The sequence below is a fragment of the Paenibacillus sp. FJAT-27812 genome (assembly GCF_001273905.1).
In the GTDB taxonomy this organism is placed as follows: domain Bacteria; phylum Bacillota; class Bacilli; order Paenibacillales; family Paenibacillaceae; genus Pristimantibacillus.
In genome coordinates this window covers 5328255-5385925 of sequence record NZ_LIGH01000001.1, presented here as the reverse complement: position 1 = coordinate 5385925, position 57671 = coordinate 5328255, and the positions used below count along the sequence as shown (strand labels likewise).

At 48.6% G+C, this 57671-nt stretch carries 54 protein-coding genes (2 of these 54 cut by a window edge); 8 read left to right on the top strand and 46 right to left on the bottom strand.

All coding sequences use genetic code 11. The features are described from left to right. The 10 genes from ADU23_RS22705 to ADU23_RS22660 form a co-directional block, all read right to left on the bottom strand. Positions 1 to 308, bottom strand: partial view of an amidohydrolase family protein gene (locus tag ADU23_RS22705; RefSeq protein WP_053375827.1) — the 5' end (the start) only. Its footprint begins 1015 nt before the window's first position; only the first 308 of its 1323 coding nucleotides appear in the window; the start codon lies at positions 306 to 308; its stop codon lies beyond the left edge, outside the window. A gap of 10 nt (positions 309 to 318) precedes the next feature. Continuing rightward, the gene (locus ADU23_RS22700; RefSeq protein WP_053375826.1) at positions 319 to 1575 is read right to left on the bottom strand and encodes a Zn-dependent hydrolase; all 1257 of its coding nucleotides are present in this window, start codon (positions 1573 to 1575) and stop codon (positions 319 to 321) included. A 34-nt stretch (positions 1576 to 1609) separates the two neighbouring features. Continuing rightward, positions 1610 to 2884 carry an imidazolonepropionase gene (gene hutI / locus ADU23_RS22695; protein ID WP_442950657.1) on the bottom strand — a complete coding sequence of 425 codons (1275 nt, stop codon included), beginning with the start codon at positions 2882 to 2884 and terminating at the stop codon, positions 1610 to 1612. A gap of 13 nt (positions 2885 to 2897) precedes the next feature. Then, entirely contained in the window at positions 2898 to 4559 is a 1662-nt protein-coding gene (gene hutU / locus ADU23_RS22690; RefSeq protein ID WP_053375824.1) for a urocanate hydratase, read from the bottom strand. 31 nt (positions 4560 to 4590) lie between these two features. Continuing rightward, positions 4591 to 6111 carry a histidine ammonia-lyase gene (hutH, locus tag ADU23_RS22685; protein ID WP_053375823.1) on the bottom strand — a complete coding sequence of 507 codons (1521 nt, stop codon included), beginning with the start codon at positions 6109 to 6111 and terminating at the stop codon, positions 4591 to 4593. A gap of 46 nt (positions 6112 to 6157) precedes the next feature. Further along, positions 6158 to 7147: an ABC transporter ATP-binding protein gene (locus ADU23_RS22680; RefSeq protein WP_053375822.1), complete on the bottom strand. Its 990-nt coding sequence runs from the start codon at positions 7145 to 7147 to the stop codon at positions 6158 to 6160. Positions 7148 to 7178: 31 nt separating this feature from the next. Further along, positions 7179 to 8102 (bottom strand): ABC transporter substrate-binding protein, encoded by a 924-nt coding sequence (locus ADU23_RS22675; RefSeq protein WP_053375821.1) that lies wholly within the window; start codon positions 8100 to 8102, stop codon positions 7179 to 7181. A gap of 20 nt (positions 8103 to 8122) precedes the next feature. Beyond that, positions 8123 to 8767 carry an ABC transporter permease gene (locus ADU23_RS22670; RefSeq protein WP_053375820.1) on the bottom strand — a complete coding sequence of 215 codons (645 nt, stop codon included), beginning with the start codon at positions 8765 to 8767 and terminating at the stop codon, positions 8123 to 8125. Between the two features lie 17 nt (positions 8768 to 8784). Continuing rightward, a complete protein-coding gene (locus tag ADU23_RS22665; RefSeq protein WP_053375819.1) occupies positions 8785 to 9405 on the bottom strand; it encodes an ABC transporter permease in 621 nt (206 codons plus the stop codon). Positions 9406 to 9568: 163 nt separating this feature from the next. Next, complete coding sequence (locus tag ADU23_RS22660) at positions 9569 to 10762, bottom strand: response regulator transcription factor (protein ID WP_053375818.1); 1194 nt, start codon at positions 10760 to 10762, stop codon at positions 9569 to 9571. Between the two features lie 165 nt (positions 10763 to 10927). On the opposite strand from ADU23_RS22660, the gene ADU23_RS22655 reads away from it, so the two are divergent. Then, positions 10928 to 11623, top strand: a complete 696-nt coding sequence (locus tag ADU23_RS22655) for an SDR family oxidoreductase (RefSeq protein WP_053375817.1) — start codon at positions 10928 to 10930, stop codon at positions 11621 to 11623. Positions 11624 to 11723: 100 nt separating this feature from the next. On the opposite strand, the gene ADU23_RS22650 is transcribed toward ADU23_RS22655, so the two are convergent. Both ADU23_RS22650 and ADU23_RS22645 read right to left on the bottom strand, forming a co-directional pair. After that, the gene (locus tag ADU23_RS22650) at positions 11724 to 12035 is read right to left on the bottom strand and encodes a YbjQ family protein (protein ID WP_053375816.1); all 312 of its coding nucleotides are present in this window, start codon (positions 12033 to 12035) and stop codon (positions 11724 to 11726) included. A gap of 80 nt (positions 12036 to 12115) precedes the next feature. After that, positions 12116 to 12454: a DUF3889 domain-containing protein gene (locus tag ADU23_RS22645; protein WP_053375815.1), complete on the bottom strand. Its 339-nt coding sequence runs from the start codon at positions 12452 to 12454 to the stop codon at positions 12116 to 12118. A 187-nt stretch (positions 12455 to 12641) separates the two neighbouring features. Here ADU23_RS22645 and ADU23_RS22640 point away from each other — a divergent pair, with 187 nt between their 5' ends. Further along, positions 12642 to 13166 carry a hypothetical protein gene (locus ADU23_RS22640; RefSeq protein WP_053375814.1) on the top strand — a complete coding sequence of 175 codons (525 nt, stop codon included), beginning with the start codon at positions 12642 to 12644 and terminating at the stop codon, positions 13164 to 13166. 77 nt (positions 13167 to 13243) lie between these two features. Here the strand turns inward: ADU23_RS22640 and ADU23_RS22635 are convergent, their stop codons facing one another. From ADU23_RS22635 to lepB, 9 genes are all read right to left on the bottom strand, one after another. Beyond that, on the bottom strand, positions 13244 to 14830 hold the full coding sequence (locus tag ADU23_RS22635; RefSeq protein ID WP_053375813.1) for a SagB family peptide dehydrogenase: 1587 nt from the start codon (positions 14828 to 14830) through the stop codon (positions 13244 to 13246). 44 nt (positions 14831 to 14874) lie between these two features. Then, on the bottom strand, positions 14875 to 16818 hold the full coding sequence (locus ADU23_RS22630) for a TOMM precursor leader peptide-binding protein (protein WP_053375812.1): 1944 nt from the start codon (positions 16816 to 16818) through the stop codon (positions 14875 to 14877). Further along, positions 16815 to 18767, bottom strand: a complete 1953-nt coding sequence (locus ADU23_RS22625) for a putative thiazole-containing bacteriocin maturation protein (RefSeq protein ID WP_053375811.1) — start codon at positions 18765 to 18767, stop codon at positions 16815 to 16817. Before ADU23_RS22625 ends, ADU23_RS22630 begins: the two co-directional genes overlap by 4 nt. A gap of 183 nt (positions 18768 to 18950) precedes the next feature. Further along, on the bottom strand, positions 18951 to 19142 hold the full coding sequence (locus tag ADU23_RS22620; RefSeq protein WP_231637633.1) for a hypothetical protein: 192 nt from the start codon (positions 19140 to 19142) through the stop codon (positions 18951 to 18953). Between the two features lie 324 nt (positions 19143 to 19466). Next, positions 19467 to 22496, bottom strand: coding sequence for an efflux RND transporter permease subunit (locus tag ADU23_RS22615; RefSeq protein ID WP_053375809.1), 3030 nt, complete (start codon positions 22494 to 22496; stop codon positions 19467 to 19469). 41 nt (positions 22497 to 22537) lie between these two features. Beyond that, positions 22538 to 23227 (bottom strand): response regulator transcription factor, encoded by a 690-nt coding sequence (locus ADU23_RS22610; protein WP_053375808.1) that lies wholly within the window; start codon positions 23225 to 23227, stop codon positions 22538 to 22540. Next, on the bottom strand, positions 23205 to 24683 hold the full coding sequence (locus ADU23_RS22605; protein ID WP_053375807.1) for a sensor histidine kinase: 1479 nt from the start codon (positions 24681 to 24683) through the stop codon (positions 23205 to 23207). Before ADU23_RS22605 ends, ADU23_RS22610 begins: the two co-directional genes overlap by 23 nt. A 172-nt stretch (positions 24684 to 24855) precedes the next feature. After that, positions 24856 to 25776, bottom strand: coding sequence for a DUF4184 family protein (locus tag ADU23_RS22600; RefSeq protein WP_053375806.1), 921 nt, complete (start codon positions 25774 to 25776; stop codon positions 24856 to 24858). A gap of 19 nt (positions 25777 to 25795) precedes the next feature. Further along, positions 25796 to 26338 carry a signal peptidase I gene (gene lepB, locus ADU23_RS22595; RefSeq protein ID WP_053375805.1) on the bottom strand — a complete coding sequence of 181 codons (543 nt, stop codon included), beginning with the start codon at positions 26336 to 26338 and terminating at the stop codon, positions 25796 to 25798. A gap of 177 nt (positions 26339 to 26515) precedes the next feature. On the opposite strand from lepB, the gene ADU23_RS22590 reads away from it, so the two are divergent. Both ADU23_RS22590 and ADU23_RS22585 read left to right on the top strand, forming a co-directional pair. Next, the gene (locus ADU23_RS22590; RefSeq protein WP_053375804.1) at positions 26516 to 27730 is read left to right on the top strand and encodes an MFS transporter; all 1215 of its coding nucleotides are present in this window, start codon (positions 26516 to 26518) and stop codon (positions 27728 to 27730) included. Beyond that, the gene (locus tag ADU23_RS22585; protein ID WP_053375803.1) at positions 27727 to 28326 is read left to right on the top strand and encodes an HAD family hydrolase; all 600 of its coding nucleotides are present in this window, start codon (positions 27727 to 27729) and stop codon (positions 28324 to 28326) included. Before ADU23_RS22590 ends, ADU23_RS22585 begins: the two co-directional genes overlap by 4 nt. Here ADU23_RS22585 and ADU23_RS22580 read toward each other — a convergent pair. Both ADU23_RS22580 and ADU23_RS22575 read right to left on the bottom strand, forming a co-directional pair. Next, positions 28300 to 30069 (bottom strand): ATP-binding cassette domain-containing protein, encoded by a 1770-nt coding sequence (locus tag ADU23_RS22580; RefSeq protein ID WP_053375802.1) that lies wholly within the window; start codon positions 30067 to 30069, stop codon positions 28300 to 28302. The two genes, ADU23_RS22585 and ADU23_RS22580, sit on opposite strands and share 27 nt — an antisense overlap. Next, positions 30059 to 30916 (bottom strand): energy-coupling factor ABC transporter ATP-binding protein, encoded by an 858-nt coding sequence (locus tag ADU23_RS22575; protein WP_157265904.1) that lies wholly within the window; start codon positions 30914 to 30916, stop codon positions 30059 to 30061. Before ADU23_RS22575 ends, ADU23_RS22580 begins: the two co-directional genes overlap by 11 nt. Before the next feature lie 123 nt (positions 30917 to 31039). On the opposite strand from ADU23_RS22575, the gene ADU23_RS22570 reads away from it, so the two are divergent. Next, positions 31040 to 31654: a biotin transporter BioY gene (locus ADU23_RS22570; protein WP_053375800.1), complete on the top strand. Its 615-nt coding sequence runs from the start codon at positions 31040 to 31042 to the stop codon at positions 31652 to 31654. 164 nt (positions 31655 to 31818) lie between these two features. Here ADU23_RS22570 and ADU23_RS22565 read toward each other — a convergent pair whose 3' ends face one another. Then, positions 31819 to 32313, bottom strand: coding sequence for a RicAFT regulatory complex protein RicA family protein (locus ADU23_RS22565; protein WP_053375799.1), 495 nt, complete (start codon positions 32311 to 32313; stop codon positions 31819 to 31821). Between the two features lie 23 nt (positions 32314 to 32336). Further along, positions 32337 to 33923, bottom strand: a complete 1587-nt coding sequence (gene miaB / locus ADU23_RS22560; RefSeq protein ID WP_053375798.1) for a tRNA (N6-isopentenyl adenosine(37)-C2)-methylthiotransferase MiaB — start codon at positions 33921 to 33923, stop codon at positions 32337 to 32339. Positions 33924 to 34144: 221 nt separating this feature from the next. Between miaB and ADU23_RS22555 the strand changes: the two genes are divergently transcribed. Both ADU23_RS22555 and dnaN read left to right on the top strand, forming a co-directional pair. Beyond that, positions 34145 to 34384, top strand: coding sequence for a hypothetical protein (locus ADU23_RS22555; RefSeq protein ID WP_053375797.1), 240 nt, complete (start codon positions 34145 to 34147; stop codon positions 34382 to 34384). 15 nt (positions 34385 to 34399) lie between these two features. Beyond that, entirely contained in the window at positions 34400 to 35533 is a 1134-nt protein-coding gene (gene dnaN / locus ADU23_RS22550; protein ID WP_053375796.1) for a DNA polymerase III subunit beta, read from the top strand. A 236-nt stretch (positions 35534 to 35769) separates the two neighbouring features. Here the strand turns inward: dnaN and ADU23_RS22545 are convergent, their stop codons facing one another. After that, positions 35770 to 36372, bottom strand: a complete 603-nt coding sequence (locus tag ADU23_RS22545) for a TetR/AcrR family transcriptional regulator (protein ID WP_053375795.1) — start codon at positions 36370 to 36372, stop codon at positions 35770 to 35772. A 188-nt stretch (positions 36373 to 36560) separates the two neighbouring features. Here ADU23_RS22545 and ADU23_RS22540 point away from each other — a divergent pair, with 188 nt between their 5' ends. Then, positions 36561 to 38057, top strand: a complete 1497-nt coding sequence (locus tag ADU23_RS22540; RefSeq protein ID WP_082311175.1) for an MDR family MFS transporter — start codon at positions 36561 to 36563, stop codon at positions 38055 to 38057. A gap of 84 nt (positions 38058 to 38141) precedes the next feature. On the opposite strand, the gene pduL is transcribed toward ADU23_RS22540, so the two are convergent. The 20 genes from pduL to ADU23_RS22440 form a co-directional block, all read right to left on the bottom strand. Then, positions 38142 to 38717 (bottom strand): phosphate propanoyltransferase, encoded by a 576-nt coding sequence (gene pduL, locus ADU23_RS22535; protein WP_053375794.1) that lies wholly within the window; start codon positions 38715 to 38717, stop codon positions 38142 to 38144. 90 nt (positions 38718 to 38807) lie between these two features. Then, positions 38808 to 39674 carry a 2-oxoacid:ferredoxin oxidoreductase subunit beta gene (locus ADU23_RS22530; RefSeq protein ID WP_053375793.1) on the bottom strand — a complete coding sequence of 289 codons (867 nt, stop codon included), beginning with the start codon at positions 39672 to 39674 and terminating at the stop codon, positions 38808 to 38810. Beyond that, positions 39652 to 41409, bottom strand: coding sequence for a 2-oxoacid:acceptor oxidoreductase subunit alpha (locus ADU23_RS22525; protein ID WP_053375792.1), 1758 nt, complete (start codon positions 41407 to 41409; stop codon positions 39652 to 39654). The genes ADU23_RS22530 and ADU23_RS22525 overlap by 23 nt, the downstream gene beginning before the upstream one ends. Before the next feature lie 183 nt (positions 41410 to 41592). Further along, the gene (locus ADU23_RS22520) at positions 41593 to 42534 is read right to left on the bottom strand and encodes a dipeptidase (RefSeq protein WP_053375791.1); all 942 of its coding nucleotides are present in this window, start codon (positions 42532 to 42534) and stop codon (positions 41593 to 41595) included. A 114-nt stretch (positions 42535 to 42648) separates the two neighbouring features. Further along, entirely contained in the window at positions 42649 to 42909 is a 261-nt protein-coding gene (locus ADU23_RS22515) for a stage V sporulation protein S (RefSeq protein ID WP_006036664.1), read from the bottom strand. A 137-nt stretch (positions 42910 to 43046) separates the two neighbouring features. Continuing rightward, positions 43047 to 43841: a TIGR00282 family metallophosphoesterase gene (locus ADU23_RS22510; protein WP_053375790.1), complete on the bottom strand. Its 795-nt coding sequence runs from the start codon at positions 43839 to 43841 to the stop codon at positions 43047 to 43049. Between the two features lie 89 nt (positions 43842 to 43930). Next, complete coding sequence (gene rny / locus ADU23_RS22505) at positions 43931 to 45472, bottom strand: ribonuclease Y (RefSeq protein ID WP_053375789.1); 1542 nt, start codon at positions 45470 to 45472, stop codon at positions 43931 to 43933. Between the two features lie 181 nt (positions 45473 to 45653). Further along, positions 45654 to 46358: a RecX family transcriptional regulator gene (locus ADU23_RS22500; RefSeq protein WP_231637507.1), complete on the bottom strand. Its 705-nt coding sequence runs from the start codon at positions 46356 to 46358 to the stop codon at positions 45654 to 45656. Between the two features lie 79 nt (positions 46359 to 46437). Beyond that, entirely contained in the window at positions 46438 to 47490 is a 1053-nt protein-coding gene (recA, locus tag ADU23_RS22495; RefSeq protein WP_053375788.1) for a recombinase RecA, read from the bottom strand. 227 nt (positions 47491 to 47717) lie between these two features. Then, positions 47718 to 48968, bottom strand: a complete 1251-nt coding sequence (locus ADU23_RS22490) for a competence/damage-inducible protein A (RefSeq protein WP_053375787.1) — start codon at positions 48966 to 48968, stop codon at positions 47718 to 47720. Between the two features lie 98 nt (positions 48969 to 49066). After that, on the bottom strand, positions 49067 to 49642 hold the full coding sequence (gene pgsA, locus ADU23_RS22485; protein WP_053375786.1) for a CDP-diacylglycerol--glycerol-3-phosphate 3-phosphatidyltransferase: 576 nt from the start codon (positions 49640 to 49642) through the stop codon (positions 49067 to 49069). A 300-nt stretch (positions 49643 to 49942) separates the two neighbouring features. Beyond that, positions 49943 to 50437 (bottom strand): YajQ family cyclic di-GMP-binding protein, encoded by a 495-nt coding sequence (locus tag ADU23_RS22480; RefSeq protein WP_053375785.1) that lies wholly within the window; start codon positions 50435 to 50437, stop codon positions 49943 to 49945. A gap of 29 nt (positions 50438 to 50466) precedes the next feature. Then, positions 50467 to 51369: a helix-turn-helix domain-containing protein gene (locus ADU23_RS22475; RefSeq protein ID WP_053375784.1), complete on the bottom strand. Its 903-nt coding sequence runs from the start codon at positions 51367 to 51369 to the stop codon at positions 50467 to 50469. A gap of 18 nt (positions 51370 to 51387) precedes the next feature. Beyond that, positions 51388 to 52155 (bottom strand): DUF3388 domain-containing protein, encoded by a 768-nt coding sequence (locus ADU23_RS22470; protein ID WP_053377777.1) that lies wholly within the window; start codon positions 52153 to 52155, stop codon positions 51388 to 51390. A 188-nt stretch (positions 52156 to 52343) separates the two neighbouring features. Then, entirely contained in the window at positions 52344 to 52595 is a 252-nt protein-coding gene (locus ADU23_RS22465) for a DUF3243 domain-containing protein (protein WP_053375783.1), read from the bottom strand. 112 nt (positions 52596 to 52707) lie between these two features. Continuing rightward, entirely contained in the window at positions 52708 to 53436 is a 729-nt protein-coding gene (gene ymfI, locus ADU23_RS22460; protein ID WP_442950618.1) for an elongation factor P 5-aminopentanone reductase, read from the bottom strand. A 14-nt stretch (positions 53437 to 53450) separates the two neighbouring features. Then, entirely contained in the window at positions 53451 to 54737 is a 1287-nt protein-coding gene (yfmH, locus tag ADU23_RS22455; RefSeq protein ID WP_053375781.1) for an EF-P 5-aminopentanol modification-associated protein YfmH, read from the bottom strand. 3 nt (positions 54738 to 54740) lie between these two features. After that, positions 54741 to 56033: an EF-P 5-aminopentanol modification-associated protein YfmF gene (gene yfmF / locus ADU23_RS22450; RefSeq protein ID WP_053377776.1), complete on the bottom strand. Its 1293-nt coding sequence runs from the start codon at positions 56031 to 56033 to the stop codon at positions 54741 to 54743. A gap of 129 nt (positions 56034 to 56162) precedes the next feature. After that, positions 56163 to 56948, bottom strand: a complete 786-nt coding sequence (gene sleB, locus ADU23_RS22445; RefSeq protein WP_053375780.1) for a spore cortex-lytic enzyme — start codon at positions 56946 to 56948, stop codon at positions 56163 to 56165. A gap of 118 nt (positions 56949 to 57066) precedes the next feature. Next, positions 57067 to 57671 carry the end of an FtsK/SpoIIIE family DNA translocase gene (locus ADU23_RS22440; protein ID WP_053375779.1) on the bottom strand. 2071 nt of this gene lie beyond the right edge of the window, so the window shows 605 of its 2676 coding nt (coding positions 2072-2676); the start codon falls outside the window, past its right edge — the gene reads right to left on this strand; it ends in the stop codon at positions 57067 to 57069.

Here is a 57671-nt window from a genome sequence, read left to right as displayed (position 1 = left end):
CCGGTATAAATCGCCTCTTCATCCAGTAGCGGCGTATATTTATAAAGAGCTTCATCTCGCCAATCCAGAAACGGCCGATCGATGGCGATGCCGCGAAGCAGGCTTTGAAAAGAATGATTATGAGAATTAACCGTTCCCGGGACAATCGCTTTGCCGGTCCACAAAATCTTCTCGGCTGCCGGGTACCGCGTGCTCAGCCTATCCTCAGGACCGATTTCCTTAATGAAACCATCGTCTACGAGGATGGCTTGCTTCGGCTGAAAAGCATTCTGCGTATAAATATAATCGGCAATAAATAATTGCTGCATGTTCATCCTCCTACTCCTCTAATCGTTTATCCAAGGCCAAAATCGCGTGAAGCATCACATTGGCCGCTTTCTCGATATCCCCCATTAAGCTCTCTTCCTCCGGACAGTGGCTTTTCCCGTCTACGCTCGGCACAAACAACATTCCTGCACGGGTCAAAGACGACATATGAACCGCATCATGGCCTGCCATGCTGCCTAGATATAAATTTTCGTATGCCAGAGCATCTGACTGCTCCTTGCACACTTCAATAATGGTTTGATCCATCTTAGCTGGCGCCTGATCCAAAACGATGCGGCGCTCCATTTTACCGCCCCTTCGGCGTACAATGTCCTCGGCTAATCCATCCCAATGGGAGATGACCTGCTGAATTTCCCCAGAAGACTTCCCTCTCGCTTCGAGATTAAACGTTACCTTCTCAGGAATGATATTCGCCGCGTTCGGATAATTGGCGATTCGCCCGATCGTTCCGACCACTTCATCGGCTGGATGATTGCGGCACACGGCTTCGAACGCGAGCATCAGCTCCGAAGCCAGCATTAACGCGTCCTTGCGATCGTTCATCAATGTCGTCCCAGCATGGTTTGCTTGACCGTGAACGATAACTTCTTCCCGGTAAATGCCCGTAATCGCCGTCACGATGCCTATTGGAATATTTTGCGCAAGGAGACGTTTTCCTTGCTCAATATGCACCTCTAGAAACGCAGAGAATTCTGAAGGTTCTCTCCTCGTTTTTTCGAAGAGCTCAGCATCTCCTCCAGCATGATGAAGTGCTTCAACGATAGAGATGCCTTTATCGTCATACACGCCGTCAAGATCTGCCCGCTTCAACTTCCCTGCTGCCGCCCGGCTCCCGAAGGTTGACAGACCAAACGGATTCGGTTCTTCCGCGCTGAACGAAACAAGCGCAAGCGGATGCCGCGTCTTTATGCCTTCTTCCTCAAGCACGCGCATCACTTCCAAAGCCATTAAAACGCCAAGCGCTCCATCGTATTTGCCGCCATTCGGTACGGTATCGATATGCGAACCAAAAGCAATGATCGGCAAATCGGGATCGCTGCCCTGCCGGTTAGCCCATATATTCGCAGCAGGATCAAGCTTCACTTCAAGCCCAAGCGCCTGAAGCTCGCCAATCAGCCAGCTTCGAGCCTTAAGCTCCGCAGGGGTAAAAGTCGTACGATCCAAGCCTCCGCGTGCATTTTGTCCGATTTTACCTAATTCGTGAATTTGCCTCTCCAAACGATCAGGCTGAATACGTAGATTCATCATAGGGTGCCGATCTCCTTTGCGAATGCCAATTCGATCAATCACGGTCATTTCCGCCTACAACTACTTTGCCGTTTTTGATAACGGTATCGACTAGGTTGACTCCAAAGTTATATTGGATAAACAAATAGTTTGGCGCGTCATAAATCACCAAATCCGCCTTCTTCCCAGCTTCAATGCTGCCGATCTCCTTTGCGAGGCCAATGGCATGCGCCGCGTTAATGGTACTGGCTGTCAACACCTCTGCCGGTGTCATCTTCATGTTTAAACAGGCAAAATTCATAATAAGCGGCAGCGATTCCGTAGGACAAGAGCCGGGGTTCCGATCCGTGGCAAGCGCCACGGGAACGCCAGCTTCAATCATTTTCCGAGCATCTGCCGGCTCTTCCATGAGGAAAAATGCGGTGCCCGGCAGCAGGACGGCGATAACGCCAGCCTCCGCCATTCTGGCTATGCCCTCATCCGAAGCTTTCAGCAAATGATCCGCCGATATCGCGCCGACCTTCGCGGCAAGCTCTGCGCCACCGAAGGTTACAATCTCATCTGCATGAATTTTTGGAATTAGACCAAGCTTCTTTCCCGCCTCCAATATCCGTTCCGATTGATCGACTGTAAACACGCCATGCTCGCAAAAAACATCGCAAAAGACAGCTAGCTTTTGCTCCGCTACAGCTGGCAGCATCTGTTCAATAACGATCTTTATATAAGCCTCAGGATCGCTCTTATACTCAAGAGGGACCGCATGTGCGCCCATAAACGTAGATACGATATCTATCGCATGCGACTCATTCAGCTTTCGGGCTGCCCGGAGCTGCTTCAGCTCATCGGAAATCGTTAAGCCATAACCGCTTTTCGCTTCCAGCGTCGTTACGCCATACTGCAGAAAACGGTCTAGCCTCTTCTTGGACTCCTCGAACAGCTGCTCCTCCGACGCTTGACGGGTTTGGGTGGTGGAATAGAGAATGCCGCCGCCAGCTTCCAAAATTTCAATATAGGTCGCCCCCTGCAGCCGCATTTCCAGCTCCTTCTCCCGGCTTCCTGCGAAGACGAGATGGGTATGGGCATCGATTAGACCCGGCGTGACAAGTTTCCCCGTTGCGTCGATTACGATGGGCTCTTCCGTGAGATCATTTACAAAAGCCTGCGCTTCCTCATCGGGACCGGCAAATAGTATACGATCCCCCCCGATGACGATGCCTCCGTGCTCGATCAAGCCCAGCTCAGCCATTTCCTTGCCTTTTTTGGGCTTTACGCTTGCCCCGCTGACGGTTACAACTTGATTCGCATTTTTTATATAAAGGATTGGATTCATCATAGATCCCTCCTTATGTCAGCATTGGCATTTGCACGCCTTTGTTCTTCGCTGTGGTTATGGCGAGCTCATAACCCGCATCCGCATGGCGGACAACGCCCATGCCAGGATCTGAGGTCAATACGCGCTCTAACCGTCTCGCGGCATCCGCTGTCCCATCGGCAACGACCACCATGCCTGCATGGAGGGAATAACCCATTCCAACGCCGCCGCCATGATGTACCGACACCCAGCTTGCACCTGCAGCCGTATTGACAAGCGCGTTCAAAATCGGCCAATCGGCAACAGCGTCGCTGCCATCCAGCATCGCTTCCGTTTCACGGTTAGGAGAAGCGACGGAGCCTGCATCAAGATGGTCGCGGCCAATGACAATCGGAGCAGACAGCTCGCCGGACGCGACCATGTCATTAATGATTTTGCCGAATCTCGCGCGCTCTCCGTAGCCCAGCCAGCAAATTCGGGCAGGCAGACCTTGGAAAGCAATGCGCTCTCTCGCCATTTTGATCCATTTGCACAAATGCTCATTATGGGCAAATTCCTTCAAGATGACTTCATCTGTCTTGTAAATATCTTCGGGATCGCCGGACAAGGCAACCCAGCGGAACGGGCCTTTCCCTTCACAAAACTGCGGACGGATATAGGCCGGTACGAAGCCTGGGAAATCAAATGCATTTGTTACTCCCTCGTCAAAGGCAACCTGGCGAATATTGTTGCCATAATCAAATACGACAGAGCCCAGCTTCTGCATTTCCAGCATAGCTGTTACATGTACGGCCATGCTGGCTTTGGAACGCTCTACGTATCTCTTTGGATTCTGCTCGCGCAGCAATTGTCCCTCTTGCATCGACATGCCAATCGGCAAATAGCCGTTCAGAGGATCATGAGCAGATGTTTGGTCCGTAACGACATCCGGTATAAATCCAAGCTTAATCATCTGCGGCAATAGTTCGGCTGCGTTGCCAACAAGTCCAATCGACAGCGCTCGACCCTTGGATTTAGCCTCTTCAGCAAGCTTAATCGCTTCACTAAGCGACTCTACGAAAGTATCCAAATAACGGGTCTCAATCCGTTTCTCGATACGTGACCGGTCAACATCAATGCCAATCACAACGCCATCATTCATCGTAACAGCAAGCGGCTGCGCGCCCCCCATGCCGCCCATGCCTGCCGTTACCGTTATCGTGCCTTTCAAGCTTCCATTAAAATGCTGTCTAGCGCACTCGGCAAACGATTCATAGGTGCCTTGAACGATTCCTTGGCTTCCAATATAGATCCAGCTTCCCGCTGTCATTTGGCCGTACATCATCAGTCCTTTTTGGTCCAGCTCATGGAACTTATCCCAGTTAGCCCAGGCTGGTACGATATTCGAATTTGCCAGCAGCACCCTTGGCGCATCCTTATGCGTCCGGAACACCGCTACCGGCTTGCCGGATTGCACGAGCAGCGTCTGGTCATCCTCCAGCTCCTTCAGGGCTGCGACGATGCCGTTAAAAGCCTCCCAGCTCCGAGCCGCTTTGCCGATGCCGCCGTATACGACAAGCTTCTCAGGATGCTCTGCGACCTCAGGATCCAGATTGTTCATGAGCATGCGCAATACCGCTTCCTGCACCCAGCCTTTTGTATTCAAAGCAGCTCCGCGTGGAGCCTTTATAATCGAATGTTGTGAGTAGCTCATCTGTAACGCCTCCGTTTGCAAGATTTATGAGTTAAAGAAGACCAATTTTTGCTTCAACCAAACGAATCGCTTCATCATCTTCTACCAGAGAAAACATCTTTTGCAGATCAGGGTAAAATACGCGGTCCTCTGTCCATTTGGGCACTTGGTTGCGGATGAGCGCGTACGCCGTGCCAGTTCCCGCGCCATACTGAAGCGGTTTATGAAACTCTAATGCTTGTGCGGCTGTCAGCAGCTCGATTGCGATCACCTTGAAAGCATTGCGAATGACTTGAACGGCTTTCAGCGCTGCCGGCGTTCCCATGCTGACATGGTCTTCCTGATACGCAGACGTTGGAATTGAGTCGACGGAGATCGGATGCGACAATACCTTATTTTCTGCAACCAAAGAGGCAGCTACGTACTGGGTAATCATGAAACCGCTGTTTAAACCGCCTTTTTCCACCAAAAATGCAGGCAGCTCACTCGTATGCGGATTTACCAGCCTATCGATTCGGCGCTCCGCAATATTAGCGAGCTCCGCTACCGCAATCGCCGTCATATCCATCGTCAATGCGAGCGGCTCTCCATGTGCGTTGCAGGCCGAGATCGAAATGCCGCCCGCTCCGTCATCGAAAATGAGCGGATTATCGGTTGCCGAGTTTAGCTCCATTTCCACGATTTCTGCGGCATGCATCATTTTGTCGCGGCACGCGCCATGCACCTGCGGAATGGAGCGGATGCTAAGCGCATCTTGGATTCTGCGATCCTTGGATTGCTCGCTAATTTCACTGCAAGCAATTAGCCTGCGGAGATTGTCTGCAACCTGCAGTTGCCCTTTAAATGGCCGTACTTTATGAATACGCTCATCAAACGCATAATAGGTGCCTTTTAATGCTTCAAAACTCATCGCCCCTGCGATATCCGCCCATTTTGCCAGCTGCATGCAGTCTAAGATCGCGAGGGCACTAATGCCGCTCATGCACACCGTTCCGTTTACGAGGCTGAGCCCTTCCTTCTCTTTGAGCTCCAGCGTGCTGATTCCCGCTTCCTCCATCGCTTCCGCTCCCAAAAGCAGGCGGCCTTTATAATAAGCCTCACCTAGCCCAATCACGACAAGTGAAATATGAGCCATATGGGTCAGGTAACCTACTGAGCCCTGCGATGGCACCCATGGCGTCACGTCTTCATTCAGCATTTGGATGAGCGTCTCGACGGTCTCCAGCCGAATGCCTGAGTAGCCTTGCGAGAAATTGACGACCGCCGCAAACAAGATCGCTCGTACTTGATCCGCCTTCAAAGGCTCGCCAACCCCGCATGCATGACTCATCACGACGTTTTTGGACAGCTTCGCCGCTTCTTCACGCGTAAGGCTGACTTTGCACAATTCACCCAGTCCCGTCGTAATGCCGTATACAGGACGCTGCTCGGCTACAAAGCGATCCACATAGCTGCGGCATTTATTGATTTTGGCTTTGACATCCTCGGCCAACTCTACCTTCCATCCCTTTCTCGCGACCGCAGCGACGTCATCTATTCGAATGGTCCTGCCGTCAATTAGGATGCTGCCCATAACGAATCACCTCCAATAACTAGCTATTTCACACGCGGGATGAGGCTTATATATCTGCCGTTTTCCGATACGCAGGCGTCAGTAGATTTTGGATATGGGAAAGTGAAACCTTGCCGATTACCCGATTTTCGAGACCGACTACCCCTACGACCTGAACAGCCTCGGCGCCTGTGCGCAGCAAAATATCAAGCACTGCCTTAAGGTCGCCCGATTCAGAAATCGTAGGCATGGACGGATTCACATTTGATGTGCTGACTCTCTCCATGGCCGCGCTAACTTGGATGAGGCTGATTTTACGAATCATATCGTCTCCGCCCATTAAGTTCTGGACGAAATCATTTTTGGGATGAAGGATTAGCTGGAGAGGCGAGTCGTATTGAACGACCTCTCCGTCTTTCATAATAATGATTTTATCTGCGAGCCGAAGCGCCTCTTCCACGTCATGCGTGACGAACATGATCGTTTTGTGCAGCTTCTTCTGAATATGGATCAATTCATCCTGCAGCTTGGTTCTCGTTATCGCGTCAATCGCGCCGAACGGCTCATCCATCAGCATAAACGGCGGGTCCGCCGCAAGCGCTCTCGCAAGCCCGATCCGCTGCTGCTGTCCGCCGGAGAGCTGGCGCGGATATCTTTTGCGATATAATGCAGGCTCAAGATGAACAAGCTCCAGCAGCTCATCCGTTCTTGCGCTAATCTTCGCTTTGTCCCAGCCGAGCATCTCCGGAACGACGGCTATATTTTGTTCCACCGTCATATGGGGAAACAACCCGCTTTGTTGAATGACATAACCAATTCGTCTTCTTAGCTCGTTGACCGGCACGTTTTTTGTATCGACACCGTCGATCAGAATATTGCCCGCTGTTTGCTCGTAAAGACGGTTAACCATCTTAAGCAGCGTCGTTTTCCCGCATCCCGAAGTGCCGAGCAGGACGATAAATTCACCGCTATTTACCGTTAAGCTAACATCGTTGACAGCCGGTTTTTCCGTGCCCGGATAAAACTTGATCACCTGTTGAAATTCAATTCCGCTCATCTTGGGTCACCTCCCATAGCTTGCATTCCTATTAATTGAGGAATCCATTTTCTTTGAGGAATGCTTTCGCTACATCTTCCGGTTCTTTTTTCGCTTCACCGTCTACTTCCCAGTTCAAAGAGGCCATAACTTCATCCGTCAGCAATGCATTAAGCTTGTTCAATATTTCGCCGATCTCAGGATTGTTCTTCAGCACCTCGCCGCGCACTTGCGGAACGGCATGGTAAGGAGGCCAAAGCTTCTTGTCGTCCTGCAGCGAAACCAGATTAAAACCGGCAATTTGACCGTCTGTTCCGAATCCGATCGTGACATCAACCTGCTTATCCGTTAAAGCTTTGTATTTCAAGCCGATATCAAACAATTTAGCTGATTTGAAAACAAAGCCGCCATACGTTTTTTGCAAGCCAGGCAAGCCGTCCTCCCGGTCGCCAAACTCAGGAATTAACGCAAAATTCAGCTCCGGCGCTTTTGCAGACAAATCAGAAAGTGTTTTTAATCCGTATTTTTCCGCAATCTCGGCGGTAGTTACGATTACGTAAGTGTTGTTAAATGGCGTTTGATTGAGCGTATCGATATCAAACTTTTGTTTGTMCCCATTCTTTACCGCCTCAAAAACAGCTGTTTCATCATTGACTGCCGCTTCCTTCAAGACATCCTGCAGCGCCGTCCCCGTATATTCAGGGTATAAGTCGATTTCACCGCTTTTGAGCGCTGTGAAGGCCACCTGCGTTCCGCCAAGATTAAGCTTCCGCTCGACATTAAAATCCGCTGCTTCCAGTGCCTGTGCGTACAATTCGCCGAGGATATATTGCTCCGTGAAGTTTTTTGATCCAATTTTGATCGTGGGCTTATCCGCTGATCCGCTACTTTTGCCCGAATCGCTACAGGCTGCCAAACTAAAAGCCAAACCTAATACGGCACCAGTAAAAATCAGCTTTTTGAACATATTTTTCATACCCCTTCACTCTCCTCTGTTTATTGACCCATTTTCGGGCTCGTTAATTTTTCAATCCGGCCAAATATCGAATCGCCTGCAATCGCAAGCAGACAAATCGGTACCGCGCCCACCAGCAGCATCGAAGGTTTTGCCAGCGCAATGCCGTTGATAATGAAATCGCCAAGCCCGCCCCCTCCGATAAAGGCAGCTAGCGCCGCTCCCGCTATGACCTCAACCGAGGCTGTTCGTATGCCCGTAATAACGACTGGCAAAGCGAGCGGAAACTCGATTTTCCGAATAATTCGGAGCTTATCCATGCCCATGCCCTGTGCGGCTTCTATGATGTTTTTGTCCACTTCCTTAAATGCAACGACCGTATTGATAAGAATCGTCGGGAAAGCAAGAATCGTTAAAGCAATTAGTGAAGGCGTGAAGCCGACTCCCACATAAGGCATCGTAAGCGCTAATACCGCTAGGCTTGGAATGATTTTACCGAGATAAAACACGTTCATTACGACCATAGACAGCTTATTTCGTTTAGATAAATAAACCCCAAGCGGTACGCTTATGAAAATACTTATCGCAAGTGCAATCACGCTTAGCGAAAGATGAATCTTCAATGCTTCCCAGAAAAGCTCCGGCTTGCTCACCAGATAATCGATCGCTTCATTAAAAACGTTCATTTCTCAGCCGCCTCCATTCACCTTGTGTTAAGACTCACCCTTTTTTCAATGAATCGGAACGCCAAGTCTGTTGCAACAACAAGCACCAGAACCGCCACGGTGCCTGCTATGATTTTGCCGGAATGATCTTGATAAATGCCTTCGAAAATCAATTTTCCGAGACCTCCCGCATTGATGAAAGCAGCAATCGTCGCAATGCCAATCATAGATACCGCCGCGATGCGGATTCCCGCTACAACTACCGGCAGCGCTAGCGGTACGAAGATCTTGTAAATCATCCGCCATTTGCCCATGCCCATACCGCGAGCCGCTTCCACGATGGAAGGCTCGATTCCTTTGACCGCGACAACCATGTTTCGCACCAGCGCCATCTGGGAATAGGCGATTAGGGCAATTGCGGCCGGCTTTACGCCAAGCCCAAGGAAGGGGATCAGCAACGCGAATAATGCGATGCTCGGAATGGTATAAATGATGCCCAGGGCGCCTAGAACGGGGGATTGTGCTTTGGCATACCTGGAAATGACGGCCGCAATTAAAGCAGCAACAAAAATAGAAATAATTAGCGAAAGAGATACGAGATAAATATGTTCGATTAATAGCTCAGTCACCTTATCAAGATGTTCAAACAAATATTCCATCCGAGCCTCTCCTCTCTAGGGCTGCAAATCAATAGCTGAACATGTCATATTTAGTGACATAGAACCTCCGTTTCTCAGTTATTTTTCGTCCGATGTAAGATTACTTCACACCTATATTATAGAATTGAAAACGCTTTCAATCAATGGACAAAGTTGCTTACCACTAGCACAATCTTGCTGTGCGATAGTCGGAAGGGCTGCAGCTCATTATTTTTTTGAAGGTACGCGTAAAATAGTTCGAGTCCTGGAAACCGACCAAACCCGCAATCTGCTTAACGGACATCTCAGTCATTTCCAAGTAATAAACCGCTTTCTCGATCCGGATTTTGTTCAAAAAATCAATAACGCTAACGCCTACTTCCTTCTTGAATAAATGGGCTAAATGATAGGTGCTTACATAGCAATATTGTGCTATCTCTTCCAAGCTTATTTTGTCTTGGTGGTATTCGAGAATATGATTCATCGCTTTGCGGATAATCGGGGATACGTTCAATTGGTTTGCTTTTACAATTTGCTCGGCAAGCATTCTCCAATAGTCACATAGTTTATTAACGAAGTTGTTATAGCGGACGGTGCTGTAAAGACTTTGAATCATCCTAGCGTTTTCAGATAAAATAATAGAGACGTCCCCGCCAGTTTCAAGGACCATGCTCGATAAAGACATGCTTAGCTCTATCGCAGCGGACTTGAACATGTCGATGTGGAACTTATAGGTTTGCGCTATTCTAGCCAGCAACATTTTCAAATAATTAATAGAGCCCTCAATATCGCCAATTCGAACACGGGCAAGCAGCTCCGTCTTTTCTTCTTGGGAGACCGCCTGCTCCGCTTGCAAATCGACTTTTTTACTTTTTTCATAGAAATAAATAACGCGATTGCCTTGAAAAAAACGATCGACAAGCGACTCCTTCGCCTCTTCAAAGGACCGATAAAGCATATACGGGCTTTCATAATAAGAGCCGATTCCCGCTGACACAGAGAAGCCTTGCGAATCAACCAGCCCTTGAATTTGTTGTACATTCGACAGTAACTTCCTCTTTAATGATGGGCTTTGCTGACTATCCGAGGCAAGCTCCAGCAGCAACGCTAAAATCCCTTCCTCAATCCACACCCAAAGGAAAGGCTCAGATATCGTCTGATAAACAGCTTTAACCAGCTGCTGTCCAATTTCCGTTTTCCACGTTATAGATTTATCTATGGCAAGCTCAGGGTAACGATCCATCGAGATCAAAATCGCTAAATGCGGCGTAACTTGAATGCCAAATTTCTGCTGAACTTCTTTAAAGCTGCCTTCATGAACGAGCGTTCCGGAAATGAGAAGCTGTGAGAATGCCGCCTCCGTCGTTACCAGCATCATAAAGACACCCTTTCTCTGTGAAATTACCGCAATTTTAACCTTCGCCGCAGCATTCGTCAATTGTAGATTATGTCAAGCTCTTTATCACAGACTCGTAAGTCCCCTATCGCTTTGTGGTAAGCTTAAAGAGCGGTTAGCGAAAAATGATAAGCGAGGAGAACAACGATGACGGGAGATAATAAGAAGCTTGTAGTAATCACAGGCGTAAGCAAGGGACTTGGCCGCGCAATGATCGATGAGTTTATTCAAGCGGGATGGCTTATCGCAGGCTGTGCTAGATCACGGGCCAATATGGATTCTCTTCGAAGCGAATATGGTGACGAGCATGACTTTCAAGCAGTTGATGTTTCTAACGCAGCGGAGGTTGCGGAGTGGGGAGAGCATATCATACTGCGGTATGGCGCTCCGGATCTTTTGATTAATAACGCCTCTATCATTAATGAAAACAAGCCTCTATGGACGGTATCCGCCGAGGAATTCACATCCATTATGAATATAAATGTGCATGGGACGGTAAATGTCATCCGCTCCTTTGTCCCGTCAATGGTCGAGAAGCGAAAAGGCTGCATCGTTAATATAAGCTCTTATTGGGGGCGCTTTGGCGAAGCTGATGTAGCGCCATACTGCGCTTCTAAATTTGCGATTGAAGGTTTAACGCAATCATTAGCCAAAGAACTGCCGCAGGAAATGGCAGCCGTCGCTCTCGATCCCGGCGACAGCATCGATACCGCTATGCTGCGCTCCTGTTCACCTGAATCTTCAAACTACGCACCGTCGCCAGAATCTTGGGCACGGACTTCGGTCCCTTTCATAATCGGAATTAACTCATCGGATAACGGAAAATCGCTCGTGTGTCCTTAGCGTAGGCGTGTGACCTGCAAAAAAAGCGATATGACTAATTCGCATAAGCATCGCTTATATCGAAGAAGTCATATCGCTTTTCGCACACATCATTTTCCAATTACAAACGAACGGCCGTGCCGCTAACAGCGACCATAAGCATGCCCTCGCGCACAACCTCGTAATCAATATCGATAGCGACGATTGCATTAGCTCCCAGCCTTGAAGCTTGGTTTTTCATCTCATCAATCGCAACGTCGCGAGCTTCTTTCAGCTTGCTTTCATATGCGCCGGAGCGTCCTCCTACGATGTCCGTAATCGACGCAAAAAAGTCGCGCACAACATTGGCTCCCATTATAGCTTCACCTGTAACGACTCCCACATACTCCTGTATAGGCCGTCCTTCGATTGTTGGTGTAGTTGAAATTAGCATCGCTTAGCTCCTCTCGCTTCATCTTGAAGCGTTTCATATGGTTTTCTTTTATTACGGAGCAGCCTCGCAAGATGTTTCACTTATTTGCTTTCAAGCTCCTTCATCGTTAAATTCAAAACCTCATCCGTTTTCGTTTGTATCGTAATGCTGACCCGGACACCAAATTCAATCGCATCCTTGCGAAGCCATAACACAAAATTCTCCTCTGCTTGTTCCTCTGACAATTTGGTTCTGCCTACGTATTTATAGTCAATAATGGATGCGTTAACATACGTTTTGGACGTCTCCTCCATGGCCAGCTTCCCCCACTTGGCATAGGATGGCTCTGCATGTAAGGCAGCCCCTTCCGTTGTCATTACCTCAGAGTGAGCGAGGCTAAGCAACACGAATACGGCCTTCATGACGATATGACGCAGCATTTCACCGACCACCTGTCTTTTTCAAAGTGTTGGTATTAGCGTCACCTTCTTCGTTTCGTCCTATTCATAACCTTCAAATCAACGGCATAATATGCCTTTTATCGAATTCTTAAGCCCAATTTATAGGGATAAGTGCCCTTTTTTCGATTTAGGCATATTGTAAGGTATGATAAAAAGGAGGCACACCATGATACCAAATCAGCCCTATGTGCAACAATCGGCCGTTACGCCGGATTACTACCAGCAAATGCAAACGAGTAATAAACAGCCCGAAATAAATAAACCAATTGAAAATGAAAGCATCGAAAAATCCCAATGCCACTGCTGCGTGGATCTAAGCCAGCTGCATCATTTCCACTACATGAACCACTTACATCCGATGTACGATTATCACCACATGCATGATTTCCATCCTATGCACGATTTTCATCCGATGAACGACTACTACCCGATGCATGATTTTCATCCTATGAATGACTTCCATCCCATGCATGATTTCCATCCTGACATGCATGAAGGCTGGGAACCCCATATGTACGATGATCATCATCATCACCCTCATGAAGGAGGATGGGAGTTCTCTTCCATCGATTACCATCATGAATGGTTCCATCCATGGGTTCATCCGCATCATATGCATCATATGCATCATCCTCATCATCCGCACTTTCCAATCGTTTGTTTTCCCGCTGGAAAAGGTCAAACCGAATAAAGGGGTTATCGAAACCCTTTATTCAAACCTAAAAGGACAGAAGGATTGCCACACTCCTTCTGTCCTTTTTCTACCCGCTAGTATGCCAAACTTCCTTCAAGTCGCGAACGGCATCTGCAATAACCGACCGGAATCTGAATAAGGCTTGTATGTCCGAGCGCTGTCATCCCATACAGCTCATCGCTCCCTATTGCATCAAAACCGAGCAATGGGCGCCCGCCCATTTGGGAAGCGGTTGTTGCAAGCAGCAGTCGTTGTACAAGCATCCCCGCCTCCATCTGCTGGATTCGATATCCGCGATAACCCAGCTGAGCATGCAGATGGTTCCTATCTCCTGCGATATGGAAGCATAGCGGCACTTGATACAAATTGACGTTGTCCATCGACATTCCGTCCTGCAGCCATGAACGGTGGTCGCCAGCGCGAACCTGCCGCAACGCATGCTCTGATTCGTCATAACGATAGGCGCCGTCGCTGATGCCTTCCACGCCGTAAAAGCTTCCGTATAGAAAAACGCGAGCCTCCGGTCTAGACAGCGAACCGTCCAAATCATTGCGGTACGCAAAAGATGACATGACCTCATTTAACAGCGTGGCTGCACTCAACTGACCCACCGGTCTCAATTCGAATTCATTTTCCGGCGAATACCGTTCTCTTAGCACGGAAGCCAGATCATAAGTCAGCCTGCTTGCTTCAGGAAGCTTAATAGCAGCCACTTGGTGTTGAGCATGCTTTTCACCTACATACTGACGAGAAGACCGCAAGCAGTCCAGCATCGATGCTTCGTTCATCTTAATGAGCTTCGGGTATTCCAATACTCTTTTTGAACGCATATAGTGCTCGTGCTGGATCGATCCAAGCTCCCTGCATAAATCATTCGCATAAATAAGAGCTTCACTGTTATCCTCATTCTTATCGTTAAACCATTCCATTTCTGTTTCCGCTGACAGCGGAATAACCGCATACACGCTCTCTTCCCGCTCGGATAAGCCTAATAAATGATTAACGGCACGGTCCAAAAACTGAAAGCAAACACCCGTCTCAAAACCAAACCGTTTGGCTGCCTCCAGCAGCTGTCCGATGAGCAGACCGGAATCCAGCCCCTGCAAGCGGTATGAGAAATTGTTGTACTTAAAGTAATTTTTCCAAAACATCGTAGACACAAAAGCTGCGCCAAAGCTAGCGGATATGTCGCAGCGATTGCCAAGCGCCTTTCTTAGATAGTCGTCAAATTGGCCTTCCCGCAGCAATATCAATCGATGATGCGCAGCATCATAATGATAAATGCCGCTAGGCAGCTCCTCCAGCTTTAAATAGAGATATAGCTCGCTAGGATACAAACCCCCGCCTGATGGGACGAAACGTCTGCAAACCTGCAACGTGTCTCCCCAATCCTCACCCGCCTCCGGCCCAAAAACAGATTGGCTTAGCCGAGTAAGCCCAAACGTATACCAAAGAAAGTGACCTAGCTCCCGAAGCTTCGGTTTTGCAATAACGCGCGCCTCCGTAAGTGAAAGCGGCACCTCTGCAGAGAGCGGAAAAGCCGGCAAGCCCCTGTAAAGCTTATACGGGAGAGGCGCGTCATCCCAGTCGATCTCCCAATCGCTTGATTTCGCCTTGTCCGGGTCGAACTGCAATTCATGCAAAAAAGCCTTTAAGCTCATCCCTTCTCCTCCTAAAGACTTTGCTCCGTAGCTTTAGACCAGACTCATGGGAATGGGTGCGGGTGCAAATTAAGCTGTTCGGGTGCAAGCGGCTGCTCCGCATGCCCAAGTTCCGCGGGCACTTGGAGCACCCGCTCCAAACCTGTCAGGCGGACAAGATGTTGTCCAAACGTCATGGGCAGCATGCCCGGTATCAATACCTTCACACAATGAAGACCATTTCGCAGCGTCTCCGGTGTCGTCTGGTCCACTACGATAACTTCCAGATTCCGTTCACGTAACGAATGAAGAATATCCTTTAAGTCCTCAGTCAAATCCGCATGCCTCACTCTTGGTTGGAACTCCTCTGCGAAAGTACGAAGAGGACGGCCGTTTTGGAGTAAAAAATGTAGTCGATCCTCCGCTTGCTTTAAGCTGTACAGCATGGAATGATCATCCATTTGCCGAACTAGGAGCGGATCATGGAGCATTTGCTCGTATTGCTCCCTATTCTCCTCCAATTTCTCGTTCAACGACAGCATCATGCCCGAGAGCTCATGAATCGCGCCTTTTGCCGCACGCACGGGATCCGGATGGGCGCCTGCTGCGCAAATCAGATTCACGCCTTTATCCGACCTGTTTTTTGAAATCGCCCACACGCTTGGAATGCCATGCTCCATCGTCGAATTAAACAAATGGATATCGTAGCCGGCAACCTCACGCAGACGCTCGATCATTAAATTCAATTCAAGATCTCCGGCGGAATAGGGATCTAGAGGGGTAAGCTGCAGCTGCGCATACCAGGTCATCAGAAACGAATCACGTTCTACCACTTCCATTATGCCGTAAAATATAGCTTCCTCTAGGCTTCCGCCTAATGCACATCCGTTCGAGGTTTCATAAACAAAACCTTGGCCGCAGCCTGAGCTATAATAAGCAAGCAGCTCCGGCACAAGGATAGGGCGCTCCTCCAAAAAAGAATAGCCCCAAACCCAGTCGATTGGCCTGCTGGGGTCAAATGGCCGAAAAGGGAAGTCGGCACGATCGTACATCCCCTTCTCATGCACTCCTACCCGCACGGGATTAAGCGCTTGATCTTTCAAATGGCGATAGCTGTCATGAACGGCTGTTTGCTTCCCCCTTGGCGACATGCCGCAGTACCGCTCCAAGCCTTCTAGAATCGCCGTCATCTCGCTGTCCGCATAGGAATGGGTACGCCCAGCGCAGCCTTCATCCCCCGAGAACAACGGCAGATTGATGCTTGAATCGGCAAATGGCGAAGAGAGATCGATCATTTTGCCATTCAAAAATCCCGTCCGAGCATCCATATAGTCATCCGCCAGCACCCCTTTAAGCTCCGTCATCGAGCGGCTTCGGTAGCTGTTTTCGCTGATCTTCGGGCTTGGCTGGAGCGCTATGCGAGACGAGCTCGCAGAATCCTCCGTTATCCGTCCGCATAACGGACAAAGCGGATCCGGCAAGAAAAAATGCGAAGAGCTATTCAAGGTTTGAAGATGGATGAACATGAGCCGATTTTCCGTTAGTGCGTATTCGCCAGCCAGCACTCTCCGAGCTTCCGATGCAACCACTTGCGCCATATGCAGAAGACCTAAACGAGAGGACCATACATCAGGAAAAGTCCCGCCTTGCATAAAATGGCGCTGCTGAATCTCCCACATTTCCTTCCGGTCGTTTCCCGCCATTAGGCGCCGAAGATCGGCGCACTGCGAGCATCCAGCCACTCCCGGAACGACTAGCGGCCCGATCAAACCTTCGCCGAACGAAACGAAACCGCGCAGCCAAGGAATGCCGGAGCGCTGGAATACCTCTTCCGCAGCTAGATGATCCGCGGGGTTATAGCCATCATCCAGCACTAGCGCCAGCGCAGCGGTGACCGGTACCTCAGTTGAGAGATCCTTTTGCCTTACAATTTGATGGTCTTCCCATAATTCGCCGCAAACAAAATCTGCGAGCTGGCCTTCTCCAATAACTGCCAACAATGCGCTCACCTTTCATCCTCCTCCCTAAGCGACACGCCGAATGCGCCGGCAAGCTCCTCTTTTAGGAACGTCTCGACCGTTAGATCATAGACGACAATACGCTTGCGATTTTTTTGCAATAAAGCAAGTGCAGCTTGTAAAATTTCTCGATGAGCAAAAGTATCGCTAGCTGGAACTGAGAAATCCTCTATAGAAGCGCCTATCACACTTACAGAAGACTTTCTGATCGCATTTTCCGTTTCGAAAGCCGCTTGGTTTTGGATATCCAGCAGCGCTTGCTGCAGCGATCTGCGCAGCGCCCTCGTCCGGTTAAAATCAACCGCGCCATACCAGCGGTCTCTTGTTCCAACCCAAACGACTGGGAAGCCAGATAATGCCTCGCCAAAGCCAATCGCAGGCGCTCCTTGCATCGTTGTTAACGCATTTATATAATAGCGGCTGCGTTCATCGTCCACTTGGCTTACGTTTGTTAAATGAACAGAAGGTTCGCTCGCCTCGAACATTTTTTCAAGTTCTACAGTCAAGCATGTTTGCAACGCCCGGCCAATACCCTCAGCAATCGTTTCGCCCGCTCCCACGCCAACGAATTCATTTGGACGAGATCCGTCAAGATCACCGCTTCCCTCCCGTTCCGTATTTAACAGCACATCCGTCATTCTCGATAAGTAGGCTTCAATTCCGGCAAGGCCAGCTTCCCTCCGCGCTTCCTCATGGTTAATGCCATTGCGTATGATTGCTGGAAGCACCTCTGCCGGGCCTGCTGACAGCGGGTCAACCGCCTGCGCACGGCACTGTGACAGTGGAAGCTGGCGCAGCTCGCCCTCCTCCCATTCATGAAGAATACCTGTTTCACTAGAGGTTAAACCGCTAAAGTAAGTGATCAATCCCGTCGGCAGCTTCTCTTCGGTCTCCCTTTCCAGCAGCAATCTCAAATTTTCTATCCTTTCGCCAGCTGGTCGACTACCTGCCAGCGGATGAGGGAGGAACGCATGCCAGCCCCCTTCCAGCGTCTCCAAATTAAGCAGGAATAGTTTGTTTTTTAAAGCGGATGCAGCAACTTCTGTAGCTGTTTTCAGCCATTCAAAGACGATTACGTTCGCGAGCATCGCTTCCGCTGTTGCGGAGACAACGTGGTGCCGCGACTCCTTTTCAACAGCATGCTGATGGAGCCTGCGCCATGCCGATTCAAAGTCAACATCCGAATCGGGCTGTATGAGCGGACCGGCTATTCCTGCTTGCTTCAGGATCACGGCAGGCAGCAGCACCTTATTTTCCGCTTTGCATATCGCTTGCAGAGCTCTTAATTGCGGCATGCCCCCCTCACCCGATACCAGCAGCACTGCATCGAACGGCTGCACGACCGACTGCCAATCGATCTCCCGATCCTTTTGCCATACGATCTCGTCCAACTTAACATCACCGTCCACCTGGCGGGCATGCTCCGCAAGCTCCGATATTCGCTCGAGATTAGTCGATTCCGGATTCGTATCCAGCATTTGAATTTGGGTCAAACCAGACTCCAATAAGGATCTGATTAAAGATACCAAAAAAGGGCCAGACCCAACGGCGAGTACGCTTGACTGGCGAAAACGCTGGAACCTGTACGCGCCCGAACCTTCAAAGCTGTCCAAAAATTCGATTTGAGAAGCATATTTCTTAAGCACACTCTCTTGCAGCTGATGCGGCACGTCCTTGCTTACATCCCTGACGTAACCGTTCGCATATAGCGTCTCCGCGATTTCATAGACATGCTTTTGGTATTGTTCCGGCAATCCTTCCGTCAATTCAAACATCGAATGCTCACCGTTAAATACGGGCATCAGCTTTTCAATCCACTGGTCGATCGTGCTGCCTTCCATTCGAAATGACCCAATATTGTTTCGAAAATAGACGCTTCCGTCAGAGCTTGGGAGAAAAAAAGTATCCCCTCTTACTTTAAGACGCATAGAAGGATCCAAACGCCATTCCTCCTTATCGTGAATTATGCAAAGCAAACAGTTCAACATTACTTCTTTAAAGGTATGTAAGGCTATTTGTCCGTCATGCTAGATCTTATATAGAAAAAAAAGAGAGCCCCTGTCAGCTGAATCGCTTACAGGAGCGCCCTCATTTTCTCATTCATTCGCCTTATTCAAAATGCATTAGCGACAGCGTGCACATCCTCCGCAACGAGCACAGCCACCGCAGCGTGCGCAGCCCGCGCAACGAGCACAACCGCCACAGCCGCCGCAGCCGCCGCAGGAACAGAAGCCGATGCAAAAGCCAATACAAAAGCCGATGCATAGCCGTGAATTGTTAGGATCAACTTGACCTTGGCCGCCATTTGGCGTCATTCCGCTTGTTTTGTACGGGTCAATATTCAAATTTTGCAGATCATTCTTAAACTCATTCATCTCAGTAGCCTCCGTTATGTGTTCATGATTTTTTAAGCGGTTAGACAAGAATGAACAACTGTATACCAAGCAGCTCAAACTGGCCATATGCCGCAGATCGTTCATGACATATACGTATGAAATTACCTCCGCTAGTGTTACTGATTCATCCGCCTAGATACGGAAATCATGCCTATTTTCAATCGCAAGCAAAAAGGCTGCCTTCAAGGTCATTGACCTTGAAAACAGCCTTTTATTACGCCTTTAGGCAAAATTCACTCACTTTTATTCTTGTTCGACTGCGCGAGTTTTCTTCTTGCGGTTCAAGAACTCGTAAACGACAGGCACGATAATGAGCGTGAGCAGCGTAGAGCTTGTTAAGCCGCCGATAACGGTAACCGCCATCCCTTTGGAGATCAAGCCGCCGGATTCAAATCCGAGCGCAAGCGGAAGCAAGGCTCCAACAGTTGCAATCGCCGTCATCAAGATCGGACGAAGTCGCGTACCCGCTGCTTCAATCAATGCATCGCGTACGGACAAACCTTCTTTCTCCTTCTGAATAACGCGGTCTACGAGTACGATCGCATTCGTTACGACAATTCCGATAAGCATCAGCGCTCCGATCATTGCCGTCACACTGAGTGTTTCGCCAGCGATGAGCAAGCCTACCAATGCGCCGATAATCGTAAACGGCAGGGAGAACAAAATGGCGAATGGCGTTAATGCTCCGCCAAACGTGATGACAAGCACTAGATATACAACCGCAATTGCGGCAAGCATCGCTAGACCAAGCTGTGTGAACGATTCATTGATTTGCTCCGTAACGCCGCCCATATCGATGTCAATGCCAGCGGGCAGTTTAGTATCGTCTATCATCTTCTGAATTTCCGCAGATACTTTCCCTACATCGGATGCCGTTACATCAGCTTTGACCTCAGCGTAAATGCGGTCATCACGTCTTGTGATCGTGTTTGGCGACTCGCCTTCCTCGATTGTCACAACATCTTTAAGCGCAACTTCTGTACCCATTTGCGATGTCAGCTTCACATTTTCAAGATCCGCTTTATCTGTATAGGTTTTGGCTTCAACTTTCACATACACATTAAATTGCTCGCCATCCTTTTCAATCGTCGTCAGCACTGGACGTTCATGAACGGGACTCAGCGCCATCGCGATTTGACCAGCCGTTAGGCCGTTTTGACTTAGCTTTTCTTGATTAGCTACTAAGCGGTACTGCTCATAGGTTTCGGATAAGCTGGAATCAATATTTTTCAAATCCTTGTTGCCTTCAAGCTTCGTAATTAAATCATCAACAACGGGCTGAAGCGACTTCATATCCGGTCCGTATACGAGCATGGATATTCCCGATCCGCCAAGACCGCCGCCTGCAAAGTCTTGCTGCTTCCATTCGCCTTTGCCGCCAAGCTCCTGCAGCAGCGGTACTATTTTTTCTTTCTCTTCCGTAAATCCAGCAAACTTCTCGTCATAGCTCAGGTTGAACAACGCTTGCTTGGACGCTCCCGGGCTGAATGGATTTTGTCCGCCAACCGCATATTGCACGACGTTGATGCCTTCGCGGCCCATTAATTTATTTTCAGCGTCCAGTGCCATTTTCTCAACTTGCTCGCGTGTTTCGCCTGGAGCAGGGTTGTAGGAAACGACCATCATTTTTTGCTCGTCGCCAGCGATGAAGCTGGTGCCGATTACCGGAATGAGGAACAAGCTGCCTACAAGAAGGAGAACGGCCAATCCAAAAGCGACCAGCTTGTGGTTTAGCGACCAGCGAAGCACGCTTTTGTACCATTCAGCCGTACGTCCTGGCTTATCATGATGCGCTTTGCCTGGCTTCAATCCTTTGCGGAACATCATATGCGCCAGCATTGGAACAACGGTAATGGCAACAAGAAGTGATGCAAGCAGTGCGAAAACGATTGTTAATGCGAAGGGAAGGAACATTTCACCAATCATGCCAGACACAAGTCCGAGCGGCAGGAATACTGCGATCGTTACGACCGTTGACGCCAAGATCGGTATGAACATTTCCTTCGTTGCATCGAGAATCAAGTCCTTGCCTTTCAGCTTCTCAGTAGAGAGCGCCATCCTTCGGTAGACGTTCTCGATAACGACAATCGAGTCATCGATAACGCGCCCGATTGCAACGGTCATTGCGCCTAGCGTCATAATGTTTAACGTAATATCCATTTGTCCGAGAACCAGAAGTGCAATCAGGATAGACAGTGGAATGGATACGACTGCAATGATCGTGGAACGAATGTCACGCAAGAAAATCATAATGATGATAACCGCGAACAATGCTCCGATAATCGCTTTGCTAAGCATCGTATGAACGGAATCCTCGATTGGCTTGCCTTGATCAAGCGTCGTTACGATGGACAAGCCGGCATTTTTGCTTTCCAGCACTTTGATTTCGGCTTTGACGTTGTTTACGACATCGACCGTATTCGCATCGGCCGATTTCACGACGTTCAAGCCAATGGCGTCCTTGCCGTTCGTTCTGGAGATCGATTCCGCTTTGCCGACAATGCTGATATCCGCAATATCGCTAAGCTTGACGCCCGGGACGATGATTAAATTTTTCAAGTCATCCTCACTGGAAACATTTCCGTCAACGACGATCGCTTTCTCCGAATCGCCAAATTCATATATGCCAAGGGGCACCGATATGGCCGAGGCTTGAATGATGCCTTTCACCATGTCCTGCGTTAATCCGATTTGTTTCAGTTTGTCCGCTTTGAAGGCAAGCTCGCCTTCCATGACGTTTTGCCCGGACAATTGAATGCTGGCTACGCCATCAATACCTTGCATACGAGGCAAAATATTGTTTTGCACTTCCTTCGTAAGCTGCTCCAAGTTCATTTTGTCGTTAGATAAGCTAAGCGACAATACCGGGAAAGCGTTCAGGCTGATACGGGATACAGAGGGATCCTGCGCTCCATCTGGGAGCGATATCTCAGCTAGCACATTTTTCACTTCTGCAGCCGCTTCATCCATATTCGTCTCATACGTATATTCGATGACGACCGACGAAGCATTCTCATAGGACGTTGAGCTAACTACGTTAACGCCCTTTAGATTGCGCGTGCGCTGTTCAATCGGTTTCGTGACCTTCTCCATAATTTCTTCCGGCGCAGCGCCAGGATATACCGTTGTGACGCTAACGATCGGAACGGTAATATCCGGCAATGTTTCCATTTTCATATTCATACCCGAATAAAGTCCCGCGAATAAAATAAGAAGCGTTAGAATCCATAATGCAAATTTGTTGTTAAGCGAAAATCGGATAATACTTTTCAATAGGTTCCACTCCTCGTTTTCTATCTACCTTGCTTGCCTTGCTAAACTTTAAAGCGATAGCCCACTCCCCAAATCGTCTCAATATATTGAGGCTTAGATGGATCATGCTCTATCTTCTCGCGCAGCCTCCGAATATGGACCGTAACCGTTGCTGCGTCACCGTTGGAATCAAGTCCCCATATCCGCTCAAACAGCTCTTCCTTCTCGAATACCCGATTCGGATGAGAAGCGAGCAGCAGCAGAAGCTCGTATTCCTTCGAGGTCAGCATCGCTTCCTGTTCATGAATCATAACTCTGCGCGAGAGCTTATCGATAAATAAGCCGCGAATGCGAATATGGTCGCCTCGCTCGACTTTATCGCCAGTGAGCCGTTCATATCGAGCCAAGTGTGCTTTCACACGAGCAACGAGCTCGCTTGGGCTGAATGGTTTGGTCATATAATCATCAGCGCCGAGGCCAAGGCCTCTAATTTTATCGATGTCTTCCTTTTTGGCTGTCACCATAAGTACTGGAATATTGACTGACTGCCTGATTTGACGGCATATTTCGAAACCGTCAATTTTAGGCAGCATCACATCCAAAATAATAAGGTCAAACTTGCCTTCTAAAGCTTTTTGCAGCCCGATATCGCCTCTCCCTTCAATATGAACGGAGAAGCCGTAGCTTTCCAAATAATCACGTTCGAGCTCGGCAATGGCCTTCTCGTCTTCAATAATTAGTATGTTCTTCATGCTCATCCACCGTTTTAACAGTTGTCGATCTCGGCAGCTTCAGACAGAATCTGGCCCCGCCATGCTCTGCATTCTCTGCCCATACGACACCGCCATGCCCTTCAATAATTTGTTTGACAATCGCGAGGCCAAGGCCGCTTCCTCCTGTTTCCGAGTTTCGCGATTGCTCAGCACGATAGAATCGATCGAAAATATACGGCAAGTCCTCAGCATCAATTCCAGGACCTGTGTCTTCGATCTCGACCAGGGCGTATTGCCCTTGCTCCTTCACTCTGACTTTAATTTCCTTGTCTGCGAGCTCGGATTCCTGACCCATATATTTGACGCAATTATTCAACACATTAGTGAGAACGCGGCTGAGCTTATCAGGATCTGCGGCGATCAAGATCGATTTCGCGTCATCCTCCGAATAGAGCAGTTTTACGCCCGACTTGTCCAGATCAAAACGCTGTTCTTCCAAAAAATGCGCCATATAACGGCCGATATCGATGACTTTGAAATCAAATGCGACGGTTTGGAGGTCGAGCTTCGAGAAGAGAAAAAGCTCATCGATCAATTGGTCCATATCCGTTGCCTTCAGATAGATCGTCTCCATGTAACGCTTGCGCATGTCATCCGTATTGGCAATGCCGTCCATGATGCCTTCGACATAACCTTTGATAGCTGAGATCGGCGTTTTTAAATCATGTGAAATATGGGAGAGCAGCATCTTTCGGTTCTCTTCATATTGCAAGCTTTGATCGATGGATTGCTGCAGCCTCACTCTCATTTCTTCAAAAGCGATGCTTAGCTGTCCAATTTCCCCTTTGGTCGTCGCTTCAACCTTATGTGACAAATCACCATCCTTTATTTGCAGCGCCGCTGCTTCCAGCTTCTTAATCGGACGAATAATGCTTCTGGATACAAAATAGGTAAGCAGAAGGCTTGTTAATCCAATCAGTGCCAAGCCTAATACATTGCTTGCGGGTCTCCAATGAATAGGAACGGTGTTCTTTCGCCTAAAAAGCACCACTTTGCCTTCGCTTCCATCCGGATAAACGAAATGCATCACATTGGTTTCGAACCGGAATGAATGAAAGGTCACCGTCTCAGGCGGAAGGTCCAGCAGCTTTTGCCAATTTTGCCCCAGGTCGAGATTTTCGAGGAAAGGCGCAATCGATATGATTTGCCCATCCTTGGAAATCAAAAGACCAGCCCAAAGCTCTCCGAGCCTTTCTTGGATGTCAGTCAAATACTTCTCCTTCTCCAGCTGTCCTGAATCATTCTTTAACACATAAGACAATTCGCCGAAGACGAGTGCTTGTTGATAGGGCTCCTTGCGCTCATTTTCGAAATATTGACGGACATCCTCTTCCCCACGTGCGTAAAAGACGAATACTACAAATACAAGCATAATAATGAGAGGCACAAAAATCATGGCTAAGTAAGACATGTAGAGCTTCACTCGAATCGACAATCCCGTTCACGCCTCGCTTAAACTTTATTGTTGAGTCTATGGTTAATCATAAAGGGTATTTCTAAACGAACTAGGAACCATTTCTTACAAAATTATTACGTTTGGTTGGAATTAGGTTACATTTGATTAATGCTGCATATATTTAATGCCATAAAAAATTTAATGGATTAAATTAATTGGATTTACTTCTTCCGCGGCTTAAATACGTGCTCGCCACAATGACAGCAGATAATATCCAGTGGTATACAACCCAGACGGTTATTGAAAACTCCGACTGATAGAAGAAGAGTTTATAGCCGACAATAATGACAAGCAGCAGTAGCGCATATAGAATGCCTAACCTTTTTTGCCGACTCTGAACCGCCATTTGCAGCATTGCGGTCACATACAAACCAACAAATGCAGATGTTATCGGCGCAACAACCCAAATACTGATGGAAAAGAAGTTGCCCGAGAAAAGGAGTTTGCCTAAAAACAATACGAATGTGATGGAAATAGCAAGTCCCCATTGTAAATAGAAGCCTCGTGAGTTGTTATGTTTTTTATTCCGATCCCGTTTCTTATACCAATTTAGATAGCTATACATGAAATATAAACAAGGAACGAATGCGCCAAGAACCGACAACGAAAGCTGGAGGATATGGTAAACATGATCGCCAAAGATCATGCTTTGCAAAACAGGCAGCCTTAGCACAAAATATCCGCTGCTATGCGTAAAATGATCTAAAAACACATGCGAATAGAAACCGATAAACAGCGATAATAAAAAGAACAGCCGCTCAGCTGTTGTCGCCATTTTCCAAGGGCGATTCAAGTAAGCGGCAAATTGATTGACACCACGGGCGTTTGGCAGCATCGCAGGCAGTGCAGGTTTTATGATGCGGTGAAATGCAAACGCAAGCGCTACACAGATAGGCAGCGCAAGCAAAAAGAAGCCCGAAAAGGAATGGCCGATGGATCGAAACGGCTGCATGGCGATAAAGTATTCCAAATCCGGCGCCATGCTGCCAAGTATTAAGCCCGTTAGGCTTAAGGAAGGAATCCCTTTCTTAAGCGGCGCTGCAAACAAGGGATGCGATAACGTAAACGGCATGCTTTAGTTACAGCTCCTTCTATTCATTTAGCGTACCGAACTTCGGAAACGGCCAAATGCGGAATATTGCTTTTCCTTCGATGCTTGACCTTGCGATCGGACCAAGCTCCCTGCTGTCCATACTATGCTCGCGGTTGTCCCCCATGACGAAAAGCTGCCCCTCTTCTACCTTGAATGGTACCGCTATGCTGCCTGCAAAGGTTTGGCCTTTGACATACTCCTCTTTAATTTTTTCACCGTTTATGTAAACCTCTCCATCTTTCATGTCAATCACATCGCCAGGCAGGCCTACTACTCGTTTGATTAGGCGCAGCTCGCTCTCAGGACCGCTAATAATAACGATATCCCCATGCTGCGGCTCATGGAAGCGATAGGACCACTTGTCCTCTATTAATCGTTGTCCCGCTACAAGCGTATTTTGCATGGATACGTTTTGAACTTCCGACTGCGCATATACATACGTCTGGAACAGCAGTGCTACAACAATCGCAATGCTTAGCGATACCGTCCATTCTCTAAGCTCTTTGACCCATTTTTTTGTTTGACGCTTTTCTTTTTCCATCAACATTCACCTCTTCAATTATTGGTTGCTATAGGCTGTGATCTTAGGAAGTTCTTTGCTTAATACGCCGATGGAAGGTGAAAGTTTCCCAAATGGGCGCGATTACCTACAAAAACAACAGTGGCAACATAGGCTGCTTTGCGCTAAAGTGAAGCAGAAAGGGGATGTTTTACGGCGATGAAACCAATCACAGCTGCACAAAGGATGCTTTTTACGACGATTACGATTTTATACTGGACTTCTATGTACGTATACGTGCCAACTCTATCGCCTTACCTAAGCGATCGGGGATTTTCATTACCTTTTATCGGCATCGTGCTCGGAAGCTACGGCTTCGTGCAGATGTTCGTCCGTTTTCCGCTCGGCATCCTGTCGGATCGGTTCGGGAAACGCAAGCCGTTCATCGTGCTTGGAATGTTGACTGCAGCCATCAGCTGCTTGTTGTTTCTTATACCAGATCATTGGCTTTGGCCGCTTGCGGGCAGGCTGATGGCAGGCGTTTGCGCTTCCACCTGGGTCGCGTTTACCGTGCTGTACGCCAGTTATTTTGGCGCGGGGCAAACCGGCCGTGCAATGGGCAATATTAGCGTCATGACGGTATCTGGCCAAATGATCGGGATGCTCCTCAGCGGCTGGTTGAGTGACGGCTTTAACCCGAACGCCCCTTTCACTGTCGGGGCGGCAATTGCTGCAATCGGATTGCTGCTTGCTTTCATTTTGAAAGAGCCGAGCACCGAGCAGCGTGATCAGCCAGGGATGTCTTTTGCAATGATCAAAAGTGTTGTGAAAACAAAGACGCTGCTTCAGGTATCGATGCTGTCCATTCTCGCTCATGGCGTACTATTCATTACGATGTTTGGCTTTACGCCGCTCAAAGCGGAAGAAATGGGAGCGGGCGGACTTAAGCTGACGATGCTCGTATTTGCTTTCATGCTTCCCCATGCCTTCGCTTCACTCGTAACGGCAAGGTGGTTTACGCCTCGGTTTGGCTATTGGGGCACCATTGGCACTGGCTTTATTTTGAGCACGATATGTACGGCTGCCATGGTTTTTGCGGACTCGTTCGGCGTACTTGTCATGACGCAAGCGATTAATGGTTTTGCGCAAGGGCTGCATATGCCCCTTTTGCTCGGACTTGCCATTCGTGACGTAGAGCTTCCCGGACGCGCGACCGCCATGGGCTTGTACCAAGCACTATACGCAATCGGCATGTTCTCGGGGCCATTTTTAGCTGGATGGTTGAATGAAAGCTGGGGCCTCAACGGCGGCTTTCTGTTTGGCTCTTTACTCGGAGCAATGGCATTTTCACTTGTAGTGGTATGGTACATGGCGGAGCGTAAGTCGTCTCGGCTTAGCATTGCGAGCACCCGCTCAGAGGAGTTAAAAGGATGACAAGGCCACAGCTTGTGCTTGATATTGGCGGCGTCCTTGCGACAAACCTGTCCCCTCTCTTCTGGAAGCTGCTTGCAGCTGAAGCCATCGTTTCCGAGGAAGAGCTTTATGCGGCGTATAAACAGCAAATCAGCGAGCGTTTATGGATAGGAGAACTATCAGAGGATCAATTTTGGGTTTGGGTCAAAACGTATACGCCGCGCCTTGGCACGAAGCAGGCTAGAAAGTTTATCGACAGCAGCCTGCAGCCGCTGCCTGCGCTTGCGAAAGTAGCCGAGTGGAGCGAGATTGCCGATGTTCATTTGCTGAGCAACCATCTCCCAACATGGGTAGAGCCTATCGTTAAGCCGATCATGCCTTATTTGAAAAGCGTAACGATTTCAAGTGAAGCTGCGTCCAGAAAGCCCCATCCGGATATTTATGCGAGGACAGCCGCCTATTTGCCTTCCGGAAGCCATGTGTTATTCGTCGATGATCAAGCCAAAAATTTAAAACAAGCAGCGTCGCTTGGCTGGCGAACGCTGCTTGCTGATGAAAAAGGTGAATGGGTAGCTTCCATAATCCCGCTTCTAGAGAAAGGCAGCCAGCAGCAATAAAATGATGCCGCTTGCCGCGGCAATACTGAGCAGCCACGCATCTGACCGGCTGAATTTGAGACGGAAGCCATAGGATGGCTTCCGCTTTTTGTAGCCAAAGCCTCGCGCCTCCAAAGCATCTGACATTTGCTCCGCGAGCCTTAGGATAGAACGCATATACGGGATTAGCACCGAAAGAATCATTTTGAACGGCACCTTCTTCAGCGGCGTAGACGCCTTCCCCCTCGCATGCGCGAGCTTCGCAAACCGCTCCCACTCCCCTGTAAGCAGCGGAATAAACCGAAAAATAAGCGTAACGACAAGCGCAAACGAATGGATCGGCATACGCAGCCTGCTGAGCCAGCCAAGTGACTGCTCAATTGCGCGCTGCAGCCGGTAAGGCGACATCAGCTTAAGCAGCGGCATCCCGAGCAGCATAATAAGCAGCAGCTTGCCGAAACGGATCGTGATAGGCCATACCTTCTCCCAATCAAAGGAGAGCGGACCAAAACCGACTCCCCCAACTACGCAAAAAATAACGATCATGATGGCATATGCCCGGATGATCCGATTCCACGGCCAAATAAGCGCTCGAAAAGGAAATAATAGAGATAGCGTTACGAGTGCGGCAAGCGTTAGCTCCACAAATGTTTTTTGGGCGAGCACGCTTGCCGCAAGAAATAAATAGACAAGCACAAGCGCGCGCGGATCAAAACGATCGGAACGAAGAAGTGCAGAGCTCCCCGCTTGGGCTCCCGCATGCAGATGTGCCTTGTCGCCGCTGCGCTCTGGCGCTTCCCACTCATGTTTGTCTATCGTTAGTTGTTCTTTAGCCGGATTCCGATTTAATTGCTTCAAAGCTACTTGTGAGCTGCTTGTTGAGCGCTGATCCGCGTCTGCGCTCGTTCGCCGCTCCAGCTCCGCTGCCAGCGCCGCCGCAACCTCCCGCGGCGCGGGCCATGGCGCCCCGCCGCTCGGCGCCGGCGCCTCCGGCGGCAAAGCCGCCGCCGCGCGCAGCTCCGCAAGCGCGCGAAGCGCCTGCGGCGCCGCTGCGGCATGCGCAATCGCCGCCGCAGGAGCCGCTGCGCGGACCGTGCCGCCGCTAACCACGGCGACCGCGTCCGCCAGCGGCAGCAGCGCGTCGAGGTCGTGCGTGGCTACGACCGCTCCGCGCCCCGCCGCCCTATGCGCGTCAAGCACCGCGCACAAGCGGCGTATGCCGACGGCGTCAAGCCCCGCCGTCGGCTCATCCAGCAGCAGCCATTCCGGCTCACATGCCAGCAAGCAGGCAAGTGACAGCCGTCGCTGCTGCCCGCCGCTGAGCGTCCACGGATCACGCGTCAGCAGCTCTTGGTCCAGACCCGCATCAGCGAGTGCCCGAAGCAACCTCTCTTCGGCAGTTGCGGCATCCAGCCTATATGGTTTAAGAGAGTAAAGCAGCTCATCCCGAACCGTTGCGGCAAACCACTGCGACTCGGAGCTTTGCATCGCAATGCCAAACTTAAGCGCCACCTTTTGATTAAGCCGTGTTCTGCGATTAACCCTCAGCCATAGCGATTCGCCGCCAAGCTCGATGTCTCCCTCCTGTATGGAGCGAATTCCCGCCATCGTCTCGAGCAGCGTAGATTTCCCCGCTCCATTTCGTCCGATCAGCAGCGTAATCTTGCCCGCTTCAAAATGCATATCAACATCGCTGAGCAGCTTTTTCTTATCCGCTCCGTCCGCGATGACACGAACGCCGCTAAGCTTCCAATCAGCGCTCATATCGTGACACCGCCTCTGTCAGCATGTCAGCCGTAAACGGAAACGGACGCAGCTTCACGCCCTGCTCCTCAAGCTCCCATGCCACTTGCGCGGCATAAGGAGCTTCAAAGCCTAGCTCCTCGCACAAGCTGTCCTTTGCGCCCTTGCCGCTTCTTGCAAACCAAGCGTCAGCTGCTCCATCGAATACGACAGAGCCTTCATTCATGGCAATAATTCGGTCGCCGCCCTGCAGCTCCTCCAGCTTTTGCGTGATCCAGATAATCGTCACGCCGCTTTGGTGCAGCTCCCTTACTTGCGCAAGTACAGCGCCCGCCGCCTCAGGGTCCAGCATTGCCGTAACCTCATCCAACACGAGAAGAGGAGAGCGCATCGCCAAACAGCCGGCAATGGCAACCAGCTGCTTCTGGCCGCCTGATAACGTTTCAATCGGCTGATTCATACGCTCGCCAAGTCCCGCTCTTTGCAGCGCTCGCTCCGTTTCATAGGCAATAACGGCAGACGGCAGCTCATTTTGCTCTAGCAATAGAACAACGTCCTCCCAAGGCGTCGCTCCAATCATAGCCGCTTCCGGCTGCTGCATGACGATCGGAATCGGCTTGCCTTGCGCAGCTGTCTGAATGTTTCTAATGACTTGTCCAGCCGCGCCTGCAATTCGGAAACCAGCAGCCGCCTTTGCTAACGTGCTCTTCCCGCTTCCGTTTCGTCCAAGCAGAGAGATCCATTCCCCATTATGTATCGATAGCGTTACGTCTCTGATGATAGGCTGCAGCTTTTGTCCTTCCAGCATGACAGGCGGCGTAACCGTAACCTGCTTCATTTCAATTTGTGTCTGGTTCCATTGCTCCAAAAAAATTTCACCCAACCTCTTCCCCAAAACGATAGGCTATGCTACAATTCGATTTGTTAACCTAATTTAAATATAAATGGTTAACATTAAAATCGCAAGTACATAAAGGAGTCGTTCACCATTATGCAATCCAATAACATCCGGTCGCTTGTATTCATTGCCTTATTCGCAGCGCTATTTATCGTTATGAGTTCTCTGACGATTAAGCTTGGAGGCTCGTTTGTACCTATTACGCTCCAAACATTAGGCGTATTGTTAGCCGGCCTATTCTTAGCGCCGCGCAACGCTTTTCTTAGTATCGTAATCGTCATCCTGCTTGCTGCAATTGGACTGCCCTTATTCAGCGGCCAAGGCGGAATTTCGACGTTAACCGGTCCAACTGCCGGATTTATTATCGCTTTCCCGTTTTGTGCGCTTCTCGTAAGCCTTGCTGTTGGTGCATTCCTCAAAAGCAGCTTGAAGGCGAACAAAGTAGTAGCCTTTATCGTTTTTTTCATTATTTTTGAGCTATTCAGCTCATTATGCTCGTACATTCTAGGCATTCCATGGCTTATGCAATCCCTTGATTTTACTTTCCAGAAAGCAATGACGGTCGGTTTTTATCCCTTTATTGTCGGCGATGCTTTAAAATCGCTTGTAGGCACTATTTTAGCCGTTTCCCTAACACCTTACATCGTCTACATTCGAACGTCAACCGCAAAAAACAAAACGGAAGAAACTTCATTTCACTCCTCATAAACGTTAAAAAGACGGCGTATCCCTATTGGTTCTTATCAATAAGGATACGCCGTTTTACTGTCAACCTATTATGGCTGCTGCCGTTTTATCAAAAAAAAGCCGTATTTCATGCAGCGCTCCTAAGGAGCAGCATGAAATACGGCTTTAATCATCAATTTTTGCTGTTAATCGCTGCATTCCTCTGGTGCTGGCTCCGACGCATCCTCAACGTTGATCTTCTCAGATACCGTGTCGCGTACGATGGATACAACTAACTGAAGCAAATAGTTGATGTCCGTTTGGCTTTGTTGAAATTCAGAGACGATCGGAATGCCGTCAAGCTCGTCCTGCAGCATTTCCATCTCGCCTTCGATTTTTTTGACCATATCGGCGTTTTTGAAAGTCGTTTCGAAAGCAACAACTTCCTTTTGTTTTTTCTTGATTTGCGTAATAAGCTGCTGTACGCGCTCGTTGCCGTTAATTTGGTGCTCTGCACGGCGATAGTGCTGAACTTCCTCCGACGTAAAAATCAGTTCGGCAAGCTCCTTCGCTTTTGTCGAAATATCCTCGCGAACGATGAGATCGCGCGTGTGAAAGCTCGGAATGCCGCAGCCCTCTCCGTGCTCGTGATCATGATCGCATTGCGCTGCTTGATTTTCTGCTGTATGCTGCTCTGACATTTGACATCTCTCCTATTTTACCGTTAGCTAACGGCTTCTTGTGTGCTTTGTTCAATCGACTCCGCTTTGATGTACCAAGTTTGGGCCTCGGTTACCTTCGCCATAATAAACTGGCCGATCCATTCCTTTGGCCCTTCCAGATGAACGAGTTTGTTCGTGCGCGTCCGTCCGGAGAGGACGTTCGCGTTATTTTTGCTCTCGCCTTCAATCAGCACCTCAACGATTTCTCCTCGAAGCAGCTCGTTTTTCTCTCTTGCGTTAGCAGCCAGCTGTGCATTCAAGCGCTGTAGACGCGCCTTCTTCACCTCTAGCGGCACATTGTCCTCCATGCCGGCGGCAGGCGTTCCCTCGCGCGGTGAGTATAAGAAGGTATAGGCTGAATCAAAGCCTACTTCCTTCACAAGCGTCATCGTATCCTCGAACTGCTCATCCGTCTCCCCAGGGAAACCAACGATTATATCTGAAGTCAGCATCGCGTTTGGAATAGCTAGCTTAATTTTTTGAACCAGCTCCAAATACATCTCACGCGTATACTTACGGCTCATTCTTTTTAATATTTCCGTGCTTCCGGACTGTACAGGCAAATGGATGTGCTCTACTAAATTGCCGCCTGTCCCAAGCACCTCGATCAAGTGGTCGTCAAAATCACGCGGGTGGCTCGTCATAAAACGAACGCGCGGAATATCGATCTTGGACATATCCTGCATCAAATCGCCAAAACGGTAGCTGATGTCCTCGAAGTCTTTCCCGTATGCGTTAACATTTTGTCCAAGCAGCGTAACTTCCTTAAAGCCTTGTCTAGCCAGCTCGCGAACCTCGGCAATAACGTCCTCGGGACGCCTGCTGCGTTCTTTGCCTCTCGTGTAAGGCACGATGCAATACGTACAAAATTTATCACAGCCATACATGATATTAACCCAAGCGCGCATGCCTTCACGCTTCTTAGGCATATTTTCAATGATATCGCCTTCCTTGGACCATACCTCGACGACCAGCTCTTTGCTGAAGTAAGCATTTTGCAGCAAATGGGGAAGCCTATGTATGTTATGCGTTCCAAAGATCATATCGACAAAAGAATGCTTTTGCAAAATACGTCCGACTACCGACTCTTCTTGCGACATGCAGCCGCAAACGCCGAGCAGCAAATCGGGTTTTTCCGTCTTCAGCGTCTTCAAGTGGCCAAGCTCGCCAAACACTTTGTCCTCCGCATTTTCGCGAATCGCGCAGGTGTTGAGCAAAATCACGTCAGCAAGCAAACGATCCTCCGTAGCCTGATAGCCCATTTCCTCGAACATGCCCTTCATGACTTCAGTGTCATGCTCGTTCATTTGGCAGCCGTACGTTTGGATTAAATAAAACTTGCCCACGCCGATCGTACGCAGCTCATCCGGAATCGAAAAATCATAATGAACCTCGATATCCTCTTTGCCGCGTTTTTTCTCGTCCTTGTGATTCGGAGTAGAGTTAATTTGAATGTTGCGACCCTTAATGCGTAAAGTCGTTTTCCCATCCTCTTCACTCAGCACCTTCGCATCTGAGAAATCAAAATATTTGGAATAGTCCTTATCACCCTTGACGGATTTTAAGTCCGTTGAGTTCGCTTTCGTCATTGTGTTCTCACATCCTTTATTTTCAATGCCGTTAAAACATTATTTTCAATCTATTTAAACATCAATATGAAATTATACCACAACGCCCCCGCCTAATCCATCATATCCCTAAGCAAAAAAAGGCTAGACTCCTCCCCTTGCCCTATCGTTTTTTCCGTGATAAAGTTAATAGAGAGATTATGAATAAGGTTACTTAATTCAAATGAAGGAGAGGAACATCCATGACCGGAAAAAAGATTAAAATCGCAGTACCCGATCAGGAGGGACAAGTGTCGCTCATGTTCTCTCGAGGCGGGCCGCGCGCTGGTGCCGGAAGAAAAGGAATCGGCGAAACGAAAAAAGTTTCGTTGACGCTCACAAAACAAGTTTGGGATGAGCTTGAAAATAGATGCAGCGTATCCGGACTGTCTAAATCCGAAGTTATTCGCGGCATGATTGAAGCTTCATTGAATAATACGTAAGGACAGGTGAAGCTCATGTGGGTTGACGTTTCTCAGCCATCGCTGCATATCGGACTACAGCATATTGCGGCCGGACTCTCAGCTAAAGCAGTCTCTCCCATTCTAACAGGCATTAAGGTGCATGCCGGCACTAGCGGCTTGACGCTTACAGCCTCCAACGCTTCTGTAACGCTGCAATACTTGATACCTTGTTGCCCCGAGCAGCTAATCATTCATCAATCAGGAAGCGTGGTTATTCCTGCCCGTTTTTTGATAGACATCGTTCGCAGCTTTCCAGGTGACCGTATCATTACGCTTAAAGAGCTTGCGAATCCTTATATACATATCGAGTCCGACAACTCCGTCTATAGACTGGCAACAATGGATTCCTCTCAATTTCCGGATATGCTTAGCTTGGATAAGTCCGCCGTTTTTAACATAGGCAATGCCGAGTTGAAAAAGATGGTCAAGCAAGTCACTTTTGCTGCGTCGACCAATGAGTCAAAACTCTTATTGACGGGGATTTCATGCGAGGCAGACAGGGAAAAGCTTAAGCTCATCGCTACTGACGGCATCAGGCTTGCAGCGCGCACGGCAAATCTAATCATACACCAAACAACGGTCATCCCTAACGTTGTCATTCCCGCCAAACATCTATCCGATTATTCCAAAATGCTGCCTGATGGCCCAAGCTCCACACAAATTACACTCGCGGACCACATGATTAGCTTGAAAACGCAAAATTTCAGCATGCAATCCCTGCTTATTCAAGGCACATTTCCCTCCGTGGATAAGCTTACCCCAAAGCAATTTATGGCGGAATTGACATTGGATACGGCTTCTTTCCTTCATGCCGTTCAACGGGTCACCCTGCTCGCACGCGAGGTGCCTGTTATCGGGCTGCAAATCACACCGAACGAGGCTGAGTTATTTGCTAAAACAGCTGAAATCGGCGATGTGTCGGCAAAGCTCGAAATACCAGCGTTCAGCGGCGAAGCTTTGACCGTGTTTTTTAACGGGAAATTTATGAAGGATATTTTGCAGGCGATTGAAAGCGAGCAGGTTCGTTTGCGTTTCTCAGGCAAGCATAAGCCGATTATCATCCAACCGGCGAACAGCCCCGACGCTTTATACATCATTACTCCGGTGCGAACGGCATATCAGCCATAAAGGTGACCTAGGTGCAGTCAACAAAGCTATACTAGAGAGTCTTAAAAGTTCGGTTTCAAAATAAGAGGGGCTGCCCTAAGGTCATTTCTGACCTTTCGAGACAGCCCCATTCTCTCAAGCAAGCTAATCTTCCAGCATTTGATCTAGAAATTAGCCGTATTTCTGCGCACTCCCGATCGATGGCTTTCCAACCTTATCATTCAAAAACAACCAAATATGAGTCCAGTGTGACTAGCTTAACGAAACAAAGGGTCAATAAAGGTCTTGCAAAAATTGTCCTGAATTTCTTCGCAGGTGTAACCCATCACGCAGCGAAGCTGTCTAAACGTATGCGGCGATTGAACTGATATAAAGGAATGGGCCGCATAAGCCGGATCAATCGATTGCATCTGCTTCTTCTCGATCCCTTCCTTAATCAAGCTGCTCAACACGCCATGCAAATAAAGATAAGGCGGGGATTGGAAAAAATCACCCTTATGGTCTTCGATTTTGTTATAGGCATGTACGACGCCAAGCCATCTCGACTCTTTGTCGATGAATGCAATAATTTTACGCATAACCCCGCTCAATCTCTCTTGAACGGCCAACTGTGTTCCCTCAGTCAAATATGCTTCGATCTCATTGATGAAAATATCGAAGTTCTCTTTCATCATATCCATACACAAATCGCCCTTATTTGAATACCGCCGGTAAAGGGTGCCTTGACCAATGCCAACCGATCTGGCGATTTGGTGCATGCTGACCGATTCTACTCCATGCTCCGTAAACAAGTGATTAGCAGTATGCAAAATCGCTTTGCTGAGTTCTTGTTTCGTTCTGCCGTTTTCTGGTGCAGCCATCGTTCCAATCTCCTTTTTCCGCGTTTACAAATGAAACGATTGACAATTGCCTCATTCGTCTTTATTATTCAGTAATGCGGACAATTGTCCGCTCATAGATGCGGTCATCTTTTTATTGTAGCCCGACAGGTTAGCACAGGTCAACAATAGGAAGGATAGACCTCTACATTTGGATAGGAGGAAATGAAATGGCTTCAGCTTCAAAAAAAGCAGCACCCGTTGGTGGTGATCCGATGTCGATCCGCAACATTATTGCGCCGCTCATTGCCATCATTGTAGGTATGTTTATGGTTATTTTGGATGGTACCGCAATGAATGTTGCCATGCCTGGGCTCATGAAAGATTTCAACAGCTCGATGTCTATCGTTCAATGGACGATAACTGGTTATGCGCTTGCGCAGGCTGCCGTTATCCCGCTTGCAGGATGGATGTCCGATCGTTTCGGAGCCAAACAAATCTTCATGTTCTCGATCATTATGTTTACACTCGGTTCGGGACTATGCGCTTTGGCTACGACGGCAGAGCAGCTTATCGTATTCAGGGTTATCCAAGGTCTTGGCGGCGGTATGGTTGCACCAATCGCAATGGCCTTCACCTTTAGACTTAGCCCTCCGGGCAAACAAGGCGCAGTGATGGGCATGATCGGTATTCCGATGCTGCTGGCACCTGCTCTTGGTCCTGTAGTGGCTGGCTGGCTCGTTGATTATGTATCTTGGCACTGGATTTTTATCATCAACCTTCCGATTGGTGTCGTTGCCGTAATCGTAGGGCTTCGCACTTTGCCTACCGTAGATCGCAAACGTGTTCCTACCCTTGACTTCTTGGGCATGATATTCGCTCCACTTGCCTTCGCTATGCTTGCTTATGGCGTAAGCTCAGCTGGCGGCGGTGAAGGCGGCGCAGGAAGCGGCTGGACCTCCCCTGAAGCTCTTACGGGCATGATCGTAGGCGGCATCGCGCTTATTATTTTCATCATCGTTGAGCTTAGCCGCAAAGAACCGCTGCTTGAGCTTCGCGTATTCAAATCAGGCAATTTCACGCGCGGCATCATTTTGCAATGGATTGTACAAATCGCTCTTTTTGGAACATTGTTCCTCGTACCGATTTTCTTGCAAATCGCCAAAGGCTACTCCGCTTTTGACACGGGCCTGATCTTGCTTCCGCAAGCACTTGCAGCCGGTATCTTCATGCCGATCGGCGGCAAGCTGTTTGACCGTTTTGGCGCTCGCCCCGTTGTTATTGCAGGCCTTACGATCGTAACGATAGCCGGCTTTATTTTAAGCCAAATTTCTGCGGATACGACACTTCTTACGCTTATGATTCCACTAGCCATGCTAGGAGCAGGTATGGGCTTGTCAATGATGCCGCTTAACACGCATATCATGCAGTCCGCTCCAAAAGAGCTGGTAAGCCGCGTAACCTCGCTAACAGCAGCTGCGCAGCAGGTGATGACCTCCTTCGCAATCGCTGGCTTATCTACGATTCTTGCCAGCAGAATGGAGCATTACGGCACAACTAACCCAGGACCTAACGTCGTGTATTCTTCCTATGGCGATACGTTCTTCATTCTAGCTTCGATTTCGATCATCGGCGCGATCGCTGCCTTGCTGCTTCGCAGACCGAAGCAAGAGCTCGGCACTAACCCTGATGATAAGCCTGAAGTATCTATGATGATGGGCCATTAATCGAAACTACTTATTCACTTGCATCAAAAAAAAGACAGCTCCGAAATCGTCATTGACGACTAGGAAGCTGTCTTTTCTTTCGATTTACTCTATGATTTCTGCTTTGTCTCCGTTTTTTACGCCTGCCGCGTTCGCTTCATCGGTATCGATATGCATATCAAGCGCATATTGCTCAGATACACGCGCGACTACATTTTCGAACACGACGCCGCGCTCGCCTGCAAAACGAACCTTCAGCAGCTGCTTGTCCGCAATGCCGTAGCGCTCTGCATCGCTTGTATGAAAGTGAATATGACGAGCGGCAACAATAACGCCCACTTCGATCGTAACCTCTCCAGCAGGCCCTTGAAGCTTAATGCCTGCCGAACCCTTCGTATCGCCTGACTCTCTTACTGGCGGATTAACGCCAAGCGCAAACGCGTCTGTGCGTGACACCTCAAGCTGCGTCTGCTTTCTAGTAGGGCCAAGAATTCTCACTTTGGCAAATGTCCCTTTTGGACCAACCACAGCTACGGTTTCATTCGCTGCATATTGGCCAGGCTGAGACAATGGCTTCATTTCTGTTAATGTGTATCCTTTTCCGAACAGAAGCTCGACATGCTCTTCTGATAAGTGAATGTGTCTTGCAGATACGCCGATAGGAACTTCCCTATGTATCATGTTGTCACTCTCCTGCAGTAAAATAATCGTTTTTCCAAACTCTCGAATGAAAAAGCATACAGCCGTTAAGCCGTATGCTTATCATACCATTTATTTAAATTCGGCAACAAGCTTCTCGAATTCCTCGGAGGAAATCTTGATATTCTGCTTTGCAAGGCCCTCTTGCTTGAAGCCTGTTACTAGGTCCTCGTAGGATTTACGCGTTTTGTTCTGATAAATAAGACCGGTAAGCATACCGTTTGTTTCCATAATCTTGTTCATCGCAAGCACGCGGTTGGAAGGATCGTAATCCGGGAATTGCTCTAGGTTCACGATATTTTCCTTAAACCAGTCATACGTGTTGATTTTATTGAAGGTTACGCATGGGCTGAATACGTTGATCAAGGAGAAGCCTTCATGGTTAATGCCTTCTTCGATCAGCTTCGTTAATTGCTTCAAATCGCTGGAGAACGATTGGGCGACAAACGTAGCGCCTGCGGATAGTGCAATTTCAAGCGGCGAAAGCGTCGACTCGATCGAACCTTCCGGCGTCGATTTGGTTTTGAAGCCCTCGGCGCTGCGCGGCGAGGTTTGGCCTTTCGTCAAGCCGTAAATTTGGTTATCCATAACGATATACGTAACGTTCAAGTTACGGCGAATCGCGTGAACCGTGTGGCCCATACCGATTGCAAAGCCGTCTCCGTCTCCGCCCGAAGCGATAACCGTAAGCTCGCGGTTAGCAAGCTTTACGCCCTGCGCGATTGGAAGCACGCGGCCATGAATGCCGTGGAAGCCGTAGGCATTGATGTAACCGGAAATACGGCCGGAGCACCCAATGCCGGAAATGACAGCCAAGTTTTCCGGTTCTAGCCCTACGTTAGCAGCTGCGCGCTGAATAGCCGCTTGAATGGAGAAGTCTCCGCAGCCCGGGCACCAGTTAGGCTTTACATTGTTTCTAAACTCTTTGAACGTTGCCATCTAAACTCAACTCCTTACATGCTTTGTGAACGTCGGAGGGCAGGAACGGATTGCCGTCATATTTGAGCAAGCTTTCGATTTTTTCTGCGAAACCTGCATTCATTTTTATTTGGGCTGCGAGCTGTCCGGTAGCATTGTTCTCGATGACGATCACTTTTTTTGCATTTTGCAAGTAAGGAAGCAGAGGTTTCGTCGGGAACGGATGAATCTGGCGAATCGTAATATGGTTCGTTGATACGCCTTCCTGAGCAAGCAAGCTTCTCGCTTCATCAATCGTGCCGCCTGTTGAACCCATTCCGATAATGAGAAGCTCCGGCGTTTCATGTGGAGCATCTACGCGAATCGCATCCCTGATGAGCATATTGTCCAGCTTGCCAAGACGCTTATCCATCATATTCTGACGGTTCAATGCATTCTCGGACGGACGTCCCGTCTCATCATGCTCTACACCCGTTACGTGATGAAGGCCGCCCTTCTCGCCTGGCAATACGCGAGGGGAAACGCCGTCTTCCGTAAGCTCATATCGTTTAAATAAATCATGGCCTTCAAGCGCTGGCACATTCTCGACCAGCTTGCCACGTTTAATTTCAATTTTGTTGTAATCCAGCACATCGCAGGATTGTTTGCCTAACGATAGCTGCAGATCCGTCATCAAAATGACCGGAACCTGATACTGCTCAGCAAGGTTAAACGATTCAATTGTGTCGTAGAAGCAATCCTCGATGGAGGCAGGCGCGATTACGATTTTTGGAATTTCACCATGCGTGCCATAAACCATAGCGTTCAAATCGGATTGCTCTTGCTTCGTCGGAAGTCCCGTAGATGGGCCGCCGCGCTGCGTGTTTACGATAACTAGCGGCGTTTCCGTCATGCCGGCAAGGCCGATTGCTTCCATCATAAGCGCAAGGCCAGGACCAGCGGATGCCGTCATCGTGCGCACTCCGGCATAGTTGGCGCCAATCGCCATTGTCACCGCTGCGATCTCATCTTCGGTTTGGACTACCGTACCGCCGAATTTAGGAAGCTTTTTGATCAAATATTCCATAATCTCGGAAGCCGGCGTAATCGGATAAGCTGCCATCAGGCGGCAGCCTGCTGCGATTGAGCCAAGACCGATCGCTTCATTGCCGATCATGAACAGCTTCTGCTGTCCGTCAGCCGCATCCAGCTTAAACTCATCAAGCGGTCCGCCCGCTTGCTCGAGCACAAACTCAGCGCCGCGTTTAACCGCTTCAATGTTTTTCTCAACGATCGCTGCGCCTTTGCGTCCGAACTCTTCTTCTACCGCTTTGTTGAATACTTCAAGCGGCAGCCCTAGAAGCGCCCATGATGCGCCGGAGGCAACCATGTTTTTCATCAAGGAAGTGCCCAGCTCCTCGGCCATAGCCGTAATCGGAACCGCAAACAGCCTTGCGTCGATGCCCTCAGGAATGGTCGGATTAAATTTGGCATCCGCTACGATAACGCCGCCTAGACGCAGCTCCTTCGCATTCAGATCGATACTCTCCTGGTCGAACGCGACTAGAATATCCAAATCATCAGAAATAGCACGAATAGGCTTCGTGCTTATACGAATTTTATTATTGGTATGTCCGCCCTTGATTCTCGAAGAAAAATGCCTATATCCATATAAATAATAGCCCAAGCGGTTAAGAGCCGTGGAAAAGATTCGATCCGTACTTTCGACCCCTTCCCCTTGTTGTCCCCCGATCTTCCAAGACAATTGACTAATCAAAATGCCCAACTCCTCTTTTTCTAGAACGTGCAAATAATTAATATTATTAAGCAATTATATAGTATAAGTCATAACAGTCACAACAAGTTTAAAGCGCATATTCATAAAAATCAAGATGTAAACGCTTAATGAAAGCATAGTTTGTTTCGATTGAATCCATACCGCAAGTAGATTGAACGCCGTTTAGCGAGCGGGAAGCATTTTTCTCAAAAAACGAAGGGCGTTTCCGGACATAAATTGCTCGGTTTGGCTTGCGGAATACCTTTGGAGCAGCGCTTCTTGTAGCGCTATAAGCTCGCCGGGATGCGTTAATCCCTTTATATATTGATCGATGCCGTCAAAATCGGACCCAAGCATTAGATGCGATTCCCCGCCTAGCTCGCAAATATGCTCAATATGCCTGAGCAAGTCATCGATCACGACAACCTCAGCACCCGATACAAACCATGGCACAAAAGTGACACCGATGAGCCCGTCCTTGCCAATTAATCGTTCGATCTGTGCATCCGTCAGATTACGCGGATGGTCGCAAATCGCTTTTGCGTTAGAATGAGACGCAAGCACCGGTCTTTGCGATAGCTCGGCCACCTCCCAAAACGCGCGTTCGGACAAATGGGATACATCTATCAGTATATCCAATTTATCGCATTCTTCTACAAACAATCTACCTTTTGCCGTCAGGCCTCCGCCACGAGGCTCCATCGCGCCGTCAGCAGCCCAGTTTGCATGATTCCATGTCAAGCCCGCGGCGCGTACGCCTAGCTGATGCATAATGCGCAGCATAGACAACTGCCCTTGAAGCCCATCGACTCCTTCAAGCGATAATAGCGCGCCTATCTTCCCATCCTTTATGCAAGAGTCCAGCTCCTCAGCCGTCCTCACCCATCTCATATCCTTGCAAGCCAACACCTTCTGGTGAAAGCGATCCACGCTCTCCAAAATAGGCTCTAACCGTCCGTTTATCGATTGGGGAATGTAGATCGCGAATGTTTGCAGAACGGTTCCAGCCGCCTTCAGGCGCTCGTATGTAACATCTAATCGTTCAGGCTTGCTTCCTTGAAACGTCAGTTCCTCATCAAGCAACAATTTGCATAACACATCGCAATGAAAATCGACCACTTTCATAGCCGCACCATCCTATCCGTTAGAGTCGCAGCAAAAAAACCTGTCTACGACGTAAACAGGCGAAACGTTTCATTTTCATCCATTTGGCTTATTTGTTAACGCCGCCTGGACTTGCTACCGAGGTTCAACAATCAATTTGATTGCTGTTCGGTCCTCCCCATCGATAACGATGTCGGTAAAAGCTGGAATGCAAATTAGATCCACCCCGCTGGGAGCGACAAACCCGCGAGCAATAGCAACGGCCTTGATCGCTTGGTTTAAGGCACCAGCTCCAATGGCTTGCAGTTCCGCACCACCACGTTCACGAAGAACGCCAGCTAGCGCACCTGCAACGGAATTTGGATTGGACTTTGCTGAAACTTTTAATACATCCATAAAAAGAACCTCCCCTTGGACTGTTGGATGGATTCCACTTTTAAATAGTATTCGAGGGAGATTAAAAAATTCCTGCTTTTATTCTTGTAATTAACAAACTGTTCTGAATTGTCGGAACTTTTCAAAGATTCAAAGCGTTACATGAGAAGCCATTCATCTTCCGTGAGGCGAATCTTCTCGATTTTCCGCGCTTGTCCCGTAGCATCGTCAATTTGAACAGATATCGCATGCAAATGCCAGCTGCCTTCATCGACAACAAACCGTACCGGGAGCTGCGTAATGAATTTATGCAAAACAGCGGTGCGCTCCATCCCAAGTACGCCTTCCTTAGGCCCAACCATGCCAACATCCGTTATGTAAGCCGTTCCCCCAGGCAAAATCGTATCGTCATTCGTCTGCACATGCGTATGCGTGCCAAGCACGATTGAAGCTCTGCCGTCCAAATGCCAGCCCATTGCGATCTTCTCGGAGGTTGCTTCCGCATGAAAATCGACTAGAATGTTGTTGGTCTGCTCCTTGGCCTCTTCGATTAGCTCATCTGCCTTGCGGAAAGGGCAATCGATCGGCGGCAAAAACGTACGGCCTTGCAAGTTAATGATAGCCAGCTGCTTTCCACCGGCTTTAATAAAGGCCATGCCTTGTCCTGGAGCACCTTCTGCATAATTCGCCGGACGGACAATCCTCGGCTCCTCGTCGATCCATTCAAAAATATCTTTATTATCCCACGTATGGTTACCCATCGTAATGCCATGGATACCCCATTCGAAAAATTCCTTCGCAATCGTTGCCGTAATCCCGCGGCCAGCAGCTGCATTCTCGCCGTTCGCAATAATAATATGCGGGTTGTATTTGCTTCTAAGAGCTGGCAGCACACGCTTTAATGCGTTTCTTCCAACGTTCCCTACGATATCACCGATAAATAATACATTCATGTGAGTACACTTCCTTTTTTGTGCGCCTGCAAACAGAAAAGTGGCTAACTAGCAGCCACTTTTCCGTAAAGCTAATATTTTTTTGTTGCTTACTTCGCATATTCAACCGCGCGTGTTTCTCGAATAACCGTAACTTTAATATGTCCCGGATAATCGAGCTCGCTCTCGATTTTTTTCGTAATATCACGTGCGAGGCGGAAAGCTTCTGTATCGTCGATTTTTTCTGGCTGCACCATGACGCGCACTTCGCGGCCAGCTTGAATCGCATACGATTTTTCAACGCCATCAAACGATTCGGAAATATCTTCAAGCTTCTCCAGACGTTTAATGTACGTTTCAAGCGTTTCACGACGAGCTCCCGGACGCGCTGCCGACAAAGCATCAGCCGCTCCTACGAGCATCGCGATAACGGAAGTCGCTTCCGTATCACCGTGATGGGAGGCAATACTGTTAATAACGACAGGATGCTCCTTGTATTTCTTCGCAAGCTCAACGCCGATCTCAACGTGCGAGCCTTCCACTTCGTGGTCTAGCGCTTTACCGATATCATGCAGCAATCCTGCACGCTTCGCCAGCGTAATATCTTCGCCAAGCTCTGCTGCCATCAAGCCAGTCAAGTAAGCAACCTCCATGGAGTGCTTCAATACGTTTTGACCATAACTTGTCCGGTACTTCAATCGACCAAGAATTTTGATCAAGTCCGGGTGCAAGCCATGAACACCAACCTCGAAAGTAGCTTGCTCACCGTATTCACGGATGCGCTCGTCCACTTCTTTACGAGATTTTTCAACCATTTCTTCAATGCGGGCAGGATGGATACGACCATCAGCTACAAGCTTTTCCAAAGAAGTACGGGCAATTTCGCGTCTTATCGGGTCGAAACCAGATAAAATGACCGCTTCCGGTGTATCGTCGATGATAAGATCGATACCAGTCAATGTTTCCAAAGCACGGATATTTCGGCCTTCACGCCCAATAATGCGGCCTTTCATTTCTTCATTAGGCAAAGTAACAACGGAAACCGTCGTCTCAGCCACATGATCCGCCGCACAGCGTTGAATCGCAAGTGATATAATATTACGGGCTTTCTTATCTGCCTCTTCTTTCGCTTGCTGCTCGATCTCTTTGATCATCTGTGCTGTCTCATGTCGTACTTCCTGTTCAACATTGGATAAAATGATCGATTTCGCATCTTCCGTTGTTAGACTCGATATGCGTTCCAATTCACTAAGCTGCTGCTTGTAAATGGAATCAATCTCCTCTTGCGTTTCTTCGATCCGTTTTTCTTTGTTGGCTACAGTTTCTTCTTTGCGTTCTAGCGCTTCTAACTTTTTATCCAGCGACTCCTCTTTTTGGAGCAAACGTCTTTCCTGACGTTGAGCCTCGTTGCGTCGTTCACGAATGTCTCTCTCGGCTTCGGAACGAAGTTTGTGGACTTCATCTTTTGCCTCTAGCACGGTTTCTTTCTTCTGAGCTTCCGCTTCCTTCTTCGCATTTTCTACGATTTGGATCGCAGCTTGCTCAGCACTTGAAATTTTGGCCTCGGCAATCGACTTTCGAATAAAATAACCAATCCCAAAGAATATTGCGCCAACAAAGAGACAGATCAAGATCCAAACGATCTCAGGCATCTTGTTCACCTCCTTGTTGCATACACCAAGGCACTGCTTGGGATGATATTAGGTTTTCAACCGGCTTCAAACCGTTTCAACATTTACTAATTTGACGAAAATAATCGTTTTGAATCAACTTTTGGAAGGAAAATTGATTCAGTAATGAAGGAATACAACCTCATTTTATCTTTTCGTAAAATCAATTGTCAAGCAAAAGCCCATCATCTTCCTCGAATACATCGTCTTCCCCATTTAGATCCATCCACTTTATAGCTTCCTTCACGATATCAGATGGAAAGCCTCTACGTATCAAATAGCCTATAAGCATGCGTTTTCCGCCTTTTGGTTCGCCTTTTGAGGAACGCCATTTTCTCTCCGCAGCTTTTTTGGCTGATGCTATTTCTACCTCGCGGTCTAATGCTGCTGTTGCTTCTGCTGCGGCTTCTTTCGACACGCCTCGCTGCTGCAGCTCTTGCTGAATGAAGCGACGCCCTTTCAAGCTGTTTCTAAGCCGGCTATCCGCAAAATGATGCGCATATTGTTCATCATCCACAATATGCTCCCTTTCTAAACGGTCAAGGGCATATTGAATGTTGTCGGCTTCAAATAATTTGCGGTTTAAATACTGCTCGATTTGATTTCTTGTTCTCGGCTTGGCACCCAAATAAGCGATAGCCAGAACATAAGCACGGTAGCGCTCATCTTCCATCCGTATTTCTTCGATTAGAGCCTCGGTTAGCAATTGCCCTTTTGTCAGTCGAAAACGGATTAATATATCTTCATGAACCGATAATATCGCCTCTTCTGACTTTGCAAAGAGATGGTATAATTTCCGTTCCTTCTTATCATGGCGAACTGATAAAATCATCCATTGCTCTTCCTTGTTCAAATTGCTATGTGCCACACCGTACATCCTCTCTAAACAAAGCTTCGCCGCCCCTAATGGGGCGGCGAAGCTTCAGCATGTATGATTTCAGGTCGATTTATTCTAGATCTTCGAACTCTTCGTCGTCTTCTTCCTCAGCTTTGAAATTAGCCTGAGTTGCAGCTGCCGACAGGTTGCTTGCATCACGGATCTGTTTCTCGATTACTTCAGCGATATCCTTATGATCCTTCAAGTACTGCTTCGCATTCTCGCGGCCTTGACCAAGGCGCTCGCCATTGTAAGAGAACCATGCTCCGCTTTTCTGTACGATGTCCATCTCAACGCCAATATCAACTAGCGTACCTTCTCTGGAGATGCCTTCGCCGTACATGATGTCGATCTCGGCTTGTTTGAACGGAGGAGCTACTTTGTTCTTAACAACCTTGATACGAGTACGGTTACCGACCATGTCATTGCCTTGTTTCAACGTTTCAATACGACGTACGTCAAGACGTACGCTGGAGTAGAATTTCAAAGCGCGTCCGCCTGGCGTTGTCTCAGGGTTACCGAACATAACGCCGACTTTCTCACGCAATTGGTTGATGAAGATCGCAATCGTCTTCGATTTGCTGATCGCTCCGGAAAGCTTACGCAAAGCCTGAGACATCAGACGTGCTTGAAGACCTACGTGGGAATCCCCCATGTCGCCTTCAATTTCCGCTTTCGGTACGAGTGCGGCAACGGAGTCAATAACGACGATATCAACAGCGCCGCTGCGTACGAGCGCTTCGGCGATTTCCAATGCTTGCTCGCCCGTATCAGGCTGTGAAAGCAATAGCTCGTCAATGTTGACGCCTAGCTTGCTTGCATAAAGCGGATCAAGTGCATGCTCAGCATCGATAAAGGCAGCTTGTCCGCCAATGCGTTGAACCTCTGCAATCGCATGCAGCGCAACTGTCGTTTTACCGGATGATTCCGGTCCGTATATTTCAATAACCCGTCCACGCGGCAAGCCGCCTATTCCTAATGCGATATCGAGAGCAAGCGAACCGCTAGGCACGGTCTCTACTTGCATGTGTGTAGATTCTCCTAATTTCATGATGGAGCCTTTACCAAATTGTTTCTCAATTTGACGCAAAGCCATTTCTAGTGCAGCGCGACGATCCGACAAGAAACTCACATCCTTCTTTATTTATAATGTTATGATACCTTTTTTCTGGCGGGTTGACAAGCATTTTTTCGAACATACATTCGCCTTTTTGTTTGACCCCCGCAAGTGGGCATAAAAAAACCGCAGCAAAGTAATCTTCGCCACGGTTCTTCCGGTAACTATTCTTCATTATAGCTGTCTATTCGACAATTGACAAACTTTATTTATTCCGTCAGCCCCGCTTCCGGTTACTGCGCTTGCAGCGCCTGCCATAGTCGGTAAAGCGCAGCTTTTACAGCCCGCAGCCTGATCATTCCTCTTCCGCCGCTAAGGTTCAACGTGTGAACGATTGTTGGTTTGCCTCGCTCAGCTATGCCTACGTAGACAAGCCCTACCGGCTTGCCTTCGGATTCTGCCGGCCCGGCAACGCCCGTTAAAGAAACGCCAAAGTCAGCGTCGGACAGCTCTCTCACCCGCTCCGCCATCAGTGCGGCGGTCGAATCGCTGATTGCACCCGGCGCGCCTTCGCCCTCAAGCTGCGTCAACGGAATGCTGAGCAGATGATGCTTCATTATATTGGTATAGGTAACTACCCCTCCTACGTACTCTCCACTGCTCCCAGGAACGTTTGTAATAAGTTCTGCGAACAATCCCCCGCTACAGCTTTCCGCGCTCGCCAGCTTACGCCTTGAGGCTCTCAGAAGGTGCACAACCTCCTCTTCGATCGGGATGTCCTGCTGCGCGTACAAAAACTCGCCAACCCGTTCCTTAATCTTCTCGACGGTCTCGTCGATTTTCCGATCCGCATCTAACGCTGTGCCCGCTTTGGTGGAAACCCGGATAGCCACCTCGCCTTCCTTCGCATAGGGGGCGATTGTTGGATCAACCTGGCCGTCAATCAAATCAAGCAGCTTTGCTTCAAGATTGGACTCGCCAATCCCGACGAATTTCAGCAACCGCGAGTAGAGCGGCTCTACTGTACCAAGCACAGAACGCAGCCACACCTCGCCGGCACCGTCCATCATCGGCTTCATTTCGCGCGGCGGCCCAGGCAGCAGCAAATAATGCGTGCCATCGACTGACAAGCCATTGCCTACAGCAAGTCCTGTCGTATTTTCAAGCGGCTCTCCGCCTTCGATCATAAGGGCCTGCCGGCGATTGCTCTCCACCATGTGAATGCCTCGTGAGCTGAACAACTGCTCGATTTGAGCCATCGAAGGCTCGTGAATAAGCAGCTCGCGATTCAAATAATCGGCTAATACATCCTTCGTAAGATCATCTTGCGTAGGCCCGAGACCGCCCGTAAAGACGAGCAGGTCCGCACGGCTTCTCCCGATTTCGATCGCTTGCCTCAGCCGCTGGGCGTTGTCCCCAACTACCGTTTGGAAATAAACATCAACGCCTAAACCCGCAAGCTTTTGCGACAAAAACTGTGCATTCGTATTCACGATTTGGCCGAGCAGCAGCTCTGTGCCGACCGCAATGATTTCTGCTTTCATGGTTCCTGTTCTCCTCTGCGTTCGAATGTGCGATGTCTGAATAATACCAAGCATATAAGCAAAAGCATCTCCCCGTTTGACGGAAAGATGCTTTGACATTATTCTACCGGAATCAAATGTTTGTTTTTCAAGAAATAATCGATACCCGAATATACCGTAATTGCCGCTGCGACCCAGCTAGCGACTACATCAAACGGAAAATCAATGAAATTGAATGGGAAATTGTTGATCAACAGCGCGATAATCATCGTAATTTGAATGGCCGTCTTCCATTTGCCCCATGTGCTGGCAGCCATAACAGAGCCCTCTAGAAGGGCGATCTGGCGAAGGCCGGTTACCGCAAATTCGCGGCTGATAATTACGATTGCAATCAATGCGTTCAGCTTGTCCATTTCGACAAGTGAAATCAGTACCGCAGCTACGAGCAGCTTATCCGCCAAAGGATCGAGCAGCTTGCCGAGGTTTGTAACGATTTTGTTCTTGCGTGCGATATAGCCGTCTAACCCGTCTGTGCTTGCCGCCACAATAAAAATGAGTGCCGCTGCGATTTGATTGTATGTTATGGAGAAGTCTGAAATGCTGAACGACCCCAAATCCATTTTTATGAGCAGAAAGAACATAATGACCGGCACCAAAAATATTCTGGCTAGTGTAATGCGGTTCGCCAGATTCACGCAATTCCCTCCTTACATCGATCTAACTCAAAGGTGTGCGTAACGCGAACTCCTTGTTCCTGATTGAAATCAGCCTTCCGTTCGGGCTGCAGGCCATTTGGCAAGCAACTGCCCTGAGCAACAGCATTTGTTTTTTCTCTCATCTATGTACTCCCCCAAATCCTTCCGCAGAGCTATCTAACCAAGTATAATACATGCAAATACACGTGTCAAAAGCGGCTAAAGCCTCAATTTTCATTGCCAGCAGCACCAAAACGAAAAGCCTCGTTTCTCAAATTACGATGAAACGAAGCTTTTGTTTTATGAGCGATAATTCGTGAATTGCAGTTCAACCGGCAGATCTGCTTCTCTAAGCAGCTTCATGACTGCCTGCAAATCATCAAGGCTTTTGCCCGATACTCTAATCTGATCGCCTTGAATCAAGCTTTTCACTTTCAGCTTCGAATCACGTATCAAAATATTAATTTTTTTCGAGACATCCTGCTCAATTCCTTGTCTTAGCTTAATTCGTTGGCGAACGGTATTGCCCGAAGCGCCTTCAATTTTGCCATAATCCAAGTTTTTGATCGGTACGCCGCGTTTAACCATTTTGGACAATAAAATATCAAGCACGTTCTTTAGCTTATAATCATCCTCGGAAGCGACAACAAGCTCTTCCTTCTCAAGGGCGATGGAGCTCTTGCTGCCTTTAAAGTCAAAGCGCGTTTCAATCTCGCGCTCCGCTTGTTTAATTGCATTCGCAAGCTCCTGCATATCCACCTTGGATACAATATCAAAAGCATTTTCTGAAGCCATTCATACCTCTCCTTTGTTACATTAATCAATTATTCCGTTTTAGGTGTTTCCGTCGGTGCATCCGTTGGTGTTACATCGCCGCCAACAGGCTTGAGCAGCAATTTCTTGGAGCCCGCCCGATCGCCGTCTGGGACCGGAACGCCATCCACGGTAATTTCCGTCAAGTCGGCTCTGCCTACATTGATGTAGATCGGACCTGTAAGATCATAAGGCTCAACCGTGCCGTCCTCTGCATTCGCAGAGTATAGCTTCTCGCCGCTGTTGCTGCCTGAGCGAACCTCAAGCCAGCTGCGGCCGCCAACGACTTTAATTTCAACTTTATGGACCGTACCGGCTGGGCCGATGTCATATTGGTCTGCCTTGCCCACTTTGCTGCCAAACGTTACGGTTGTCGGCGCAATGGTTGGAGTAGGAGAAACAGGCGGTGCACTTGGCGTGTTCTCGCCAACAGCGGCGTTATTCCCCGTATTTGTAGTTGGCGCTTCAGAAGCGTCAGTAATATTGGTAGTGTTATCTACCTTATTTGTATCGCCGGAGTCTCTATTAATGGCATAAACCCAGATGACAACAACGATCAAAATAAGAAAGGACCACATCATCACGCTGAAGCCGATTTTGCCAAGCCTCTCTGATGATTGGGATTTTACTCTGCGCGGCGCTCTGACGACAAGCGGCTCAGATATTTGCTCCACCGGAGCAGCAGGCACTTCATGCTGATATAAGCGAAGAACTTCATCAGGATCGAGTCCAACTGCTTCTGAATAATTTTTCACGAATGCCCGTACGTAAAAAGGACCCGGTAAAACCGTGTGATCCCCACTTTCAATCGCTTCCAAGTACCGTTTTCTAATTTTTGTTGTTTCTTGAATATCGTCAAGCGTTAAGCCGCGCTGGTCTCTCGCCTTGCGAAGTAGTTCACCTAAATCAGACATGAGACGGCCTCCTTTCGGTTAGAAATCGTCTGTATAGTTAGCTGTGAAAGATTCATAAGATATTTCCTCATCTGGTGTATTGCGCAATTCTACAATAATGTCAAAATGGCTATAATCGTAATTGGATTCCTTAATAAATATATCGGGGTGCTCGATAACTTTTGTCGACGGCATAGCCATAATTTCTTGCAGCAAGCCGTAATGCTTCTCGTTCGAGCGAATCGTGCTTACGATCCCGTCTATAATAAAAATGTTGTTTGGCTGCATTTCATCCTCGGATAGCTGGCTTCTAACCGTCTGCCGAAGCAAGGTTGAGGACACAAAAGTCCAGCGCTTATTCGAGCAAACGCTGCCTGCTATAATGGATTCCGTCTTGCCTACCCGCGGCATGCCTCTTAATCCAATAACCTGATTTCCGTCACGTTTAAACACTTCGCCCAAAAAGTCTACCAAAATTCCGAGCTCGTCGCGCGTAAAACGGAACGTTTTGCGATCATCGGAATCCCGTTCGATATAGCGTCCATGACGGACAGCTAAAATATCAACAATTGTAGGCGTTCTCAGCTTGTTTACAGTAATATTATCAACTTTTTGAAGCATTTTGCCAAGCAGTTCGATCTTCTCGTCATCATCGGTTTGAAGAAGCATGCCCCTTGTCCGGTCCTCGACACCGTTGATCGTCATAATATTGACTTCAAGCATACCTAGCAATGAGGCGATGTCTCCAAGCAAGCCTGGTCGGTTCTTATGTATTTTGTATTCCATGTACCACTGTTTCGACTCCAAAGCTGTCACCGTCCTAAACCTGATCGTATAGAAGTATGTAAATGATTGTAGTGCCTGTCATAAAACATAATTCTACAATTTTCGTCACAATCCTGCAACCCAAAAAGAAACATTGCAGAAAAGCCTCCTTAAGGGAGGCTCTTCTGCTTCTGCTTCAGTTGACGAATTGTCGCCATCGTAAAAATGGACTATGATTTTTGGACTAGCTTGACCATCAAGCAGGCGAGCGTTTTGCGCTCAGCCTCGTCGCCAGCATCCCATAGCTCCTTCAATACGCGTTCTTCCTCATTTTTTGGATCGACCTTTTCTTCAAGAAAAGAACCGATCTCAAAAGCTAAGGAAACAATCGTTTCTTCCGTCATCCCAATCTTTTTTGCTTGTTCTACACGTTCTGCCAAAAAATGCTTCCAAGTCGCAAAATTAGAAAGGACAGTTGACATGTTTCTTCGCCTCCTACAGGTATAGAAAAGAATCATCAACGGTCTTATCATGCGTAAAAGCATTTCTAATTATGCAGAAGGGGCTTGTCTTCTAAAAATAGCAGGTCGTCTGCTACGTATGCCAGCCGCCATTGGGGCTGATGACTTGACCTGTAATATACGAGGATTCCGGCAGCGCCAGAAAATACACGAGCGAAGCGATTTCTTCCGTAGAACCAAATCGTCCAACCGGTATTTCCTGCTGTATCGCTGCTTTCTCCTCCGCATTAAAGCTATCCATCATCTCGGTATCGACCGCACCTGGCGCAACCGCATTTACCGTAACGCCCGTTGGCGCCAGCTCTTTGGCCAGCGCCTTCGTAAATGCGTTCATACCGCCCTTGGTTGTTGAATAAAGCACTTCGCACGATGCGCCGGACATTCCCCAGATGGAAGAAACATTTATGATACGGCCGTAACGCTGGGCAATCATATTCGGCATGAACAGCTGCGAGCAAAGAAACATACCCTTCAGATTGACGGACATGACATCATCCCATTCTTCTTCAGTCACATCCTTCAGCATGCCGTAATGAGAAATGCCTCCGTTGTTGACTAATATATCCGGAAGCATATTATGGCTCTCCAGCTTCTCCCGCATCCGCTCAAGCTGTTCCTTGGAACGCAGATCGGCAGAGATCGTTAACACGTTCGCGCCAAGAGCCATGCAGGTTCGAGCCGTTTCGTTAGCAGTCTCATGCGATTGCAAATAATGAATGACAATATTGACTCCCTCGGCTGCAAATCGTTTGGCAATGGCTGCCCCGATGCCGCGGCTTCCCCCGGTTATCAACACCGTCATTTGTTGGAGCGTCTTCATTTTGTAGGCTGTTCCACAATCGATACGGATAGCTGGTCAAAGTCAAAATGCTCGCGGAGCCGGTCATTAACCTCTTCAAGCGTGCATTTTTCATAAAAATCCAGCACATCGAACATATCGCTGTCACGGAAACGGTATCTCGTAAATTCACCGGCAATTGCTTCTGGGGAGTTTAGCATACGTAAATATCCGCCGATTTTTTTGCGTTTGGCTCTCTCAAATGCCGTTGGTTCAATACCTTTGGCTAAAATGCCTTCTACGGCTGCGCGTATTTGCTTAATCAGCTCATCCGGATTTGGCGTATCTCCTCCGATGACGGAGAATGCGTAACCCGTGCTCGAATTGTATTCGTGGCCAAAGGAGTCCGAAATCAGGTCATTCTCATAAAGCTGCTGATAAAGCTTCGAGCTTGGTCCAATGAGCGCTTCCAGCATCAGCTTGGTCGTCACCTCTTGGCGAAGAAGAGCTTCGCCTGTCAGTCCTGTGTGCTTTTCTTTGAAGCCAAGCATGCATTTCGGCTGCGATACGGGAAGCTCCGTCACCTTGCGGGATATCTTGACGGCTTCCGGCTCTTTTTCAAAAAAACGCTCGATCGGTCCCTGAGGCTCAAAAGATTTACTGTTTTGGTTGTCCCGCACTAGCTGGAACACTTCCTCCGCTTTCACCCCGCCAACGACAAACAAAATCATGTTTGAAGGGTGATAAAACGTTTCATAGCACCGGTATAGCGTTTCCTTATCGATTTGCCTAATGGATTCCACCGTACCGGCAATATCGATATGAACCGGATGCTCATGGTAAAGCGCATCAATCAAGCCGAAATACACTCTCCAATCCGGGTTATCGCGGTACATATTAATTTCCTGCTCGATAATGCCTTTTTCCTTCTCTACATTGGCGTCTGTAAAATAAGGATTTTGCACAAAGTTGATTAAAGTCTCCAAATTCGCGTTAATCTGCTCCGTTGCCGAAAACAAATAGACGGTTCTATCGAAGCTTGTAAAAGCGTTCGCGGAGGCGCCTTGCGAGGCAAATACGGCAAATATATCTCCCGTAGGCTCCTCGAACATTTTGTGCTCCAAGAAATGCGCTATGCCGTCAGGCACCTTGACAGGAGGCTGATTGCCGACCGCAAAACGGTTGTCTACCGAGCCATACTTCGTTGAAAAGGTCGCATATGTTTTATTGAAGCCTTCCTTAGGAAGCACGATAACTTCAAGCCCGTTATCTAGCACTTCACGGTACAACGTTTCCTGAACATTTGGATAGCTGAGGGTTTGCATCGGTTATGCCTCCTTTCGATCACGCAAAAAGTATATCGTATCGAGCTGCACGCGCTCCGCAACCTTCACGATGTCCTGTGCGGTAACCGCCTGAACCTGTTCAAGCAGCTGCTCTGCGCTTCGCTCTTTCCCGGTCAGCACGCTATTAAAGTCGTATGCGATCATTTCATAGGCGGAATCCTGAAGCTCGCGGAGATGATTGGAGATCATCGCTTTCGTCTGGCTCATCTCGAGCTCCGACAGCTGTCCTTGGCGCATGCTCTCAAGCTGCTCCTGAATAATCGCGACTGCACGATCGTAATTGGCAAATTCGATCCCCGATTGAATCGTGCAAAGCCCTTTATGTCCATCCAGCCTTGACGCGGCGTAATACGCAAGGCTTTCCTTTTCACGAACGTTCAAGAAAAGCTTCGAATGCGGATATCCGCCCAAAATGCCGTTATACATTAATGCGGCTGGATAAGCATCATCGCTATAGCCGACCCCAGTACGCAGTCCCAGATTCAGCTTCCCTTGGCTGACTTCCATCTTCTCGGTTACCATTTTCACTTCTTTAACCGTATGCTGAACGTCAGGAACGGAATAAGCCGATGGCGTTCCGGCTTTAAGCTTGAAAGTTTTGGTAACGAGCTGAGTCACTTCCTCAAGCGTCGTATCGCCAACGACATACAAGTCCAGCGCGGCGTTATTGAGCCATTGTTCGTAATGCTCATACAAAGCGGAAGGCGTTATGGCGTCAATCTCTGACAATTTGCCAAGCGGATGCAAGCGGTAAGGCTCATCCGAGCACATTTCCTCCAAGCAGCGCTCAGCTGCGTATCGGATTTTATCGTTCACGATTGCCTCTAGCCGCTTCTTGAGCGTCGTTTTTTCTGCATCCACATATTTATGATGGAAGCCGTTATTGTCGAGCAGCGGATCGGTAAGCACATCGCCTAAGAAGTGAAGCGATTCCGCAAGAAGCGAGGTATTGGATGAGACAAATTCGTCATTGATCACATCCATGCGGAATTGGACGATTTGGGAATCGCCTCTTTTATATACGTCAAACCCAAAGCCTGCGCCATATAAATCGTCAAGCTTCTCACGGAAAGCAATCGTTTCAGGCAAATTAGCTGTGCCTCTTCTAAGTACGAAGGGAATGAGCGCAACCGGCGTTACCGTTGCTTCATCAAGGGTAAGTCCCGCAAATAAGGAAATGGCAAACGTTTTAAATCGTTTTGTAGGCAGCACATGCAGGCGAATGCGCTGCAGCTGACCTCTTTCGAATTGGGTCACTCGGTTTGCTCCTTTCATCGGCGCGTTATAGAGTAAATCTATTCCAATTGACAAATCACTATACCATTCTAACCTATAGGAAATGGAAGAAGCAACCACTGCTGCGCTATGCAGTAACGGCTGCTTCCTTTCTTGCAAAACGTATAGTTACATACAGAAAATGTGCTTGCCGATCGTCTTAATTTGAGTCCGAGTCCAAATCCATTTGGAAGTCGCTGTCTCCGGATTGAAGTAGTAAATGCATCCGCCGGTTGGATCCCAGCCGTTGATTGCATCCTCCACCGCATCTCTCGCTCTGGCATTTGGCGTCAGCCAAATTTGTCCGTCAGCAACCGCCGTGAAAGCGCCTGGCTGAAAGATAACGCCATAAATGGTGTTCGGAAAGCTTTGTGATTTCAGACGGTTTAGAATAACAGCAGCTACGGCAACTTGTCCCTCATAAGACTCGCCGCGCGCTTCGCCGTAAACGGCATTAGCCATCATCTGCAAATCGTTATCGGTCAAGCCAAGACGATTGGACTGTGCAACATTTGGATTTTTTCCGGTCGAAGTCGACGTCTCTTTGCCGCCTGTGCCGGAATTAGAAGCCGGAGGAGCTGCTGCTGTCGGCTTCCAGCTTTTCGAAGCTTCCCAAAGCTTTAGCTTTGTTTTCGCTCCGACAACGCCGTCCGACTTGAGACCAAACTTCCACTGAAACCAAGTTACCGCGTTTTTAGTAGCGGAGCCAAACTTTCCGTCTACCGTGCCCTTGAAATAACCGAGATGCTTGAGTCGACCTTGCAATTCATAGACGTCCTGACCAGAGGAGCCTACCGTTAGGGTAGCGTTGCTGAACGTCTCCGTTGCTTCGTTATGCTCTCCGCGCAATAACGAAAAGGAGCCGAACAACAGCAGCACGATAATCGAGGTCACCAAAATTAAACGATTTCTCATGTTGGGATCTGCCTTTCTCTTGCAAGTTAGTTCGCTTAAGGTAGCGTTACCTAACTTTAGTATGAGAAATTCATCCCTCTTCTATGCATTTTATCCTGCTACCCCAAATCATGAACATTTACGAGCTGACTCTGCCCGCTTGAAATTCATCCATCGTAATGAGCACTTCCCTAGGCTTGCTTCCCTCGTAAGGACCTACAATAGAGCGAGCCTCCATCTGGTCGATCAGCCTTGCAGCTCTCGTATAACCAATCCGCATGCGACGCTGCAATAGCGATACAGACGCTTGCTTCGCTTCCAAAATAATTTGCACCGCCTGATCGTAAAGCTCATCCACCGCTTCGTTGCCCTCTGCCGATTCTTCCTCGACCTCTGGCACCAGGTCTTCTTTGTATTCCGCTTCAGCTTGGCCACGCGCGTAATTGACGAGCGTTTCGACTTCCTGATCGGATAAAAAAGCACCCTGAACCCTTATAGGCTTGGACATGCCAACGGGTAAGAATAACATATCCCCTCGGCCGAGCAGCTTCTCCGCCCCTACCATATCCAAGATGGTCCGGGAATCGACCTGCGAGGATACGCCGAACGCAATCCTAGACGGAATATTCGCTTTGATGACGCCCGTAATGACATCTACTGACGGGCGCTGCGTCGCAATGATGAGATGGATACCCGCAGCACGCGCCATTTGGGCAAGCCTTGCGATTGAATCCTCCACGTCAT

What these genes read in the sequence shown, in the direction of transcription:
- ADU23_RS22540 (WP_082311175.1), top strand. Translation starts at nt 36,561, where the DNA reads ATGGCTTCAGCTTCAAAAAAAGCAGCACCCGTTGGTGGTGATCCGATG.
- ADU23_RS22465 (WP_053375783.1), bottom strand. Translation starts at nt 52,595, where the DNA reads ATGTCAACTGTCCTTTCTAATTTTGCGACTTGGAAGCATTTTTTGGCA.
- ADU23_RS22640 (WP_053375814.1), top strand. Translation starts at nt 12,642, where the DNA reads ATGATACCAAATCAGCCCTATGTGCAACAATCGGCCGTTACGCCGGAT.
- lepB (WP_053375805.1), bottom strand. Translation starts at nt 26,338, where the DNA reads ATGGAAAAAGAAAAGCGTCAAACAAAAAAATGGGTCAAAGAGCTTAGA.
- ADU23_RS22475 (WP_053375784.1), bottom strand. Translation starts at nt 51,369, where the DNA reads ATGTCTGATTTAGGTGAACTACTTCGCAAGGCGAGAGACCAGCGCGGC.
- sleB (WP_053375780.1), bottom strand. Translation starts at nt 56,948, where the DNA reads ATGAGAAATCGTTTAATTTTGGTGACCTCGATTATCGTGCTGCTGTTG.
- ADU23_RS22680 (WP_053375822.1), bottom strand. Translation starts at nt 7,147, where the DNA reads ATGAGCGGAATTGAATTTCAACAGGTGATCAAGTTTTATCCGGGCACG.
- ADU23_RS22600 (WP_053375806.1), bottom strand. Translation starts at nt 25,776, where the DNA reads ATGCCGTTTACGTTATCGCATCCCTTGTTTGCAGCGCCGCTTAAGAAA.
- yfmF (WP_053377776.1), bottom strand. Translation starts at nt 56,033, where the DNA reads ATGAAAGGAGCAAACCGAGTGACCCAATTCGAAAGAGGTCAGCTGCAG.
- yfmH (WP_053375781.1), bottom strand. Translation starts at nt 54,737, where the DNA reads ATGCAAACCCTCAGCTATCCAAATGTTCAGGAAACGTTGTACCGTGAA.
- hutI (WP_442950657.1), bottom strand. Translation starts at nt 2,884, where the DNA reads ATGAATCCAATCCTTTATATAAAAAATGCGAATCAAGTTGTAACCGTC.
- ADU23_RS22570 (WP_053375800.1), top strand. Translation starts at nt 31,040, where the DNA reads ATGCAATCCAATAACATCCGGTCGCTTGTATTCATTGCCTTATTCGCA.
- ADU23_RS22620 (WP_231637633.1), bottom strand. Translation starts at nt 19,142, where the DNA reads ATGACGCCAAATGGCGGCCAAGGTCAAGTTGATCCTAACAATTCACGG.
- ADU23_RS22585 (WP_053375803.1), top strand. Translation starts at nt 27,727, where the DNA reads ATGACAAGGCCACAGCTTGTGCTTGATATTGGCGGCGTCCTTGCGACA.
- ADU23_RS22610 (WP_053375808.1), bottom strand. Translation starts at nt 23,227, where the DNA reads ATGAAGAACATACTAATTATTGAAGACGAGAAGGCCATTGCCGAGCTC.
- hutU (WP_053375824.1), bottom strand. Translation starts at nt 4,559, where the DNA reads ATGAGCTACTCACAACATTCGATTATAAAGGCTCCACGCGGAGCTGCT.
- ADU23_RS22530 (WP_053375793.1), bottom strand. Translation starts at nt 39,674, where the DNA reads ATGGCAACGTTCAAAGAGTTTAGAAACAATGTAAAGCCTAACTGGTGC.
- ADU23_RS22520 (WP_053375791.1), bottom strand. Translation starts at nt 42,534, where the DNA reads ATGAAAGTGGTCGATTTTCATTGCGATGTGTTATGCAAATTGTTGCTT.
- ADU23_RS22590 (WP_053375804.1), top strand. Translation starts at nt 26,516, where the DNA reads ATGAAACCAATCACAGCTGCACAAAGGATGCTTTTTACGACGATTACG.
- ADU23_RS22635 (WP_053375813.1), bottom strand. Translation starts at nt 14,830, where the DNA reads ATGAGCTTAAAGGCTTTTTTGCATGAATTGCAGTTCGACCCGGACAAG.
- ADU23_RS22565 (WP_053375799.1), bottom strand. Translation starts at nt 32,313, where the DNA reads ATGTCAGAGCAGCATACAGCAGAAAATCAAGCAGCGCAATGCGATCAT.
- miaB (WP_053375798.1), bottom strand. Translation starts at nt 33,923, where the DNA reads ATGACGAAAGCGAACTCAACGGACTTAAAATCCGTCAAGGGTGATAAG.
- ADU23_RS22515 (WP_006036664.1), bottom strand. Translation starts at nt 42,909, where the DNA reads ATGGATGTATTAAAAGTTTCAGCAAAGTCCAATCCAAATTCCGTTGCA.
- ADU23_RS22665 (WP_053375819.1), bottom strand. Translation starts at nt 9,405, where the DNA reads ATGGAATATTTGTTTGAACATCTTGATAAGGTGACTGAGCTATTAATC.
- ADU23_RS22580 (WP_053375802.1), bottom strand. Translation starts at nt 30,069, where the DNA reads ATGAGCGCTGATTGGAAGCTTAGCGGCGTTCGTGTCATCGCGGACGGA.
- hutH (WP_053375823.1), bottom strand. Translation starts at nt 6,111, where the DNA reads ATGGGCAGCATCCTAATTGACGGCAGGACCATTCGAATAGATGACGTC.
- dnaN (WP_053375796.1), top strand. Translation starts at nt 34,400, where the DNA reads ATGTGGGTTGACGTTTCTCAGCCATCGCTGCATATCGGACTACAGCAT.
- ymfI (WP_442950618.1), bottom strand. Translation starts at nt 53,436, where the DNA reads ATGACGGTGTTGATAACCGGGGGAAGCCGCGGCATCGGGGCAGCCATT.
- ADU23_RS22545 (WP_053375795.1), bottom strand. Translation starts at nt 36,372, where the DNA reads ATGGCTGCACCAGAAAACGGCAGAACGAAACAAGAACTCAGCAAAGCG.
- rny (WP_053375789.1), bottom strand. Translation starts at nt 45,472, where the DNA reads ATGCCTGAGATCGTTTGGATCTTGATCTGTCTCTTTGTTGGCGCAATA.
- ADU23_RS22655 (WP_053375817.1), top strand. Translation starts at nt 10,928, where the DNA reads ATGACGGGAGATAATAAGAAGCTTGTAGTAATCACAGGCGTAAGCAAG.
- pduL (WP_053375794.1), bottom strand. Translation starts at nt 38,717, where the DNA reads ATGATACATAGGGAAGTTCCTATCGGCGTATCTGCAAGACACATTCAC.
- ADU23_RS22490 (WP_053375787.1), bottom strand. Translation starts at nt 48,968, where the DNA reads ATGAAAGCAGAAATCATTGCGGTCGGCACAGAGCTGCTGCTCGGCCAA.
- ADU23_RS22700 (WP_053375826.1), bottom strand. Translation starts at nt 1,575, where the DNA reads ATGATGAATCTACGTATTCAGCCTGATCGTTTGGAGAGGCAAATTCAC.
- ADU23_RS22480 (WP_053375785.1), bottom strand. Translation starts at nt 50,437, where the DNA reads ATGGCTTCAGAAAATGCTTTTGATATTGTATCCAAGGTGGATATGCAG.
- ADU23_RS22510 (WP_053375790.1), bottom strand. Translation starts at nt 43,841, where the DNA reads ATGAATGTATTATTTATCGGTGATATCGTAGGGAACGTTGGAAGAAAC.
- ADU23_RS22555 (WP_053375797.1), top strand. Translation starts at nt 34,145, where the DNA reads ATGACCGGAAAAAAGATTAAAATCGCAGTACCCGATCAGGAGGGACAA.
- ADU23_RS22660 (WP_053375818.1), bottom strand. Translation starts at nt 10,762, where the DNA reads ATGATGCTGGTAACGACGGAGGCGGCATTCTCACAGCTTCTCATTTCC.
- ADU23_RS22650 (WP_053375816.1), bottom strand. Translation starts at nt 12,035, where the DNA reads ATGCTAATTTCAACTACACCAACAATCGAAGGACGGCCTATACAGGAG.
- ADU23_RS22645 (WP_053375815.1), bottom strand. Translation starts at nt 12,454, where the DNA reads ATGCTGCGTCATATCGTCATGAAGGCCGTATTCGTGTTGCTTAGCCTC.
- ADU23_RS22670 (WP_053375820.1), bottom strand. Translation starts at nt 8,767, where the DNA reads ATGAACGTTTTTAATGAAGCGATCGATTATCTGGTGAGCAAGCCGGAG.